The 57,671-nt window shown below is 35.9% G+C and carries 50 protein-coding genes (2 of these 50 only partly in view); 38 read left to right on the top strand and 12 right to left on the bottom strand.

Annotation, left to right across the window (positions count from 1 at the left end):
- The 3 genes from BUC21_RS02975 to BUC21_RS16755 all read right to left on the bottom strand — a co-directional run.
- On the bottom strand, window positions 1–582 hold the start of the coding sequence (locus BUC21_RS02975; protein ID WP_073399032.1) for a tetratricopeptide repeat protein. Its footprint begins 876 nt before the window's first position; 582 of the gene's 1,458 nt are visible here — the first part of the coding sequence; its start codon is at window positions 580–582; the stop codon falls past the left edge of the window.
- Window positions 583–651: 69 nt separating this feature from the next.
- The gene (locus tag BUC21_RS02980) at window positions 652–2,352 is read right to left on the bottom strand and encodes a glutamine--tRNA ligase/YqeY domain fusion protein (RefSeq protein ID WP_073399033.1); all 1,701 of its coding nucleotides are present in this window, start codon (window positions 2,350–2,352) and stop codon (window positions 652–654) included.
- Window positions 2,353–2,405: 53 nt separating this feature from the next.
- Window positions 2,406–2,648 carry a substrate-binding domain-containing protein gene (locus BUC21_RS16755; RefSeq protein WP_394332747.1) on the bottom strand — a complete coding sequence of 81 codons (243 nt, stop codon included), beginning with the start codon at window positions 2,646–2,648 and terminating at the stop codon, window positions 2,406–2,408.
- A 250-nt stretch (window positions 2,649–2,898) separates the two neighbouring features.
- On the opposite strand from BUC21_RS16755, the gene pstC reads away from it, so the two are divergent.
- The 4 genes from pstC to phoU are packed head-to-tail and all read left to right on the top strand — an operon-like array spanning window position 2,899 to window position 6,477.
- Window positions 2,899–4,083, top strand: a complete 1,185-nt coding sequence (gene pstC, locus BUC21_RS02985; protein ID WP_073399034.1) for a phosphate ABC transporter permease subunit PstC — start codon at window positions 2,899–2,901, stop codon at window positions 4,081–4,083.
- The gene (pstA, locus tag BUC21_RS02990) at window positions 4,083–4,970 is read left to right on the top strand and encodes a phosphate ABC transporter permease PstA (protein WP_073399035.1); all 888 of its coding nucleotides are present in this window, start codon (window positions 4,083–4,085) and stop codon (window positions 4,968–4,970) included. The genes pstC and pstA overlap by 1 nt, the downstream gene beginning before the upstream one ends.
- A gap of 11 nt (window positions 4,971–4,981) precedes the next feature.
- Entirely contained in the window at window positions 4,982–5,734 is a 753-nt protein-coding gene (pstB, locus tag BUC21_RS02995) for a phosphate ABC transporter ATP-binding protein PstB (RefSeq protein ID WP_073399036.1), read from the top strand.
- Between the two features lie 44 nt (window positions 5,735–5,778).
- Window positions 5,779–6,477, top strand: coding sequence for a phosphate signaling complex protein PhoU (phoU, locus tag BUC21_RS03000; RefSeq protein ID WP_073399037.1), 699 nt, complete (start codon window positions 5,779–5,781; stop codon window positions 6,475–6,477).
- Between the two features lie 421 nt (window positions 6,478–6,898).
- On the opposite strand, the gene BUC21_RS03005 is transcribed toward phoU, so the two are convergent.
- Window positions 6,899–7,798 carry an NHL repeat-containing protein gene (locus tag BUC21_RS03005; protein WP_073399038.1) on the bottom strand — a complete coding sequence of 300 codons (900 nt, stop codon included), beginning with the start codon at window positions 7,796–7,798 and terminating at the stop codon, window positions 6,899–6,901.
- 163 nt (window positions 7,799–7,961) lie between these two features.
- On the opposite strand from BUC21_RS03005, the gene BUC21_RS03010 reads away from it, so the two are divergent.
- Window positions 7,962–8,774 carry a hypothetical protein gene (locus BUC21_RS03010; protein WP_073399039.1) on the top strand — a complete coding sequence of 271 codons (813 nt, stop codon included), beginning with the start codon at window positions 7,962–7,964 and terminating at the stop codon, window positions 8,772–8,774.
- Here BUC21_RS03010 and BUC21_RS03015 read toward each other — a convergent pair.
- Window positions 8,767–9,654, bottom strand: a complete 888-nt coding sequence (locus BUC21_RS03015; protein ID WP_073399040.1) for a glycosyltransferase family 2 protein — start codon at window positions 9,652–9,654, stop codon at window positions 8,767–8,769. The two genes, BUC21_RS03010 and BUC21_RS03015, sit on opposite strands and share 8 nt — an antisense overlap.
- Window positions 9,655–9,766: 112 nt before the next feature.
- Here BUC21_RS03015 and BUC21_RS03020 point away from each other — a divergent pair, with 112 nt between their 5' ends.
- The 5 genes from BUC21_RS03020 to BUC21_RS03040 all read left to right on the top strand — a co-directional run bounded on the left by BUC21_RS03020 (window position 9,767) and on the right by BUC21_RS03040 (window position 17,881).
- Complete coding sequence (locus BUC21_RS03020; protein ID WP_073399041.1) at window positions 9,767–12,370, top strand: DUF5686 and carboxypeptidase-like regulatory domain-containing protein; 2,604 nt, start codon at window positions 9,767–9,769, stop codon at window positions 12,368–12,370.
- A gap of 215 nt (window positions 12,371–12,585) precedes the next feature.
- Complete coding sequence (locus BUC21_RS03025; RefSeq protein ID WP_073399042.1) at window positions 12,586–13,860, top strand: replication-associated recombination protein A; 1,275 nt, start codon at window positions 12,586–12,588, stop codon at window positions 13,858–13,860.
- Window positions 13,861–13,880: 20 nt separating this feature from the next.
- On the top strand, window positions 13,881–14,837 hold the full coding sequence (locus BUC21_RS03030) for a D-2-hydroxyacid dehydrogenase (RefSeq protein ID WP_073399043.1): 957 nt from the start codon (window positions 13,881–13,883) through the stop codon (window positions 14,835–14,837).
- Between the two features lie 197 nt (window positions 14,838–15,034).
- Window positions 15,035–17,500: an FAD-dependent oxidoreductase gene (locus BUC21_RS03035; RefSeq protein ID WP_073399044.1), complete on the top strand. Its 2,466-nt coding sequence runs from the start codon at window positions 15,035–15,037 to the stop codon at window positions 17,498–17,500.
- 15 nt (window positions 17,501–17,515) lie between these two features.
- On the top strand, window positions 17,516–17,881 hold the full coding sequence (locus BUC21_RS03040; RefSeq protein ID WP_083547567.1) for a MarR family transcriptional regulator: 366 nt from the start codon (window positions 17,516–17,518) through the stop codon (window positions 17,879–17,881).
- Between the two features lie 566 nt (window positions 17,882–18,447).
- Here BUC21_RS03040 and wecB read toward each other — a convergent pair.
- On the bottom strand, window positions 18,448–19,536 hold the full coding sequence (wecB, locus tag BUC21_RS03045; RefSeq protein ID WP_073399045.1) for a non-hydrolyzing UDP-N-acetylglucosamine 2-epimerase: 1,089 nt from the start codon (window positions 19,534–19,536) through the stop codon (window positions 18,448–18,450).
- 137 nt (window positions 19,537–19,673) lie between these two features.
- On the opposite strand from wecB, the gene BUC21_RS03050 reads away from it, so the two are divergent.
- From BUC21_RS03050 to BUC21_RS03060, 3 genes are all read left to right on the top strand, one after another.
- Entirely contained in the window at window positions 19,674–20,282 is a 609-nt protein-coding gene (locus tag BUC21_RS03050; RefSeq protein WP_073399046.1) for a trimeric intracellular cation channel family protein, read from the top strand.
- A gap of 143 nt (window positions 20,283–20,425) precedes the next feature.
- Window positions 20,426–20,929 carry an RNA polymerase sigma factor gene (locus BUC21_RS03055; protein ID WP_073399047.1) on the top strand — a complete coding sequence of 168 codons (504 nt, stop codon included), beginning with the start codon at window positions 20,426–20,428 and terminating at the stop codon, window positions 20,927–20,929.
- 218 nt (window positions 20,930–21,147) lie between these two features.
- Window positions 21,148–22,923, top strand: a complete 1,776-nt coding sequence (locus BUC21_RS03060; RefSeq protein WP_073399048.1) for a biotin/lipoyl-binding protein — start codon at window positions 21,148–21,150, stop codon at window positions 22,921–22,923.
- 348 nt (window positions 22,924–23,271) lie between these two features.
- Here the strand turns inward: BUC21_RS03060 and BUC21_RS03065 are convergent, their stop codons facing one another.
- From BUC21_RS03065 to BUC21_RS03080, 4 genes are all read right to left on the bottom strand, one after another.
- Entirely contained in the window at window positions 23,272–24,516 is a 1,245-nt protein-coding gene (locus tag BUC21_RS03065; RefSeq protein WP_073399049.1) for a type IX secretion system plug protein, read from the bottom strand.
- A gap of 21 nt (window positions 24,517–24,537) precedes the next feature.
- A complete protein-coding gene (gene mtgA, locus BUC21_RS03070; protein WP_073399050.1) occupies window positions 24,538–25,236 on the bottom strand; it encodes a monofunctional biosynthetic peptidoglycan transglycosylase in 699 nt (232 codons plus the stop codon).
- A 94-nt stretch (window positions 25,237–25,330) separates the two neighbouring features.
- Window positions 25,331–26,011: a YiaD family glycine zipper/OmpA-like lipoprotein gene (locus tag BUC21_RS03075; protein WP_073399051.1), complete on the bottom strand. Its 681-nt coding sequence runs from the start codon at window positions 26,009–26,011 to the stop codon at window positions 25,331–25,333.
- A 199-nt stretch (window positions 26,012–26,210) separates the two neighbouring features.
- On the bottom strand, window positions 26,211–27,560 hold the full coding sequence (locus BUC21_RS03080; RefSeq protein ID WP_073399052.1) for an MATE family efflux transporter: 1,350 nt from the start codon (window positions 27,558–27,560) through the stop codon (window positions 26,211–26,213).
- A gap of 116 nt (window positions 27,561–27,676) precedes the next feature.
- On the opposite strand from BUC21_RS03080, the gene BUC21_RS03085 reads away from it, so the two are divergent.
- The 3 genes from BUC21_RS03085 (at window position 27,677) to BUC21_RS03095 (ending at window position 31,344) form a co-directional block, all read left to right on the top strand.
- The gene (locus BUC21_RS03085; protein ID WP_073399053.1) at window positions 27,677–28,510 is read left to right on the top strand and encodes a sulfite exporter TauE/SafE family protein; all 834 of its coding nucleotides are present in this window, start codon (window positions 27,677–27,679) and stop codon (window positions 28,508–28,510) included.
- A 2-nt stretch (window positions 28,511–28,512) separates the two neighbouring features.
- Window positions 28,513–28,917, top strand: coding sequence for a DUF1634 domain-containing protein (locus BUC21_RS03090; RefSeq protein WP_245797049.1), 405 nt, complete (start codon window positions 28,513–28,515; stop codon window positions 28,915–28,917).
- A gap of 255 nt (window positions 28,918–29,172) precedes the next feature.
- Window positions 29,173–31,344 (top strand): bifunctional alpha,alpha-trehalose-phosphate synthase (UDP-forming)/trehalose-phosphatase, encoded by a 2,172-nt coding sequence (locus BUC21_RS03095; RefSeq protein WP_073399054.1) that lies wholly within the window; start codon window positions 29,173–29,175, stop codon window positions 31,342–31,344.
- Between the two features lies 1 nt (window position 31,345).
- Here the strand turns inward: BUC21_RS03095 and BUC21_RS03100 are convergent, their stop codons facing one another.
- Window positions 31,346–33,142 (bottom strand): glycoside hydrolase family 15 protein, encoded by a 1,797-nt coding sequence (locus tag BUC21_RS03100; RefSeq protein WP_073399055.1) that lies wholly within the window; start codon window positions 33,140–33,142, stop codon window positions 31,346–31,348.
- A 129-nt stretch (window positions 33,143–33,271) separates the two neighbouring features.
- Here BUC21_RS03100 and BUC21_RS03105 point away from each other — a divergent pair, with 129 nt between their 5' ends.
- The 19 genes from BUC21_RS03105 (at window position 33,272) to BUC21_RS03195 (ending at window position 52,759) form a co-directional block, all read left to right on the top strand.
- Window positions 33,272–34,504: an anaerobic sulfatase-maturation protein gene (locus BUC21_RS03105; RefSeq protein WP_073399056.1), complete on the top strand. Its 1,233-nt coding sequence runs from the start codon at window positions 33,272–33,274 to the stop codon at window positions 34,502–34,504.
- 27 nt (window positions 34,505–34,531) lie between these two features.
- Window positions 34,532–34,987, top strand: coding sequence for a GNAT family N-acetyltransferase (locus tag BUC21_RS03110; RefSeq protein WP_073399057.1), 456 nt, complete (start codon window positions 34,532–34,534; stop codon window positions 34,985–34,987).
- Between the two features lie 4 nt (window positions 34,988–34,991).
- On the top strand, window positions 34,992–35,522 hold the full coding sequence (locus tag BUC21_RS03115) for a CDP-alcohol phosphatidyltransferase family protein (protein ID WP_073399058.1): 531 nt from the start codon (window positions 34,992–34,994) through the stop codon (window positions 35,520–35,522).
- Window positions 35,523–35,537: 15 nt separating this feature from the next.
- A complete protein-coding gene (locus tag BUC21_RS03120) occupies window positions 35,538–36,092 on the top strand; it encodes a GNAT family N-acetyltransferase (RefSeq protein WP_073399059.1) in 555 nt (184 codons plus the stop codon).
- Window positions 36,092–36,532: a GNAT family N-acetyltransferase gene (locus tag BUC21_RS03125; RefSeq protein WP_073399060.1), complete on the top strand. Its 441-nt coding sequence runs from the start codon at window positions 36,092–36,094 to the stop codon at window positions 36,530–36,532. Before BUC21_RS03120 ends, BUC21_RS03125 begins: the two co-directional genes overlap by 1 nt.
- A gap of 269 nt (window positions 36,533–36,801) precedes the next feature.
- Window positions 36,802–37,422, top strand: a complete 621-nt coding sequence (locus BUC21_RS03130; protein ID WP_073399061.1) for a TetR/AcrR family transcriptional regulator — start codon at window positions 36,802–36,804, stop codon at window positions 37,420–37,422.
- A 24-nt stretch (window positions 37,423–37,446) separates the two neighbouring features.
- Complete coding sequence (locus BUC21_RS03135) at window positions 37,447–38,454, top strand: HlyD family secretion protein (protein WP_073399062.1); 1,008 nt, start codon at window positions 37,447–37,449, stop codon at window positions 38,452–38,454.
- 3 nt (window positions 38,455–38,457) lie between these two features.
- Window positions 38,458–40,056 carry a DHA2 family efflux MFS transporter permease subunit gene (locus BUC21_RS03140; protein ID WP_083547569.1) on the top strand — a complete coding sequence of 533 codons (1,599 nt, stop codon included), beginning with the start codon at window positions 38,458–38,460 and terminating at the stop codon, window positions 40,054–40,056.
- A 12-nt stretch (window positions 40,057–40,068) separates the two neighbouring features.
- A complete protein-coding gene (locus BUC21_RS03145; protein WP_073399063.1) occupies window positions 40,069–41,379 on the top strand; it encodes a TolC family protein in 1,311 nt (436 codons plus the stop codon).
- Window positions 41,380–41,455: 76 nt separating this feature from the next.
- A complete protein-coding gene (locus tag BUC21_RS03150) occupies window positions 41,456–42,367 on the top strand; it encodes an AraC family transcriptional regulator (RefSeq protein ID WP_175550464.1) in 912 nt (303 codons plus the stop codon).
- Window positions 42,368–42,663: 296 nt separating this feature from the next.
- Window positions 42,664–44,157 carry an MFS transporter gene (locus BUC21_RS03155; protein WP_073399067.1) on the top strand — a complete coding sequence of 498 codons (1,494 nt, stop codon included), beginning with the start codon at window positions 42,664–42,666 and terminating at the stop codon, window positions 44,155–44,157.
- 26 nt (window positions 44,158–44,183) lie between these two features.
- Window positions 44,184–45,311: an endo-1,4-beta-xylanase gene (locus BUC21_RS03160; protein WP_073399069.1), complete on the top strand. Its 1,128-nt coding sequence runs from the start codon at window positions 44,184–44,186 to the stop codon at window positions 45,309–45,311.
- A gap of 6 nt (window positions 45,312–45,317) precedes the next feature.
- The gene (locus tag BUC21_RS03165; RefSeq protein ID WP_073399072.1) at window positions 45,318–46,283 is read left to right on the top strand and encodes a glycoside hydrolase family 43 protein; all 966 of its coding nucleotides are present in this window, start codon (window positions 45,318–45,320) and stop codon (window positions 46,281–46,283) included.
- A 231-nt stretch (window positions 46,284–46,514) separates the two neighbouring features.
- The gene (locus BUC21_RS03170; RefSeq protein WP_073399209.1) at window positions 46,515–48,137 is read left to right on the top strand and encodes a GH39 family glycosyl hydrolase; all 1,623 of its coding nucleotides are present in this window, start codon (window positions 46,515–46,517) and stop codon (window positions 48,135–48,137) included.
- A 155-nt stretch (window positions 48,138–48,292) separates the two neighbouring features.
- On the top strand, window positions 48,293–48,745 hold the full coding sequence (locus tag BUC21_RS03175) for a C-GCAxxG-C-C family protein (RefSeq protein ID WP_073399074.1): 453 nt from the start codon (window positions 48,293–48,295) through the stop codon (window positions 48,743–48,745).
- A 45-nt stretch (window positions 48,746–48,790) separates the two neighbouring features.
- Window positions 48,791–49,327: a hypothetical protein gene (locus tag BUC21_RS03180; protein WP_073399075.1), complete on the top strand. Its 537-nt coding sequence runs from the start codon at window positions 48,791–48,793 to the stop codon at window positions 49,325–49,327.
- A 109-nt stretch (window positions 49,328–49,436) separates the two neighbouring features.
- Window positions 49,437–49,826, top strand: coding sequence for a DUF2721 domain-containing protein (locus tag BUC21_RS03185; RefSeq protein ID WP_073399077.1), 390 nt, complete (start codon window positions 49,437–49,439; stop codon window positions 49,824–49,826).
- Window positions 49,827–50,257: 431 nt separating this feature from the next.
- On the top strand, window positions 50,258–50,656 hold the full coding sequence (locus BUC21_RS03190; protein ID WP_073399079.1) for an HU family DNA-binding protein: 399 nt from the start codon (window positions 50,258–50,260) through the stop codon (window positions 50,654–50,656).
- A gap of 21 nt (window positions 50,657–50,677) precedes the next feature.
- The gene (locus BUC21_RS03195; protein WP_073399081.1) at window positions 50,678–52,759 is read left to right on the top strand and encodes a BT4734/BF3469 family protein; all 2,082 of its coding nucleotides are present in this window, start codon (window positions 50,678–50,680) and stop codon (window positions 52,757–52,759) included.
- A 423-nt stretch (window positions 52,760–53,182) separates the two neighbouring features.
- Here BUC21_RS03195 and BUC21_RS03200 read toward each other — a convergent pair whose 3' ends face one another.
- On the bottom strand, window positions 53,183–54,784 hold the full coding sequence (locus BUC21_RS03200; protein ID WP_073399083.1) for a restriction endonuclease: 1,602 nt from the start codon (window positions 54,782–54,784) through the stop codon (window positions 53,183–53,185).
- A gap of 461 nt (window positions 54,785–55,245) precedes the next feature.
- On the opposite strand from BUC21_RS03200, the gene BUC21_RS03205 reads away from it, so the two are divergent.
- From BUC21_RS03205 to BUC21_RS03215, 3 genes are all read left to right on the top strand, one after another.
- Window positions 55,246–55,542, top strand: coding sequence for a DUF3874 domain-containing protein (locus BUC21_RS03205; protein WP_073399086.1), 297 nt, complete (start codon window positions 55,246–55,248; stop codon window positions 55,540–55,542).
- 537 nt (window positions 55,543–56,079) lie between these two features.
- The gene (locus tag BUC21_RS03210; RefSeq protein ID WP_073399088.1) at window positions 56,080–57,285 is read left to right on the top strand and encodes a leucine-rich repeat domain-containing protein; all 1,206 of its coding nucleotides are present in this window, start codon (window positions 56,080–56,082) and stop codon (window positions 57,283–57,285) included.
- 144 nt (window positions 57,286–57,429) lie between these two features.
- Window positions 57,430–57,671, top strand: partial view of a Fic family protein gene (locus tag BUC21_RS03215; RefSeq protein WP_073399090.1) — the 5' portion only. It continues 871 nt past the right edge of the window; 242 of the gene's 1,113 nt are visible here — the first part of the coding sequence; its start codon is at window positions 57,430–57,432; its stop codon lies beyond the right edge, outside the window.

Below are 57,671 nucleotides of genomic sequence, written 5' to 3' on the forward strand. Positions count from 1 at the left end.
ATTATATAAAGCTGCTCCTTTTTCTACTTGGTCGCATTTAGCATAACACTCGGCTAAGGTGAATATGAAACTAAAGTTTTCCGGCTCTGAATTGTGTATTTTCTCATACCAGGGCAGTGCCTCTTCATCATAATCAGAATCGGTATACATATATGCTATGTCGAGCCAATTATCTAAGTCATTATTTTCTTCTTGACTAACCACTTCCTGTATAAGGATATTGGCCTCATCTATATTTTCTTCCAGTATAAAAAGTTTTGCCTTAAGTATTTTTACATCGCGGTCATAATTTTCGGGTATGGAATATGCTATTTCTTTAGCTTCTTCTAGTCTTTCAAGCTCGATAAGGACATGTGCTTTGATAACAAGTACTTCTGTGTTTGCAGGATGAATGGAAAGAGCATAGTCAATAGCTTCAAAGGCGATGTCATAGTTCGCTACTGTTGCAAAGTATTCGGCAATATCGGCTAATTGGTCTGCATCAAAATAGTAGGTCTTATTACCTGCTCTCATTTCTTTATATCGGTCAATTGTTTGCCTAAACTCGTCGTTTTCGTCAAAATTGGGGAAAAAGGTCCTCATAATTTATATGTGCTGGGGTAAAAATAGTAAGTCCCATCAAAAAGAAGAGGGAACTTACTGTTCTTTGTTTTATTTGTTAATTTTACTCCAAGTGTCTTTTAAACTTACAGTGCGGTTAAATATCAATTTGTTCGGAGTAGAATCTTTATCTATATTGAAATATCCGATGCGTTGGAATTGCAAATAGTCTAAAGGTTTCATTTCTGCCAGGAATTTTTCTACGCGGCAGTTTGTTAAAACTTTAAGTGAATCTGGATTAAGAAGGTCACGGAAGTTGCCATCTTTCTCTTCTAATGCAGGATTCTCTACTTTAAATAAGCGATCGTAAAGACGGACTTCTGCAGGAATACTATGAGCTGCACTTACCCAGTGAAGAGTACCTTTTACTTTACGGTTACTATCTGGCATTCCACTCTTAGTGTTCATGTCATATTCGCAATATACTTCTTCAATTTCGCCTTCTGCATTTTTCTTGCAGCCTGTACATTTTACGATATATGCGTTCTTCAGACGAACTTCCTGACCTGGAGTCATACGGAAATACTTTTTAGGTGCATCTTCCATGAAGTCTTCGCGCTCAATATAGAGTTCGCGGCTGAATTCTATAGTGTGAGAAGCTGAATTTGGATCTTCCGGATTATTGATTGCTTCCATTTCTTCCACTAATCCTTCTGGATAGTTAGTGATAATACACTTCACAGGATTGATTACAGCAGACACACGTGTGGAACGTGCGTTAAGGTCTTCTCTAACTGCCGATTCAAGAAGTGAAACATCTATTATTCCGTCATATTTTGTATATCCAATCTTGTCGATAAATTTATGAATAGATTCAGGTGAATAGCCACGACGGCGATAACCGCAGATAGTTGGCATTCGTGGATCGTCCCATCCTGTAACCAATCCTTCTTTAACCAATGCAAGAAGCTTACGTTTGCTCATTACGGTATATGTAAGGTTCAAACGGTTGAACTCCATCTGACGTGGACTGTAGTTATCGTCTTTCTTCAATAAATCGATGTAATAGTTATATAAAGGACGATGAACTTCAAACTCTAGCGTACAGATTGAATGAGTTACTCCTTCAAAGTAATCTGATTGTCCATGAGCAAAATCGTACATAGGATATGCCTTCCAGGTTGTTCCTGTACGATGATGAGGATGATTGATTATACGATACATTATCGGGTCACGAAAATGCATGTTTGAATTAGCCATGTCAATCTTAGCACGAAGAACCATTGCACCTTCGGGCACTTCTCCGGTATTCATCTTCTGGAAAAGTTCCAGGTTTTCCTCAATAGGACGGTCGCGGTACGGACTGTTTATTCCTGGCTGAGTAGGAGTGCCTTTTTGTTTTGCTATATCTTCAGCTGATTGTTCATCAATATAAGCTTTTCCTTCTTTGATAAGCTTTACGGCAAAATCCCATAACTGCTGGAAGTAATCAGAAGCATAATATATATTTCCCCACTTGTAGCCTAACCATTCAATATCTTCTTTGATGGCATCTACATATTCCACATCCTCTTTTACGGGATTGGTATCATCGAAACGAAGATTACAAACGCCATTATACTTTTGGGCAATACCAAAGTCCATGCAAATTGCTTTTGCATGACCAATGTGCAGGTAGCCATTAGGTTCTGGCGGGAAACGTGTTTGTATTCTTCCTCCGTTTTTACCTTCCTTTAAATCGTTTTCTACGGCGACTTCTATAAAGTTCAAACTTTTCTTTTCGCCTCCTTCTTCCGTTCTAATATCTGTCATAGTGATACGTTGTTACACAGTTAAGGCTGCAAAAATAGTCATTCTTTTTTATTTTACATTAATCTGACTGGAATATATCCACTCTTTTTTATGAGATTTTGGCCTTCCGGAGATAAAACGTACTGAATAAATTGAGAAACCTTGTTTTTTTCTTTGCTATTATAATAATAAAATAGCTGTCTTATAACAGGATAAGTCTTTTTTGCAGCATTAGCCATATTAGGAGCTACATAATTCTTTCCGATAACAATGTAATCTAATCTTAATATTAACGGATTTATTGAAGATAAGTTTATTTAAAGGTTTACACTATATTTATTTTAGGTGTAGACCTTATTATATTTAAACCTAGATTATATTTATTTAAGCTGTACTACTTAATTTTATTGATAAATGAATAACTATCTTAGTATTCTAAACATTCTTACTTAATTGTTGTTTTGAATTTTGTAACCTAAATGTAACACGATTGAAACAATTCCTTCAAATCATAGTCACAAGTTCTTAATATCTGTTTCGTTTCTTTGCATCAGAAAAATATACGATATGAAAAAATTTTTTGAACGAATTATTGAAGGCATACTTACTTGCAGCGGTTTTGTGACAAGTATTACAATTCTGCTCATTATTGTTTTTCTTTTCAGCGAAGCGTTCGGACTCTTTGGTAGTAAGGCGATAGAAGATGGTTATGTGCTTGCACTTAACAAACAAAACAAGGTAACAGACATAACTCCGGCTGAAATCAAAAAAGTGTTTGACGGAGAAATAACCAACTGGTCACAGTTAGGAGGAGATGATACTCCAATAACAGTTTTTCGGTTAGAGAATCTTACTGATTATTACTCGGAAGAAGAATTAGGACCGGAATATGCATATGCAGGTGCTAAGATTGCCGAGCTAATTAATAAGAATCCGGGTATGATTGGTTTTATTCCAAATACTTATATTGATAAAACCTTTCAAGGGCATTTAATTAAGGATAAAACAATTTCAATGAAAGATGTTCTGACTGGTACAGAATGGTTTCCAACTGCTACACCGGCACCTCTTTTTGGTATACTTCCTTTGATAACCGGTACACTTTGGGTAAGCTTCTTTGCTATATTGTTTGCTCTTCCTTTCGGGCTATCTGTTTCAATCTATATGAGCGAAGTTTCCAATCACAAAGTGAGAGATGTTCTTAAGCCCGTAATTGAGTTACTAAGTGGAATTCCATCGGTTGTCTACGGTTTCTTCGGACTTATTGTTATCGTTCCACTTATTCAGAAAGTATTTCATCTGCCAGTAGGTGAATCCGGACTTGCCGGTAGTATCGTTCTTGCAATAATGGCATTACCTACGATTATCACAGTAAGTGAAGATGCAATGAGAAACTGTCCTCGTTCAATGAGGGAAGCTAGTCTGGCGCTCGGAGCATCTAAATGGCAGACTATTTATAAGGTTGTTATTCCATATTCAATATCAGGAATAACATCGGGAGTTGTGCTTGGTATTGGTCGTGCAATAGGAGAGACGATGGCAGTTTTAATGGTAACAGGTAATGCAGCAGTTATTCCTCACACAATACTTGAACCACTTCGAACAATTCCTGCAACCATTGCAGCCGAACTTGGTGAAGCGCCAGCAGGTGGTGCTCATTATCAGGCCCTATTCTTATTAGGCGTTGTGTTGTTCTTTATCACACTTATAATAAACTTCAGTGTAGAATATATTAGTAGCAGACAGAAATAATGGAAAAGAATAAATTCCCACAATCATACGATAAGCGCAAACGTCGCTCTCAGAAAATAGCTTTCGGCATTTTCTCATTATTTAGTTTCAGTATTGTAATCATACTGTTTTCAATCCTTGGTTTTATCATCTATAAAGGTATAGGTGTTATCAACTGGAATTTCATTACAACCGAACCGACCGATGGTATGACTGCCGGAGGTATATGGCCAGCCATCGTTGGTACATTCTATCTGATGCTTGGTAGTGCTATATTTGCCTTTCCTGTTGGGATTATGAGTGGTATATATATGAATGAATATGCTCCGAATGGAAAAATCGTAAAGTTTATCAGAGTAATGACAAACAACCTTAGCGGTATCCCTTCTATTGTATTCGGACTTTTTGGTATGACGCTTTTTGTAAATTACCTGGGCTTTGGCGATAGTATTTTGGCAGGTTCACTAACTTTAGGTTTACTTTGTGTTCCTTTGGTAATAAGAACTACCGAAGAAGCATTAAAAGCAATACCAAATACCTTCCGCGAAGGAAGTCGTGCGCTGGGAGCAACAAAATTGCAGACCATCAGCCGGGTTATCCTTCCAATAGCCACACCTAATATCATCACAGGTTTAATCCTGGCATTAGGACGTGTTTCTGGTGAAACAGCTCCAATCCTTTTCACTTGTGCGGCATATTTCCTTCCAAAGATTCCAACTAGTATATTCGACCAGTGTATGGCTTTGCCTTATCACCTTTATGTAATATCTACAAGTGGAACAGATATGGAAGCTCAACTTCCAATAGCTTACGGTACAGCACTGGTGTTAATCATAATAATCCTGGTAGTAAACTTGCTTGCCAATGCTTTGAGAAAGTATTTTTCCAAAAAAGTAAAAATGAACTAAAACGAAATAGAATGAATAAAATTGATGTTAAGGACGTAAACTTCTACTATGGCAATTTTCAAGCCTTGAAGGGGATTAACATGCAGATACAGGAAAAATCTGTGGTAGCCTTCATCGGACCATCAGGTTGTGGTAAGTCTACATTTCTTCGCCTTTTTAATCGAATGAATGATTTGATTCCTGATACTCGCATGGAAGGTCAAATATTAATTGATAATGAAGATATTTATGCAAAAGGAGTACCCGTTGACGAATTGAGAAAACGAGTTGGAATGGTATTCCAACGCCCTAATCCTTTCCCGAAAAGTATTTTTGAAAATGTAGCTTACGGACTCCGTGTTAACGGTATAAAGGATAATGAATTCATTCGTCATCGTGTAGAAGAAACATTGAAAGGTGCTGCGCTTTGGGATGAAGTAAAAGATAAACTGAAAGAATCTGCATTTGCTCTCTCGGGAGGTCAGCAACAAAGACTTTGTATTGCTCGTGCAATGGCTGTATCTCCTTCCGTTCTTTTAATGGATGAACCAGCTTCTGCTCTCGATCCTATTTCCACAGCCAAAGTTGAGGAACTTATTCATGAATTAAAGAAAGACTATACAATTGTTATTGTTACTCACAACATGCAACAAGCTGCTCGTGTAAGCGATAAAACTGCTTATTTCTATTTGGGTGAAATGATAGAATTTGATAATACTAAAAAGATATTTACCAATCCTTCTCAGATATCCACTCAGAATTATATTACGGGACGTTTTGGATAGTGTTTTTTATTTTTATATTTGTAATCTTATAAAAGAATAGCGATATGGTAAAGTTTATAGAATCAGAGCTAGTTCAACTGAAAAAGGAAGTGGACGAAATGTGGACATTGGTTTATAATCAGTTGGATAGAGCATCGGAGGCTGTGCTTACTCTTAATAAGGAAATGGCGCAGCAGGTTATCGTTAGAGAAAAACGTGTAAACGCTTTTGAGCTTAAAATAGATAGTGATGTAGAGGATATTATAGCCCTTTACAATCCGGTTGCTGTAGATCTTCGTTTTGTTCTTGCTATGTTGAAGATTAACACAGACCTGGAACGTTTGGGCGATTTTGCGGAAGGTCTTGCTCGCTTCGTAGTGAAATGTGAAGAACCAGCTTTAGATCCGGATCTTCTAAAGAATATTCGTTTGGAAGAGATGTTTACTCAAGTGCTTTCTATGCTTGAAACAGCAAAAAAAGCATTAAATGAAGAAAGTCTTGAATTGGCAACATCGGTTTTTGCGAAGGATAATCTGATTGATGAGATCAATGGAGAGGTTACTAAAAAACTAGTTGATTATATTGGTAAGAATCCCGAGAGTCTTTCTTTATGCCTTAATTTGATAAGTGTGTTCCGTAAACTTGAACGTTCTGGAGACCACATAAATAATCTAGCTGAGGAAATCGTATTTTATATTGATGCGAAAGTTCTAAAACATCAGGGTAAGACTGATGAAAGTTATCCTCAGAATAATAATAAGTAGAAAGAAATTTGGTATTAGTTGGGTAATTGAAAAGTTAAAATGCAAAAACATGTTTTATGACATATAAATTTGTTTGTGTAGTATTAAAATATCTTGCATATTTGCAACCGTTATCCTGAAAACAATCTTTTTACCTTAAAAAAAACTAATACCTATTGAAAACTGAAAAGCGGAACTTTGTGAAAAGTTCCGCTTTTTGATTTATATAAAGATCTCTATTCAATAGGGTGATTATTTGTTTCTAATGATTTTATTTGTTGAATCTGTTTTGTGAAGTATTAACTGTTATAATCGAATTATTGTTTACAGTCGATATTTTTCACGATAAATTGTTCCCAATAAAGAATGTGACCAAAAATAAAACGGGAAACTAAAAAGAATTATTCTTTCTGGTTTCCCGTTTTATTAAAATATTTTATAATTAGTATACTAACACCTTACTGTTTGGCAAATCTGGAATATAAAGTTTTCCTTTATGTATTGAGAAATCTGCCGGTCCGGTTAATTGTATAGGAAGAATAAGGTTCTCCACTTTCTTATCTTTAATATTAATCTTTCCTACATTTCCATTTACCCACGTTGAGAAATATAAGTACTTGCCATCTTCTGATAGTGCTAAGCCATCATATTGACTCATACGGTTCAAAAATACTTCAGTAATGGGGTTTTCTAAATTTCTGATAGAATAAATAACATTTGGAGCAGATGTATTTCCATCAACAGGATATGAAGCTACATATATTATACTATCAGTCGCAATAATACCGTTTGCTCCGGGAATATTTGCAAATAGTTTAGGCGTTTGTTCTTTGACATTTTCAGGAGAAGAAACATCCAGTTTGTAAATGTTACCCGTATTTGTAACAGTTGCATAAAGGTTCTTTCCATTTACGGCAAGATCATTTACATAAGAATCTTTAGTTGGAAGCTTAATTTTCTGACTTTTGCTCACGTCACTCAAATTAAAAACTACTATAGAGTTAACGTCTGCAACGAACAGATAATTATCTACCACACACATTCCTTTGGGCGCATTTAATCTTCCATCTGCAGGGATTAACACTGATGGCTTACCTGAGTTGAATTCCATAATATATCCTTTGCCGGCAGTATTAAGCGGATTTATAGTATCGCCGCCAAAATTGCTGATATATAATGATTCTCCATTCCAACAAGTTGCTTCGCAAAAACGAAGACTATCGGAAATTACTGTTGCAGAGTCCTTCAAAGGTATTACCTGAACGTCTGCTTTCTTAGCCTCTTTGCATGATATGATAGTCATGGCTGCTAATAACACGCTTCCAATTATCCTTTTATTCATATTGTAGTTTTTATTTTGTTTGTTGACAAAGATAAATATTATAACGAATAGTAAATCATTTTATTTAAAATAAATTATCTTTGCTGCCTTTTTTGTCACAGGATATTACTTAATAATATTCTGCTGTATAAGTAATAATGAAATTAATCCTAACTAATTGAAAATGAAAAACGAAGATTACGTGTATTATAAAAAAGGTGTTATTTATAGTAAAGCTCCACATAAAGAAAAACAATTAACAGAGGAGATGCGTCTGGAATTAATAAACAAAAATAAAGTTTGGTTTATCAGAAATACCTATGATTTTGATTCTTCAGAGCCTACATCTTTCTGGTTTATTATTAAAGACAAATTCTACGGAATGGAAGAATTAAAAACAAGAACGCGAAATAAAGTTCGTCATGCTTTTAAGTTCTTTGAAATAAGACCAATTACTATAGATTTTATGCGTGAACAAGGATATGAGGTGTACAAAGATTCTTTTGACCGATATTCCAACACTACAGATGTTGTAGCTTCACGTTCTTCGTTTATTGCTGATTTAGATAAGTTTAAAGAAGGTCGTGAATTTTGGGGAGTAATAGATAAAATAAATGGTACATTAGTGGCTTATGCTGAAAATCATTGTAAAGAGGATATGTGCGAATATTTTATGCTTAAGTCGAGAACAAAATATTTATCCGGTGGATATTACCCATTTTATGGCTTATTTTACAAGATGAATGAGCATTATTTAGGCACTGGGAATAAACGTTATGTCTCGGTTGGAGCACGTTCTGCAACCGAACATAGTAGCATTCAACCTTTTCTTCTCTCAAAGTTTTGCTTTCGTAAAGCCTATGCAAAGCTTACTTTAACTTATTCTCCTTTGTTAAAGTATACAATAAAAACTCTTTTCCCAGTAAGATCCTATATTCCTTCATTGAGATTACAGGCAATGCTTCGTCTTGAAGCAATGGCAAGAGGCGCTATTTGAATTGTTTATTGCTGATGTAACACAAATATCCTAGCTTGTAAAAAGCGAAAATCTTCATGCTTGGATGGTTGCTTAGTAACTCTTTCTTCATGAGTTCTCTTGTTTTTTTGAAGATAAAGGATAAGAGGACTTGTAATCTGTATTTTTTTACTTTATTAAACGTGCTTAATAAGCGTACGTATCCGTTCAGCTTATCTGAATACCGATAAAGATTTTCAATCCCCATCTCTGTTTTATGAAGAAAAGCATCATTCTTTTCCAGTCCTAAGTGAAAAAGCGGATTGTCAATATGATTAATCTTTATTTTACGTTTTTCTAACTCAATACCAAAGGCCGTATCCTCATGTCCGTATCCCGAAAACGATTCGTCAAAAAGAATTTTCTGGAAGATTCTTTTTCTGATCAGAAAGTTGAATGATGAGAATTTAGTATAAGGGTGCACGTTACGTTCCTTTGCAGAATGTTCTTCTGCTGATATTCCATAATAATAGCGTAGGCTAAATTGCTTTGAAGGTATTGGCCGATCGTATAGTAGACCTCCGCAGATAACGTCGTTGCCATGTATTGCCGAAACATATTTTTGTAGAAAGTCATTGCTGATGAGGCCGGCGTCGCTATCTATGAATAATAAAAGATCATATTGAGCTTTCTCTGATAAGAAATTCCTAATCCTGGCTCGTCCGATATTCTCTTTAAGTTCAATAAACATGCAATTGTTTAACCTGTTTATTTTTCGGTTATTACGTTTCATCTCTTCCTTTGATGCATCATCTGCAATAAGGATTTCAACAGGGAAGGATAATGTTTGCGCCTGACGATGAAGCTCTTCAACAAGACCTAAACATTCATAATTATAAGTCGGAATAAGAATCGATAGCATTTTTATTGTTCTATTTGTCGCAAATGTAATATAAATATTACTGATTTAGCTTAATTTGATTTAGTAAATTAAATGAAAAGCTTACCTTTGTAGCTCATTTTATTGATATTGTATGAAACAACTATATATCAAGTTCGTTCTCGCATTGTTTGTTATTGCCATTTCGTATACAGCTTCAGCTCACTCAGCTGTAGTTGTAGGTTCGGTTTCTGAGGTAGCACCATCTCATTTGACAGGTGTTGTGCGTGATTCTGTTACAAATGAACCAATACCTTACGCTTCAGTGTCTTATGAAGGCAAAGGTGTTGGAAGTATCTCCGATATTAATGGAGCCTATCGTATTACCACACGTAAAGGTTGGAATGAAGTAACTTTTACAGCTGTAGGCTATAAAAAGAAAACGGTTAAAATTGTTCCTGGAGTAACAACCAAACTTAGTGTTAAGTTGCAATCTACCGATATACAGCTTACTGAGATTGTTGTAAAACCCAGGAAAGAGAAATATTCCCGTAAGAATAATCCCGCAGTAGAGTTGATGAAGAAGGTGATTGAACATAAGTCCAGTCAGCGTTTGGAAGAAAATGATTTTTATCAGTTCGATAAATATCAGAAGCTTACTACTTCAATCAATGATGTAAATCCAGATGATTTTGGTAAAGGTATCTATAAAAAGATGCCATTCCTGGTTAATCAGGTTGAGCCTTGTTTGGAAACAAATAAGCTGATTATTCCTTTCTCTGTTCAGGAAACTGCTTCTCAGACTATTTTCCGGAAAAATCCGAAGGATGAGAAAACGATTATAAAAGGTATCAATACATCGGGAGTTGACGAGCTTTTCTCAACTGGCGATATGATGGGAACTATCCTTAAAGACGTATTTACGGATGTGAATATTTACGATGACGATATCCGTCTGTTGTCGAGCCGTTTTATTAGCCCTATTTCTTCAAGTTCTGCGATATCTTTCTATAAGTTCTATATTATGGATACGCTGAAAGTAGAAAAAGACTCATGTATCCATCTTACATTTGTGCCTAATAATTCACAGGACTTTGGGTTTACTGGTCACCTTTATATTTTGAAAGATTCTACTTATGCCGTAAAGAAGTGCATAATGAATCTTCCAAAGAAAACGGGTGTGAACTTTGTAGATAACCTCAATATTATTCAGTCATACGAGCAACTTCCTAATGGTAGATGGGCGCTCAAAGATGATGATATGATCGTTGAACTCTCATTTGTGAAGAATCTGTCGAAATTACAAGTCCGGCGTCTCACCAGATATAGCAATTATGCATTTAATGAAATTCAGCCAAAACTGTTTAAGGTAAAGGGGAATACTGTAAAAGAGGTAGATGCTATGATGAAGGACGATGACTTCTGGAATAAAATGCGTCCGGTTCCGCTTACAGATAAAGAAAACGGTATGGATTTATTTCTTAAGCATCTCGAAGAAATGCCAGGATTTAAGTATATGATTATTGGTTTAAAGGCATTGATTGAGAATTTTGTTGAAACCGGCAGCAAGGGTCATCCAAGTAAATTCGATTTCGGGCCAATGAATACTATTATAGGCAGTAACACTATTGAAGGTCTTCGTCTTAGAATTAGCGGACAAACAACAGCCAAGTTGTTCCCTCAGCTTTTCTTAAGCGGATATTATGCATACGGATTCAAGGATAACCGTTCTAAATATAAAGGAATGGTGGAATATACATTTGATAAGAAAGAATTCCTTGCTAGAGAATTCCCTAAACATTCCATCTCTTTCTCTTATATGTATGATGTAATGTCTCCAATGGATAAGTTCCTGAAGACAGATAAAGATAATATGTTTGTGGGACTGAAAACCACAACCGTAGACCAAATGTCTTACGTGCGCGATGCTCAGTTTAAATACGAACGTGAAACAATGTCTGGCTTCTCAGTTGCTATGACCGTAAAGAACCGCAATGACGAGCCAACAGGTAATCTTTTCTATATAAAGAATGATGAGGCTAAAACAAATGTGCACGATATAACAACAACCGAAGCTTCTTTGCAACTTAGGTTTGCACCCGGAGAAACATTTATTAATACCAAAGAACGCAGATTGCCAATCAATTTCGATGCGCCAATCTTTACTCTTTCTCACACTATGGGTATTAAAGATGTGCTTGGTGGCGATTATAAATTTAATTTTACTGAAGCAGGTGTTTATAAGAGATTCTGGCTTAAATCGTGGGGTAGACTGGACGCTTATGTTAAAGCTGGTAAGCAATGGGATAAGGTTCCTTTCCCATTATTGATTATGCCGGCAGCCAACCTTTCTTACATTACACAAAGGGAGACGTTTAACTTGATAAACAACATGGAATTCCTGAATGATAAGTTTGCTTCATTAGATCTGACTTATGATTTGAACGGAAGATTATTTAATCGTATTCCTTTGATTAAGACTCTTAAGTGGAGAGAAGTCTTTAAGTTTAAAGCATTGTACGGAGGTTTGAGTGATAAGAATAATCCCGATTTAAGTAGCGGTTTGTTCCTGTTCCCAACTCGCGATGGAGTGCCAACCAGTTACGCAATGGGCAAACAACCATATATGGAATTCAGTGTGGGTATTTACAATATCTTTAAATTACTTCATATTGAATATACTCGTCGTTTGAATTATCTGAATCATCCAGGTATCAATAAAGATGGTATTCGTCTTGCAGTAATGCTTAACTTCTAAGGAAGTATTCTGAATTCGTCTATATAACATTTTAATATCTTGTACAAAAGATTGCATTCTTCTGTACAAAACAATTAATTCTCCTGTACAGAAGAAATCATTCTTTTGTACAAGAGCATTTTCTTTTCCCGCCATCGGTTTTAAAATCTTTGGCCGAGAATTATCCATTTTAAATATTAATATGTACATTTGCTTTTTCATATAACAATAACGAAATGGCACAACCATTAGCAGAAAGACTCCGGCCAAAGTCGCTTGATGACTATATTGGCCAGAAACATTTAGTGGGAGAAGGGGCAATCTTGCGTAAAATGATAGACGCAGGACGCATTTCGTCATTTATTCTTTGGGGACCTCCCGGAGTAGGTAAAACTACCCTTGCACAGATTATAGCAAACAAACTTGAAACTCCCTTTTATACATTGAGTGCAGTCAGTTCGGGCGTGAAAGATGTTCGTGATGTGATTGAAAAAGCTAAAAGCGGACGTTTCTTTTCACAAGCCAGTCCTATACTTTTTATAGACGAAATTCACCGTTTCAGTAAATCACAGCAAGATTCCTTATTAGGAGCAGTAGAGCAGGGCACTGTGACACTTATTGGTGCAACAACGGAAAATCCATCTTTCGAGGTTATTCGTCCGTTACTGTCCCGTTGTCAGCTTTATGTGCTTAAATCATTAGAAAAAGAAGATTTACTTCAGCTTATAGATCGTGCTATAAATGAGGATCATATCCTGAAGAGTAAAAATATAGTAGTCAAAGAGTCAGATGCTATGCTTCGCTATTCCGGTGGAGATGCGCGCAAGTTGCTTAATATACTTGAACTGGTTGTTGAGTCTGATACTGAAGATCCAATAGAGATTACCGATGAAAAGGTGGTTGACAGGCTTCAGCAAAATCCACTTGCATACGATAAAGACGGAGAAATGCATTATGATATTATTTCCGCTTTTATAAAAAGTATTCGTGGAAGTGATCCCGACGGAGCAATTTATTGGCTGGCCCGCATGGTGGAAGGGGGAGAAGATCCCGCCTTTATTGCCCGCCGACTGGTAATTTCTGCTTCAGAAGATATAGGTTTGGCAAATCCAAATGCATTGCTACTCGCCAATGCCTGCTTTGATACGCTGATGAAAATAGGATGGCCCGAAGGACGCATCCCTCTGGCACAGACAACTATTTATCTGGCAACAAGTCCCAAAAGTAATTCGGCCTACAACGCCATTAATGATGCACTGGAATTAGTTCGTAATACAGGTAATCTGCCTGTGCCGTTACACCTGCGCAATGCTCCTACAAAGCTGATGAAACAGTTGGGGTATGGCAATGACTATAAATATGCGCACAATTACGAAGGGCATTTTGTAAAACAACAATTTCTTCCCGAGGAATTGAAAAACCAATCAATCTGGCATCCGCAGCCAAATCCGGCGGAGGCTAAACTCAAAGAACATATGGTACAACTCTGGGGAGATCGTTATAAAGAATAAATTCTAAATTTAATTTGAATATGAAAATTGTAGTATTAGACGGTTATGGAATGAATCCGGGCGATTTATCGTGGGATGAACTTAAAGCTTTGGGTGATTGTACTATTTATGATCGCACTTCTGCAGCAGATGTTGTTGCTCGTTCCAAAGATGCAGACGTTATATTAACTAATAAAGTAGAGATTAATGCTGAGGTAATTGCTGCTCTTCCAGAGCTGAAATATATTGGCGTAACTGCTACCGGATATAATGTTGTAGATGTTACAGCAGCGAAAGAACGTGGAATAGTTGTTACCAATACTCCTGCTTACAGTACTATTTCGGTTGCTCAGATGGCATTTGCTCATATTTTGAATATAACTCAGAATGTGGCACATCATTCTAACGAAGTAAAAAATGGCCGATGGACCAACAGTGAGGATTTCTGCTTCTGGGATACTCCACTTACAGAACTGAGCGGACTAAAACTTGGTATCGTGGGACTTGGACGTACTGGTATGGCTACGGCTCGCGTTGCATTTGGTTTTGGAATGAGTGTTTGTGCTTATACTTCTAAATCACAGCTTCAATTGCCACCGGAAATTAAGATGATGACAAAAGATGAAATTTTCACTGAATGTGATATTATTAGTCTTCATTGTCCGCTAACCGAAGAAACCCGCGAACTTGTTGATGCAAAACGTCTGGCAAGTATGAAATCAACGGCTATCCTTATCAACACCGGTCGTGGTTCGCTTATCAATGAGCAAGACTTGGCTGATGCTTTGAATAAAGGAGTTATTTATGCTGCCGGATTAGATGTATTGTCATCTGAACCTCCACGTGCAGATAATCCGTTACTTACAGCTAAGAACTGTTTCATCACTCCTCATATAGCATGGGCTACTAAAGCTTCTCGTGTGAGACTGATGAGTATTGTTGTAGAAAATATTAAAGCATACTCAGCTGGTAAACCGGTTAATAATGTAGCAAAATAATAACTGATAATTCGTTATAATTGTATAAAGAAGAGGTTGTTGCTTTTAAATAAAGTAACAGCCTCTTTTTATTTAAAAAACATTTTCTATTGGAAACTTGTTTTATTAGAAAATAGTAATACCTTTGCGAAATAATTCCATTGGAAAATATTAATATTGGAATTTTATAAATGGTTATCTAAAAAACATAATAGGAAATGAGTAAAGAAAAGTACATTATTATTGGAGGAGTAGCTGGAGGTGCAACAACAGCTGCCAGAATCAGACGTATAAATGAGGATGTTGAGATTGTCTTGTTCGAAAAGGGAGATTATATCTCTTATGCTAATTGTGGTCTACCTTATTATATAGGTGGAGTTATAAGCGAACGTGAAAATTTATTTTTGCAAACTCCGGAATCGTTTGGCTTACGTTTCAATATAGATGTAAGAGTTCATTCGGAAGTAATCAGTATTGATCGCAATAACAAAGAAGTTATTGTTCGTTCTCAAAGCGGAGAAGAATACAAAGAGAAATACGATAAGCTTTTGTTATCTCCGGGAGCTGCACCTGTTCGTCCTGCTTTTCCTGGAATTGATTTAGATGGCATTTTTACTTTACGTAATGTAAATGATACAGATGCCATAAAAAACTATATGGATACCCATTCGGTGAAAAAGGCTGTTGTAGTTGGAGCCGGATTCATCGGTTTGGAGATGGCCGAGAATCTTCAGCATGCCGGAGCAGAAGTTTCCATCATTGAAATGCTCAATCAGGTAATGCCACCAATTGATTATTCTATGGCCTCACTTGTACATCAACACTTGCAGGATAAAGGAGTGAATCTGTATCTGGAACATGCAGTAAGTGCGTTTACAAAAAAAGGAAACTCCATCGAGGTGGTTTTTAAAAACGGCAAATGTATAATGGCCGATCTGGTAATTCTATCCATTGGTGTACGTCCCGAAACTACATTGGCTAAACAAGCCGGATTGAAAATAGGGGAGAGGGGAGGAATTGCGGTAAACGATTATCTTCAGACTTCCGACGAAAATATTTATGCCGTTGGTGATGCTATTGAGTATAAGCATCCTATAACCGGAAAACCATGGCTGAATTATCTGGCTGGTCCGGCCAACAGACAAGCACGTATATGTGCAGACAATATGTTACTTGGTAACAAAATAAAATATGAAGGAGCTATAGGAACTGCAATAGCAAAAGTCTTCGATCTGACTGTTGCTTCTACAGGAATGGCTGCAAAGCAATTAAAGAAAGAAGAAATCCCTTATATATCTTCAGTAACTCATTCGGGTTCTCATGCCGGTTATTATCCTAACGCTCTACAAATGAGTATTAAAATCACCTTTAGTCCGGAGAACGGAAAACTTTTTGGTGCTCAGATTGTGGGATACGATGGCGTTGATAAACGACTCGACCAGATAGCACTGCTGATTAAACAACAAGGTACGATTTATGATTTGATTCAACTGGAACATGCGTATGCTCCTCCTTTCTCATCAGCAAAAGATCCTATTGCTATTGCCGGATATGTGGCAGAGAACATTCTGCTGAAAAGAATGAATATTATTACCTGGAGACAACTGCAACAAGCTCAGGATGGTATAATTCTGGATGTGCGTACTCCTGATGAATTCTCACTGGGAGCAATTCCGGGTGCAGTAAATATTCCAATAGATGGAATAAGAGATCATTTGAACGAAATTCCTCAGGATAAGAACATTTATATCTATTGTGCAGTAGGACTGAGAGGTTATCTTGCTTCAAGAGTGCTGATGCAGCATGGTTTTAACAATGTGTTTAATCTGTCGGGAGGATATAAGCTATATCAGGCAGCAACAACTCCTGTAGTTCTTAATGATAAAGACATGATTGCCTGCTCTTTAGGCTTGAGAGATAGCAATGCTAATAAAATGGAGATAGAAACTATCAAGATAGATGCTTGTGGATTGCAATGCCCTGGCCCTATCATGAAATTGAAAAAGAGTATAGAAGGTATTAATATTGGCGAACGTCTCGAAGTTATCTCAACCGATCCGGCTTTTCGTCGTGATTCTCAGGCGTGGTGTAATATGACAGGACATAAAATGATCTCACAATCAGCCGATTCAGGCAAGTATATTTCAGTTATTGAAAAAGTGGAAAAGAAGAAAGTTTCTAATGAAATTAGCGAAGTATCAGTCGAAAATAACAATAAGGGGAAAACTTTTATTATGTTTAGTGATGATTTAGACAAAGCTTTGGCTACTTTTGTACTCGCAAATGGAGCTGTTGCTACAGGAGAGAAGGTAACTATCTTCTTTACGTTCTGGGGATTGAATGCAATTAAGAGAACAAAAAAACCAAAAGTTCAGAAAGACATCTTTGGAAAAATGTTTTCGATGATGCTTCCTTCGGATACTATGGCATTGAAGCTTTCTAAAATGCACATGATGGGAATTGGCAGTAAAATGATGCGGTTTATCATGAAAAAGAAAGGTATCGATTCTTTGGAATCATTACGTCAGCAAGCTATTGATAGTGGAGTGGAATTTATTGCTTGTCAGATGTCAATGGATGTAATGGGAGTGAAAGAAGAAGAACTGCTCGATAATGTTACAATTGGAGGAGTGGCTACATATATGGAACGAGCTGACAAATCCAATATCAACCTGTTTATTTGATAATAATTGAAATAAATGATAAAAGTAATCTGTCAGCTGAGAGACATTAATATTGCCATGAATGATCTTGAAATACAGCTGAATGATAAATATGGCGTTGGTTTAAATGAAGCAATGGCTCTCTGTTGTCTTTCAGAAGGTCGTTTGTCGGCATCCGAAATTGCAGAAATGACTGGGATGACATCATCTCACTGTTCTAAAGTAATAAGGTCTGTTGAACAGAAGATGCTTATTGAACGTAGTCTGGGAGAAAATGATAAGCGACAAATGTACTTTAATCTGAATAAAGAGGGAAAGAAGGTTTTGTCGCAGATAAAATGTAAAGGTCTTGTTTTACCGGAAATATTGCAACCTGTCCTTGGACATTGTGATGAAGAATAGCTAGAGACATTTCTTTCTTTAGATAACAAAAGCACGGTGGTCTTATTAATTCCACCGTGCTTTTTTGCTTTAATTCTAAATTGGAACGTTTTTAGACTTTATATTTTATTGAATATGAGGAATGAAACACATTTTAACTCGACGAACTACTCATAAATAGAAAAAAATAAGGTTGTTTTCTGTCTTACTATTTTATTTTTAAAGATAATAACTTGATTATTAGGCGCGGGCGTTTTAGTAACACCCCGTAAGAATGCTAAAAAATAGCATAGTTGCCCGCACAATTAAAAGCTTTTTCTAGATATCATAAATTCTTCATTTATAAGAATTCCTAAAAAGGAAGTTCATTAGCTTTGTAGGAACATTGCGCAGGTGTAACGTCGCAGACAGATTATTAATAGCTTGAATTTAAAGATTGAAAGTTCTGAATTATAGCTTGATTAAATTCTTTTTATAATAAAAGAGCCATTCTTTATCTGTTGGACAAATAGAAAATGGCTCTTTTAATATTATAGGTAACAAGAACTCTTTAATAACAGCGTATTTTTTATGTATTCTTGTTTGGTTTATACCAGTTGAAGCAAAGTCTGAACAATTCTGTCGGCTGTTCTTCCATCCCATCTTTCAGGAAGACTTCCTTGTTTCCATTCGCCTTTCATTATTTTTTCAATTGCAGAGCCAAGTTGTTCTGGGCTTTCACCAACTAATTCGTTAGTACCGATAGAGCAGGTTTCAGGATGCTCAACATAGTTATTTAATGTAATACATGGAATTCCAAGGAATGTTGCTTCTTCTGCAACATTACCGGAGTCTGTAACTATCGCTTTAGCTTTGCTTGTCAGATAACCAAATGAAAGATAGCTTTGCGGAGGAAGAATGTGTAAATTAGAAGCTTTTATATTAAGCTCGCTTATCACATCACGTACGTATGTATGCAGCGGAGCAACAATAGGAGTACCTTTGGCTTCAGATATTAAACGCTCCATAAGTTCTTTGAAATTCTCTTTATTTTCAATCAATGCATGACGATTGATTGTTAAAAGAATATAGCTTTGCTCTTTTAATCCTAAAACACCAAATGTAGTAGGCTTTATAAATCTGTGACGATTATATCTTAGAGAATCCATCAGAATATTTCCGACAAGGAAAACTTGCTCATTTTCTGCTCCCGTTTGATTCAAGTTACGGTTTGCACCCATTCCTGCTGTAAACAGGTAATCAGAAAGTCCATCGGTAATCATTCGGTTCACTTCTTTAGGCATACTCATGTCAAAAGAGCGTGTTCCTGCAACCAGGTGAGCAACTTTTATATTTTGCTTTTTAGCAACGATAGCACACGCCATAGTGGAAGTTAAATCGTCAACGACTAATACTATATTGGTTGGGTTTTCTTTTAGTTCTTTTTCAAAAGCCAGCATAATTCCTCCTGCCCGTTCAGTAAGGTTTTCAAAACCTATTCCCAAATATGCAGTCGGTTTTTTTATATTCAAATCAGCAAAAAGAGAAGGATCCAAACTTGTATCATTAGCTGATCCAGTATATATTACTCTATATGAGATTTCTTTCCCTTGCTCTCTGGCATTATCAATAGCATGCATGATTGGAGCAATCTTCATAAAGTTGGGGCGTGCCCCTGCAACAATGGTAATTTTCATGTCTATAATATATGTTGTTCTTTTAGGCAGCAAAAGTACACTTTCTTTCATAATTCAAGTTATAATTCAACTTACTTTTTTCTTATTTGATTCATAATTTAATTCTTTATTTGTTTCTTTGCAAAAAAAATGGGATTATGCCTACATTTGTTCAGATTATAGAATTCTTCGGAACTTTTGCTTTTGCCATTAGTGGCATACGTTTAGCTTCTGCTAAACAATTCGACTGGTTTGGCGCTTATGTTGTTGGATTGGTTACTGCTATTGGCGGTGGAACTATCCGTGATGTTCTTCTCGATGTAACACCTTTTTGGATGACAAATCCGGTTTATCTTATTTGTTCTGCCCTGGCTTTATTCTGGGTAGTAGTTTTTGGCAAACAATTAGTTCATTTACATAATACATTCTTTATTTTCGACTCCATTGGTCTTGCTCTTTTTACCGTTGTTGGAGTTGAAAAAACTATAGCTTTAGGTTTTCCTTTTTGGGTTGCTATTGTAATGGGAAGTATTACAGGTGCAGCAGGCGGAGTGATTCGTGATATCTTTATTAACGAGATTCCACTTATTTTTAGAAAAGAAATCTATGCAATGGCTTGTATAGTGGGAGGATTAGTGTTTTGGGGCTGTTCTTTTATGAATCTGGACAGTATGTTGATTCAATGTATCAGTGGTTTTAGTGTTTTTCTCACAAGAATTCTTGCAGTAAAATATAATATCTGTTTACCGAAGTTAAAAGGAGAATGACCTGAAAACTGTTATTTAACGGTGCGAAAATTGTTATTAATAATATACCCCCCAATTGCTGATAGAATTTGGGCTATCTAACACACTTATTTTATATAATATTGTAACAAGTAAAAACAGTATTAACACAAATAAGCAAAGTTATGAAAAGTTTAAATTTTAAAAGTGATCTGCTGGGAGTACAGGACGAACTACTTCGCTTTGCGTATAAATTAACAGCAAACAGGGAAGAAGCAAACGATTTATTGCAGGAAACATCCTTGAAAGCACTCGACAACGAAGACAAATTTACACCCGATACCAACTTTAAGGGGTGGATGTATACTATAATGCGTAATATATTCATTAATAATTATCGGAAGGTGATGAGAGATCAAACATTCGTTGATCAGACAGAGAATATGTACCATCTTAATCAATCACAAGATTCAGGCTTCGATAGCACTGAAGGAGCTTATGACATTAAAGAAATTCATAGAGTAGTTAATTCATTGCCAAAAGAATATATGGTACCTTTTTCTATGCATGTTTCTGGTTTTAAATATCGTGAAATTGCTGATAAACTAAATTTACCTCTCGGAACAGTGAAGAGCCGCATCTTTTTTACGCGACAACGGTTGCAACAACAATTAAAGGATTTTGTATGATGCTTATAAAATATGATATATTTTTGGTAATTTAAGGGGGTAATTCTAATAAAAATGGTATTACTCCCTTTCTTTTTCTAATTTGAAATATAAATATGATATTAAACATATTTTAAAAATGGCGATTTTATTTATTTCCTTGACATATTGTCAATTCATTTGTTATCTTTGCAATAGCATTTTAATAAACTTTTATAATCTTATATAGCGCTATTACAATGAAAAAAGAAATTAAATTTAGCCTTCTTTACCGGGATATGTGGCAATCTTCCGGAAAGTATCAACCAAGAGCTGATCAATTGGCAAGAATTGCACCACTAATTATTGAAATGGGATGTTTTGCTCGCGTGGAGACCAACGGAGGAGCTTTTGAACAAGTAAACTTATTGTACGGTGAGAACCCAAATAATGCAGTGAGAACTTTCACGAAACCATTAAATGAAGTTGGTATTCAAACCCATATGCTCGATCGTGGATTGAACGGGCTACGTATGTATCCAGTCCCTGCTGATGTTCGTAAACTAATGTATAAAGTAAAGAAAGCACAAGGCGTTGATATAACTCGTATTTTTTGCGGTTTAAATGATGTGAGAAATATAATTCCTTCTATTACTTATGCTTTGGAAGCAGGTATGATTCCTCAAGCTTCACTTTGTATTACTTTCTCTCCTGTACATACAGTAGAGTATTATTCGGATATTGCTGAACAGTTAATTGCTGCAGGAGCTCCTGAGATTTGTTTAAAGGATATGGCAGGTATTGGTCGTCCTGTAATGCTTGGAAAATTAGTAAAGGCAATAAAGGATAAACATCCAGAGGTTATCATAGAGTACCACGGACATTCAGGTCCTGGATTTTCTATGGCTTCCATTCTGGAGGTTTGTGAAAACGGTGCAGATATTATTGATGTTGCCATGGAGCCATTGTCTTGGGGAAAAGTTCATCCAGACGTATTATCTGTTCAGGCTATGTTGAAAGATGCCGGTTTCCAGGTTCCTGAAATTAATATGAAGGCTTATATGAAGGCCCGTAGTTTAACTCAAGAGTTTATTGATGACTTCTTAGGATATTTTATTGATCCTACTAATAAACATACTTCTTCATTGCTTATTGGTAGTGGTTTACCTGGAGGTATGATGGGGTCAATGATGGCCGATTTAAAGGGTGTTCAATCTGGAATTAATATGTATTTAAAAAGCAAGAACCAAAATGAACTTAGTATTGATGATCTATTGGTGATGCTTTTTGATGAAGTAGCTTACGTTTGGCCAAAATTAGGTTATCCTCCTTTAGTTACTCCATTTAGCCAGTATGTGAAGAATGTTGCATTGATGAATGTTATGCAAATGGTTAAAGGGGAAGAGCGCTGGAGTATGATTGATTCTCATACATGGGATATGATCTTAGGCAAGAGCGGTAAATTGCCTGGTGAACTTGCTCCGGAAATCATTGAACTGGCTAAATCAAAAGGGTATGAATTTACAGACGAGAATCCACAAGATAATTTCCCAGATGCTCTGGAAACATATAAAAAAGAAATGGATGATAATGGATGGGAATATGGTCCGGATAATGAAGAATTGTTCGAACTGGCTATGCATGATCGTCAATATCGCGATTATCGTTCGGGTATAGCAAAGAAACGCTTTGAAGATGAATTACAAAGAGCCAAAGATGCAGAAATGCAGAAAAATGGCTTTACTGAAGAGGATATAAAGAAATTAAAACGTGCTAAAGCTGAACCAATTACAGCTCTTGAAAAAGGACAGGTATTTTGGGATGCAAGTTTTGAATCTGGATCTACTCCTCCAGCTATTGGTCAGAAATTCTATCCAGAAGAAACATTTTGTTATATTGGTACTTTATGGGGAACTTATGATAAGATTCCGGCCAATTTCTCAGGTCGCATAGTTGAAGTTTGTGTGAAACAAGGAGCTCATGTAAACAAGGGTGATATTCTTGCTTATATAGAAAGAATAGAGTTGTTTGCATAAAATTAGAAATAAGTTTTTGTGATATTATAGTAAGGCAGCAGTCACTTAGAATATTTAAGTAACTGCTGCCTCTTTTTCTACTTAATTTTATTAGATTGAAAGAATCTAATATAATCCAATTAAATACAAAGCTTAACTATTTGAATATTTAAATAGTATATCCAATTCTTAGGAAACCTTCACAAGTTCTTAGGAAACTTTCAACAAGGAATACTTTACTTTTTTTAATAAGAACAAGGAATATAAGAACTCACTTATTCTATATATCTTTATTTATGATCTAGTATAAATAAAAAGAAGGAGCTTTTCTGTTTGCCTTTTCGTTAGATAGTATTTACGGATATCGATTTATTTGAAATAAACCTGTTGCACTCCAATCAGGCGGTCGTATCTTTCCCCGAAAGGACGATGATATACTAATATCAGATATTCATTTTCTGTTTCATAGTAATTTCCTTCGGTGAGAGCAGTTGTAGTTTTGTTGCTATTAGTAGGTACAAAAAGGTATTGATAGTTATATGCTCCCTGTTTTAGCAATTGAATAGTCTCAAGAGCTTTCGTTTCAGGGTTGTATTTTAAGCAATAATTATCAGTTAAGTTGTCGTGAGTAAATGCTCCCTGCAAATAGAAGTTCCCATCCGGTAATTCATCTTTCCATGGAAGTGAAAAGTGAACCAGTAAATAGTCCGCTTCGATATCATTATTAGTAGCCCAATCATATCGTACCAGATAACGCCCGTTCTGGTCTTGATCGTAACTGTAGTTCTTTGTTCTTAGCTCATCTGGAATTAGAGTTACATGATAATACGGATCAAAAAACTTAATTCTTTGAATACCTTGTGCTGCATATTTTACGCTAACCATTTCGAATCGTCTGTATTCGTTCCCAGCATCGAATATCAGATTCTTATTATGCTCATATTTTAGTTCATTTGAACTGATATATGATGGTGTTAGATTAGTCACACAATTATCTTCACGTAGATTTTGCATAACTTTAATTTTTACCTCACTTTGAGGATTACGGATATTATATCCGTTATAATTGACGTTGAAAGAAACCTGTTGATGTGATTTGTTATTATCTATATCTGTATTGCTGCTTACTGTAGCCGAAACTGTTACTTTCTTTTCTATTACAGAAAAACAAGCTTTGCATACAGGTTTTGAATTATCATTATCGTCAAATATAGTAATAATATAGTTTCCTGAAGCTTTAAGTTTAACTTGCTCGTTAGGGAAAGATACTCGATAATGAGTATACTGCATAGTCGTATTCAATGAATTCTTGTAATCTTCAATAGGACTATTATTAAAACCTTCCAGAAATTCTATTTCGCTCAGTCCAGAAGGAGTCCAGTCTGCATTGTGATGTGAAATAATATATTGAAAACGGTGATATTCGTGTGATAGCTCATCAAAAGAGACTTCTAATACATCATCAGAATTCAGGTTAACGATTGGAGGTGCAAGCCAGTTATCGTTAACCTTTATCTGTAAGCTTTGAATGTTAGGCGAGAAAACTTCATTTCTCTGTGCTTTTACAAACAAAGCAGTAATCAGAAATACACATAATATCAGCAGTTTTTTCATAGGTTATAATAAATAGAGACTCTACTTTCCTTTTTTAGCAGGAGGAAATTTAGGTATTAATTGCATAACCCTCAATATTTTGGCCTGACGTCTGAGGATATATCTGGATGGATTTGCAGAATCGAATTTAATAGGGTTTGGTAAGGTTGCTGCAATTAAAGCACATTGCCCTCTGCTAAGTTTCTTTGCTGTAGTATGGAATTTGTATCTGGCAGTTGCTTCTGCTCCATAAATACCTTTTCCCATCTCTATGGAGTTTAAGTATACTTCCATGATACGCTGTTTAGACCATAGAGTTTCAATAAGAACGGTGAAATAAACCTCAAAACCTTTTCTTAACCATGATGATTCTGGCCATAGAAAAACATTTTTTGCAGTTTGTTGGCTGATAGTACTTGCTCCTCTGTTTCTTTTTCCTTCCTGACTCTCTTCTATGGCGAGTTGAATTGCTTGAAAATCAAATCCGTTGTGAGTGGCAAATTTGTTATCTTCGGATGCGATAACAGCCATTGGCAGATGTTTTGAAATCTTTTCAAAGGGGACCCATGTATGTTTTAGTTTAATTTCTTCACCATCTTTCATCTGTTCCATGCACCTGATTATCATTAATGGGGTAACATATACAGGTACAAAACGGTAGATTAACGTAACTAAAATTGTTGATCCAAAGAATGCAATAATAAGATTCCTAAGGATATGGAGGACTTTCTTTTTTACCATATTTAATGGATGTTGATTTTTACTATCATTATAAAAAGAAATCGTGTAAGCTATAAAACAGGCTTACACGATTTACTAATAATTTTGAAATAAATTATTTACTTGCGTCTTTAATCATTTGTTCACTTGCATACATGTAAACTTCTACACGGCGGTTTTGTGCTCTACCTTCAACAGTTTCATTGCTTGCAATTGGTTCTTGAAAGTCTTTTCCAAGTACATATTTAAACTGAGTTGTAGCAACTCCATTATTTCTTAGATATGTAGCAACTGAACCTGCACGTTCAGCAGATAATTTTTGGTTTACTGCTAATGAACCAGTATTATCTGTATGTCCATATACTGCGATGTCCATTGTTCTGTCTTCTGAAAGAACTTTAGCTAATTTAGTTAAAGCTGTTTTAGATGTAGCATTTAATACACTAGAATTAGTTGCGAATAAGATACCTCCGTCAAAAGTAACCTTTACGGCAGTAAGACCATTTGCATCTGTTATTTTTTCTACTTTTGCCTGTTCAATAGCAGCAGCTTCTGCAGCGGCTTTATCCATCTTCTTACCGATGATAACACCTGCACCTGCACCAACAGCCGTTCCTATAGCTGCACCAATAGCTGTACTTTTACCACTGTGTCCTGCAATTTGGCCAATAATAGCACCTAGAGCTGCACCTGAGCCAGCACCAATTAAACCACCTTTTGCTGTATTAGACATTCCGCATCCTCCAAATACCAAAGAGAAGCTTAATAAAACTGATAATAACTTAATCTTTTTCATAAAATTCACAAATTAATAGTTTTTTATTTATTTCTAGTCTTAATAAAGTTGTTACAAAGATATAAATTCTTTTGAAAGAATTGTTCAATTTATTGTAAGAAATAGCGTTTGATTGGCTTTTTCTTACAATAAATATTTATTTAAATTTAATAGAGAATTACATAAATGCAAGATTTTTAGAGCTTTGTAAAACCATTTGTTAAATTGCGATTGAAGGAATATTTAAGACCCGTTTCTTAATTATTGCAAACCATAGATAGGCAAAAAGGCCTTTTGCGATACTTGTGCAACTAATTGCCCACCAAATACCTTCAACTCCCATCCCTAGATTTGTAAGTATAATAGCTAGTGGGATACGTAAACAATTAAAAGTAATACTTATTATAGCGGGAGGCAATGTCCTGCCTGTTCCATAGAATAGTCCCTGAGTTGTAATTTCAAGTATCATAAATAATTGTGAGTATCCGTCTATGAATAAGAAAACTCCTCCTGCCAGTATTGCCTTTTCCTCGGGGACGAATAATGAAAATACTTCCTGTCCATAAAATATAAATAGAAATGTGCAGAAAGAGCCAAGAAGAGATGTAATCCATAAAGTTGCATTATATGCCTGTAATACCCGGCCTTGTTTTCCTGCTGCATAATTTTGAGAGATAAACGCACTGAGTGCACTCGAAAATCCTTGTGAAGTATTCCATGTAATAGCTTCGATTTGTCCCCCAAGGGTCATTGTCATTAAACCAATGTGTCCGCCTTGTTCAGAAGCTAACCTACAGATGTACATATTTACAAAGGCAAACAACGTGTTAAGTGTTGCAGCAGGAAGTCCTAGTCTAAGAATACGCAAAGTATAACTTTTCTGTAGTTTTGTAATAATACTAAAGCCACCTAATATATCTTTTTTCCCTTTTAACTTATAAAGAAACAAACCCAAAACTGAAGCCTGTGAAATCCATGTGGCAATTGCTGCCCCGGTGGTTCCCCATTCACATACAAAAATAAATATGGGGTCGAGTATTATATTTATTATTAATCCGGTACCACTTATATAAAAGGGAACTTTACTTCTTCCTGCCGCATTGTAAATGCCGGTAAAAGCTGTTGATAAAAACATAAATGGCATGGCAGAAGCAATAATTCTTAGATAAATAACTGCCTTTGCCGATATACTGCTATTTAATTCATAAACGCCTATGATTGGGTTGGCAAATATAAAAAGAAGTGTTCCCAATAATATGGATATAATAAGTGCTATAGTAAGATTATGAGATGCAAAAGTTTTGGCTTTATTTTCATCTTTAGCACCAATTGCTTGCCCCACACTAACTTCGGAACCAACTTTATTCAATAATGAAATAGATGTAGCCATCCATGCAAGTATACCTACAGTTCCAATTGCCGCAACAGCTTCGCTTCCTATTCTTCCTACCCATGCCGCATTGATAAGACTATAAGCCATTTGTATGAAAGAGGTTGCCATTATTGGCATGGCCAAATTGAAAAGCTGTTTAAAAATAGGTCCTTCCGTGAGGTGTTTTATTCCTTGCATTGAATATATATATTTTAATTTTATTGCAAAATTAGGAAATTATAATGGATATTAGCCGAACTGCAATCTGAAAAGAACTACCTTTGTATCTTAATAATACAAATATTTTAAGTTTTATGTCAATTCTTGCATTTACATTAATTCTTCTTCTGGGAGCATATCTGGCCGGATTGGCTGGCTCGCTAACCGGATTGGGTGGGGGAGTTGTTATTATTCCGCTACTAACATTAGGCTTTAATATAGATATTCGTTATGCCATAGGTTCTGCTTTGGTTGCTTCCATTGCCACTTCTTCAGGATCGGCTAGTGCTTACGTAAAAGAAGGAATAACCAATATGCGCCTGGGTATGTTTCTCGAAATAGCAACAACTATTGGTGCTGTTGTTGGTGCAACAATTGCAATTTATATGCCTACAAACGTAATTGCTATAATCTTTGGTATGGTGCTAATCTTCTCGGCAGTAATGACTATAAGAAAAAAGCATGATCATAATAATGTTATAGGAAGTGTTGCTGCCAGAAAATTAAAACTGAATGGTTCTTATCCTACAGCCGATGGACAAGTTCATTATCAATTGACCAATGTGTTTGGAGGTTTTTCCATGATGTCTCTTGCCGGAGTGCTTTCGGGACTGCTGGGCATCGGATCCGGAGCTTTAAAAGTTCTGGCTATGGATGCGGCAATGCGTGTTCCTTTCAAAGTTAGTACCACAACCAGTAACTTTATGATTGGAGTAACTGCAGCTGCCAGTGCGGTGGTTTATTTGCAAAGAGGTTACATTGATCCGGGTATTGCCTTTCCTGTTATTATTGGAGTATTGGGCGGAGCAACTACCGGTGCGAAGCTTCTTCCAAGAATGAATGTTAAGGTTTTGAGAATTATATTTAGTGTTGCAATATCAATTGTTGCTCTTAACATGATGTATAACGGCTTTAATAATAGATTCTAAGTATGTTTAAGAAAGATATGTCAGGTAAAATATTGGGAGATCGTGATCTTCAAAAGATTATTGGAACATTGCTTCGGTTTGGAGTGATTACAGCAAGTGTAATAGCCTTGTTAGGAGGAATTATTTATCTTTTTGTTCATGGAATGGAAGTAAGACCTGCTTACAATACTTTTCATGGCGAACCATCGGCATATACCAGTCTTGGGGGGATTATAGATAAGGTGCTTTCGATCGATGCACGCGGAATAATGCAGCTGGGAACTGTTGTGCTGATTATGACTCCTATATTGCGTGTTGTTTGCTCTCTTTTTTCCTTTGCAGTAGAAAGAGATAGATTGTATGTTGTGATTACTCTGGTTGTATTGTCGGTTATATTATTCAGTATGTTCTCGGGAATTAAAATATAATTCCATAAACAATTTAATTATGATGTATATCTAAGTGTTTTTTAGATGTATATCAAAGTGCTATTTAGATGTACGTCATAATACCCGTTTGATGTACATCTAAATATATTTTATTCACCATTCGTAGGAAAATGTATCCTTAAGTTCTTGTAACTCACATAAGAACTTTACTTTTCTTAAATTTATAAACAAAGAAATATGTTAATGTGTTCTTTGAGATAAAGAGCATATCCAATACCTATACATTTTTTGTTTATGAAGCTTTATATTATATCCAACAGACTTCCACTGAGAGCAACCAGAACAGAATCGGGCGATTTTGAATTCTGTCATAGTGAAGGCGGACTGGCCACAGGGCTGGGATCGCTAACTATGGATGTGGAAAAACATTGGATAGGGTGGCCGGGAATTTATACAGAATCAGATGAGGAAAAAGAAAAGATAATAAGTTATCTTCAACCATATAATTTCCATCCGGTATTTCTGTCTCAGGAACAGATACAAAACTTTTATGAAGGATACAGTAACAGTACCCTTTGGCCCTTGTGCCATTACTTTTTTTCTTATATTGAGTATGAAAACAAGTACTGGGAATCTTATAAACAGGTTAATGAACTTTTTTGCCAGAGTGCAGTACCACTACTTGAACCGGGAGATATTGTCTGGGTGCAGGATTATCACTTGATGCTTCTTCCTCAGCTGCTTAGAAATTCTACAAAAGAGGTCAGCATTGGTTACTTTCACCATATACCGTTCCCGTCTTATGAACTGTTTCGCGTACTTCCCGAAAGAGCTGATATTCTGAATGGACTGTTGGGAGCCGATTTGATAGGTTTTCATACTCACGATTATATGAGGCATTTTGTGAGTGCTGCCGAGCGTGTTCTGGATTTGCGATTTAGGCTCGATCATGTATTGCTTGATACACGGATCGCTTATGCAGATGCCTTTCCTATGGGTATTAATTATTCCCTCTATCATGATGCCATACTCAATCCTTCTGTGCAACAAAAAGCTTTTGAACTGAAGAAAAACTATGGAACTCACAAGCTAATTCTTTCTGTAGACAGGCTTGATTACAGCAAAGGAATACTTCATCGTTTGAGAGGCTTTGCTCTTTTTCTGGAAAGACACCCGGAATATAAAGAGAAGGTATCAATGGCTATGATTATTGTTCCTTCAAGAGATAAAGTTGACAGGTATGCCGGCCTGAAAACAAAGATAGATGAATCGATAGGTGCCATCAATGGAAAGTATTCCACAATTAACTGGACTCCGGTTTATTATTTCTATCATAGCTTTGCTTTCGAAGAACTGGTTGCTATGTATAATATTGCGGATATAGCTTTGGTTACCCCACTCAGAGATGGTATGAATCTGGTAACAAAAGAATATCTTGCAGCCAAGAGAGATACTCCGGGAGTGTTGATTCTGAGTGAAATGGCTGGCGCGTCTATCGAACTGAGAGAAGCAATTATTGTAAATCCTAATGATGTGGGTGAAATAGAACAGGCAATTCTAAAGGCTTTGGAAATGCCTGTCGACGAACAACTGCGGAAACTACGGATGATGCAGGAAGATATATCAAAACAAACTGTAGACAAATGGGCAAACGATTTTGTTCACGAAATAAAAAGAATCAAATTGCAGAATGAAGCTTTGAATAGAAAAAGAATAGAGGATCGCATTTTTAAGCAGATTCAGGGAAAGTATAAAGAAGCTGCAAGCAGACTCCTGATTCTGGATTATGACGGAACACTTTGTAAATTCTGTAATAATCCCGAAGATGCTGTACCTACACCTGAATTAATGGAAGTCCTTTCAAACCTATGCGAAGATAATATGAATAAAGTAGTTATCAGTAGCGGAAGAGATCATCACACTTTAGATCGTTGGTTTAGTCATTTACCAGTCGATCTGGCTGCAGAGCATGGTGCATTCTACAAAGAAAAGGGTATATGGAATGAAAATGTTCAGACCAATCATTGGGATGAGGAAATTATTTCTATTCTACAATCATTCATTGATAAAACCCCACACTCCAGATTAGAACAAAAAGAAACAGCCTTAGTGTGGCATTATCGGAATGTCGATACATGGCTGGCTTCCTTGCGCGAACAACAATTGATAAATGCATTGATAACTCCTTGTGCAAGGCAAAATCTTCAGATTATGCAGGGAGATAAGATTGTTGAAATTAAATCTCCTCTCTACACAAAAGGCTCGGAGGCTCGCAGAATATTGCAGAACGACCACTTTGGCTTTATTCTTGCCATGGGAGACGATGTAACAGATGAAGATACCTTTCGTGAACTTCCTGCTGATGCGTACACTATAAAAATAGGAAATATTTCCGAAATTGCTCGTTACAGCTTGTTGTCACAATCGGAAGTACTTCCCTTTTTAAAACGGCTGACTGAAAAATAAACTACGGTTTTACGAATTTTGGTCCTTCAATCTCTTTGGAAAAAAGAAGCGCTGTATCAATCAATGCAAGATGCGAATAAGCTTGCGGGAAATTACCCAGCTGGTCTTTGGTTTCGAAATCCAGGTCTTCGCTAAATAGTCCTAAATGATTGGCATAACTTATTAGCTCATTAAACATATTCAAAGCCTCTTCTTCTTTTCCTGTCACAAACAAAGCTCGAATCATCCAAAAAGTACAAATGGTAAAAGCTGAAGTAGGTTTACCAAAGTCATCTTTATTATTATAGCGATACATCAATCCTTTGTAATTTAAACTTTGAAAAATAGCTTCAACAGTCTTTATATATTTAGGATCATCTTCACTGATAAATCCGTATGCTTCCATTAATAGCAGAGAAGCATCCAGATCAGTGCTACCGTATGATTGAGAGAAACTCTGAATTTCCTCATTCCATCCATTCTCAAGAACATCTTCCTTTATGATTTCTGCAGTCTCCCTCCATCTTTTCGAATAACTATCGTTATGCAAAAAGCAGGCAATCTTTGCTGCTCTGTCTATAGCCACCCAACACATTATTTTAGAAAAAACAAAATGTTTTTCTTCTCCACGTATTTCCCAGATACCTTTATCCGGCTTTCTCCAGTCTTCGGTGACTGTTTTTACTACATTCTTTACTACAGCAAACATGCTCTCTACTTCATCCAGAGTACCTAAAGAGTAGCGATAGTATTTGTAAAGAACATCCATCAGATATCCAAACGAGTCATTCTGCTTTTGTGTATAAGCAGCATTCCCAATTCTTACAGGACGCGAATTTTTAAATCCACTCAAGTGTGACAATTCTTCTTCTTTTAATTCGCGGTCTCCACGAATGCTGTACATTATCTGCAATGTTTCTTGTTTAGATCTTACAATGTTTAAAATAAACGATATAAAACGTTGAGCTGTGCCCTGATGTCCCGTTTTTATAAGTGTTTCAATAGACATGGAAGCATCACGAAGCCAGCAGAAACGATAATCCCAGTTTCGTACATCTCCTATAGATTCGGGTATACTGGTTGTCAGAGCAGCAAGAACAGCTCCCGACCGATTGTAAGTCATAAGTTTCAGAACAAGAATGCTACGTTCTATCTCTTTATTATATTTCATATATTTTTTAGAGCGGTTAGTCCAGTTTAGCCAATATACTTTTGTCCGTTCGTACTCTATTTCCACTCTATCAAGATTAATCTTAATCAGTTTCTGGTTATATGAAATTACAATATACTCGTCATGCGTAATTTCGAATTCTGCCTTATTGATTATTTTATTGAAATCTAAACTGGAATAAAAATAGATCGTATCACGGTTGCTTAGCTTAGAATATGTTTTAAGATATTTTGGTCCTGTTATGTGATACACTTCTGCCTGAGCATAATCCATTCGTAGGTCATAATTCACTTTAAAACGTGGCTTCCCATATTTATGCCTTATTAGTCGATGAATCTCCGGAGGCATATAATATCCTTTTAATTCACTGATATTGTAACGTGGCATAAAATCAATAACCTCAAATCCTCCTTCATCCGATTCGAATGTTGTAGACAGAATATTTGTATGTTCAATATATTTCTGACTTGTTCTGTATTTATCATCAACAATAAAACTCAGACAACCTCCTTTATCTTTGTCTAGTATCCTGGCAAATATAGAAGGTGAATCAAATTCGGGAATACAAAACCAGTCAATACTTCCTTTGTCAGAAATTAACGCAGCAGTTCTACAGTTGCCAATAGCTCCATAATTGAGATGTTCCATATATCATTTTATATAGGTTATTTTATAAATAACAAACATTTATCTTAAATAAAAGTTTTGTTTCTAAACCCTATATTCTACTTATATTTTGTAATATTGTAGCCTTATTATCCAGCTGAAACTATTTTTATGAGCAATTTAAATATAACTCCTTTTGCGAGGCCACTCTATGTGATGGTGAAATCCGTAGGATCTGTTTGCAACCTCTCCTGTGATTACTGTTATTATCTTGAAAAATCGAAACTTTATAATGAGGCAAAGAATCATGTAATGAGCGAAGAACTTTTAGAGAAGTTTATTGATGAATATATTAATTCTCAGACAATGCCGCAGGCCTTGTTTACTTGGCATGGAGGAGAGCCATTGATGAGGCCGATAAGCTTTTATAAGAAAGCGGTTGAATTGCAGAAAAAATATGCCAGAGGAAGAACTATTGATAACAGTATTCAGACGAATGGAACACTGCTTACTGATGAATGGTGCAGGTTTTTCAAAGAAAACAATTTTCTTGTCGGAGTATCAATTGACGGACCTCAGGAATTTCATGATGAGTATCGCAAAAACAGGCAAGGCCAACCGTCATTTGCAAAGGTGATGAAAGGCATTGAATTATTGAAGAAGCATGGTGTAGAATATAATGCCATGGCTGTTGTAAATGATTTCAATGCTGATTATCCATTGGATTTTTATCATTTCTTTAAAGAGATTGATTGTCATTATATTCAGTTCACTCCTATAGTTGAACGAATTTCACAACGTGCCGACGGACTATCTTTATCTTCACCTATCCAAAATGAAAAAGCTGAACTGACTGATTTTAGTGTTTCGCCAGAACAATGGGGTAATTTCCTTTGTGCTATTTTCGATGAGTGGGTACGTAAAGACGTAGGCAATTATTACATTCAGCTTTTCGATTCAACTCTAGCCAACTGGATTGGTGAACAACCCGGTGTTTGTTCAATGGCAAAGAATTGTGGTCATGCCGGTGTAATGGAATATAACGGAGATGTTTATTCCTGCGATCATTTTGTGTTTCCGGAATACAAATTAGGTAACTTGTATTCAAATACTCTGGTTGAAATGATGTATAGCGATAAGCAGGCAAAGTTTGGTGAAGCAAAATCAAAAACATTACCTACGCAGTGTAAAGAGTGTGAGTTCTTGTTTGCCTGCAATGGGGAGTGTCCCAAAAATCGTTTTACTTTTACCGAAACTGGTGAGCCGGGTTTAAATTATTTATGTAAAGGCTATCACAAGTTCTTTAAGCATATAGCACCTTATATGGATTTTATGAAAAAAGAACTAATGAATGAACGACCACCTGCAAATGTAATGGAATGGATTAAAGAGTCGGGAATCTGAGAAACTTAAATTATAAATACAGATATTATGCGAAATCTTGAAATTCAAAGGTGTGACAGTACAAATGCTGATTTTCGGAATCTTATAAAGTCTCTGGATGCAGAACTTGATGAAAGATATGGTAATTTGCAAAAGCAATATGATGTGTACAATCAAATAGAATTTCTGGAGACTGTTGTTGTTGCTTATGAAGAGAATACACCTGTTGGTTGTGGTTGCTTTAAAAGAGCTGATGACCAGAATGTAGAAATGAAAAGAGTTTTTGTTTGGAATAATTGCAGAGGAAAAGGTATAGCTTCTTTAATATTAAAAGAACTGGAATGCTGGGCAAAGGAGAAAGGCTTCCTTTATTCTATACTTGAAACAGGCAGTAAACAACATGAAGCAATTAATCTGTATAAAAAGAAAGGGTATGAAATAACTGATAATTTTGGCCAGTATATAGGCAATACAAACAGTATTTGTATGAAGAAAGCGTTGTAATAATATGAATATTCCCAATATCATATCATTCTCCCGAATCATTCTTTCAGTAATATTGCTGTTTTTAATGAATTCGGTAACACTGTTCCTAATTCTATTTTTCATAGCAGGAATAACAGATGTTGCCGATGGTTATATTGCCAGAAAGTTTAAGATGGTTACTGCTTTAGGTGCGCGGATTGATTCAGTAGCCGACATTTTCTTTCACATAGTATTACTACTTCTTCTGTTTCTTAACTATAGGTGGGTATTTACTGAAAATGCAGCACTGTTCGTTGCTATATTGGTTATTAAGTTTCTTTCTATAATAGTTTCGAAAATGAAGTTTTGTAAAATTATATTTCTGCATACTTTAGCTAATAAACTAACTGGATTTCTGGTTTTTGTTGCAGTTCCTACTGTTATGTTGGTGGAAAATAATTCTTTCCTTCCCGCTTTATTATACATTGCTTTGTTGACGGCTTTGGAAGAGTTACTTATTTTGATAAAAGAAAAAGAAGTAAATGAAAATAGAAAAAGTTTATTTATAAAATAAAGGTTTTGGAAATCTATGGAAAAGATAAAGAAAATAGCTATAGGAGAGAATCTTATTCTTAAGCAAATAGAATTGAAAGATGCAGCTGATATCTTTAATACAATAAACAGTCAAAGAGACTATTTAAGAAAGTGGCTTCCGTTTGTTGATTTTACTAAAGAACTTAAAGATAGTCAGTCATTTATTTTATCTGCAATGAATGTTCCTGATGACGAACGAGAATTCTTGTTTGTAATACATTACAATAATTCTTTTGCCGGATTAATAGGCTTTAAGGATACAGATAAGCTGAATAGGAAAACAGAAATTGGTTATTGGCTCTCCGAAAACTACCAGAAAAAAGGTATAATTACTGAATCTGTAAAAGCTTTGCTTCACTTTGCTTTTGATGAGCTTAATATAAATCGTGTTCAGATTAAATGCGCTGTAGGGAACACTCCAAGCAAAAATATTCCGAAAAGGTTAGGATTTAAATTTGAAGGTATAGAACGTGATGGCGAGTTATTGGTTGATAACCAATTTACAGATATTGAAGTATATAGTTTAATTAAAAAAGATATTTGCAGCTAATGGAATTTATAATTAGAAAAGCCCAAGAGTACGACTATCCAGTAATTTTCTCTATGATTAGAGACTTTGCAGCATTCGAGAATTGCTCAGATAAATTAGAAAATACGCTTGAGCTTATGCAGAAAGAAAAGGAATTTATAAATTGTTTAGTAGCTGAAACTGAGTCAAAAGAAATAGTTGGATACGTGATCTATTTCTTCGCATATTATACCTGGTTTGGAAAATCACTTTATATGGATGATCTATATGTAAAAGATACATTTCGTGGAAAGGGCATAGGTAGCTCTTTGATTAATTCTGTGATTGATTTTGCCAGAAAAGAAGATTGCCACAAATTACGTTGGCAGGTTTCTGGTTGGAATAACCCTGCTATTGAATTTTATAAGAAACTTGGTGCAACCATTGATGATGTTGAACGAAATTGCGATTTAATTTTTTAATTGACCGTTAGCTGTCATAGTTCGTATTTGATATTTACTCCGATTTGCATTGTTAAACAAATTAACAATGCAAATCGGAGCTTTTTTATTCAAAATACTTAATACTTCTCCATAAAACAAGGCATTTAACTGTTTCTGATAAATTGTTAATTAATATTTCAATAAGTTTTTTTTAGAAAAAATATCTCATCTAAATTAAAAACTATCTAAATTTGACCAATCAAACAAAAAAGTCAAATAGAATAAAGATAAAAAACATATAAAGAATAATGGTAATTAATAAACGTTGTGGAGATAGTCAGAGTAAGACGGAACAGATTATAAAGGTTGCTCAAAAACGCTTTGGACAATATGGTTTTGAAAAAACAACTATGAACGAAATAGCTTCAGACCTGAATATGTGCAAAGGATCTTTGTACTATTATTTTCCAGACAAAGAACATATATATCTTGCTGTTGCTAAGAAAGAACATGATTTCTTTGTTGATTTAGTCCGCGAAAAAATGTCTACGCTTACTGAAGCTTCTGATATGATTAGGGAATATGTTGATATCAGAGTTTCATATTGGGGAAAGCTACTTAATCTAACCAGACTACGTCATGACTATGCTCACGAATTACATTCAATGATGCATGGCTTATGGACCGAATTCAGAATTCAGGAAGAGGAAATGGTCATCAATATTTTGAATGTAGGCATAACAAAAGGACAATTTGAAGCCTGCAATATAAACGAATATGCAGAGTTACTCCTTGATGGTATGAAAGGATTATCCATGTCGGCACTCAGAAATAAAGATATTTTCTATCTGGAAGCACATGAATATGACAGATTGCTTCGGATGATCAATTTATTTGTAGAAATGTATATAAAGTCATTAAAAAAATAAAGGTAATAAGTAGTATTTTAAGGTATGAAGAAAGGTAAAAAGGAGAAAGGAATTAAAGTGTATATTCCTTTGATTGTAGTGATTGCAATTGTTTTGTGTGGTGGATGGTATTGGTATAGTGAGTATACAAAATATGTATCTACAGATGATGCACATATTGATTCGGATAACTATGCTATCAGCTCTAAAATTCTGGGACGTATCAATCACATTTATTTCGAAGAAGGCGATTCTGTGAAGAAAGGTGAATTACTAGCAGAACTTGACAGTACAGAACTTCATGCTCAGAAGATGCAGGCTATCGCTAATCTGGCTCAATCGGAAGCTGCACAATTACAGTCTGAAGCAAAGTTGAATTACGACCAGGAAAACATCAAGGTATTTCAGGTTGGTTTGTCAAAGGCGCAGGAAGATTATGCTCGTGCAAAAGAACAGTATAAGGGCGATGTAATTACAAAAGAACAGTTTGATCATTCAAAGAAAGCGTGGGAAACAGCTAAGGCACAACTTGAAGCTGCAAAAAGCCAGTTATCTGTTTCGAGAGCACAAATCGGATCTTCTAAGGCTGCTATCGAAACAACAAGAGCACAGATTGGGGTTATTTCAACACAACTGAATAACACTCATTTATATGCTCCTATAGATGGCGTTGTAGCTAAAAAATGGTTGCTTGATGGTGATGTATCTCAACCAGGACAGAATATTCTTACTGTTACAAATACTAAGAAACTTTGGGTAACAGTTTATCTTGAAGAGACAAAGATGGCCGGATTACATTTGGATCAGAAAGCTAAATTAGAAATTGATGCTTATCCTGATGTGAAATTTACCGGAAGAATTATTCAGTTAAGTTCAAATACTGCATCTCAGTTCTCACTTATTCCACCCAATAATGCATCTGGTAACTTTACTAAGGTAACTCAGAGAGTTCCTTTAAAAATTTCCATTGATGGTACAGAAGACAATACCTCATTAAGTAAATACAAACTGTTGGCAGGTATGTCAGTTGTTGTAAAGATTGTCAAAGGTTAATAAATGAGAGATATTACACTTGCACACCGATTTCGCAGGAAAGTAAGAAATCGGAACTCTGCTTTTCATCCACAACATGATGAATATAAATGGTGGTTGCTTGGCAATATTATGATTGGTACATTCATGGCTGTGCTCGACTCTACCATCGTAAACGTTGCTTTGCCCAAAATCATGACATCTTTTGGTGTGGGAATTGATAAGATAGAGTGGGTATCTACCGCCTACATGCTTGCAATGGCAGTAATGCTGCCAACTTCAGGATGGATGGCTGATAAGTTTGGATACAAACGCATGTATTTTTTAGGCCTGGTACTATTTACGTTGGGGTCTTTGTTATGCGGAATGTCCGGAAATGAAGATATGCTTATCATTTCCCGTGTAATTCAGGGATTTGGCGCCGGAGCGATACAACCTTTGGGTATGGCAATTATATCCAGGGAATTTCCGCCCAAACAAAGAGGACTTGCGCTGGGATTCTGGGCTATCGCCGCTGCTGCATCAGTATCATTTGGTCCGCTAATCGGAGGATATCTTGTAGATAACTTCAGTTGGCAGCTGATTTTTGATGTAAATGTGCCTATTGGTATTATAGGAATGGCTGCAACACTAATTATACAAAGCGAATATAAAAGTAAGAAGGTACGTAAGTTCGATCTTGTTGGATTCATTTCAGCAGTGATATTTCTGCCTTTGCTTCTTTATGCTCTTTCTCAGGGTAATGCTGCAACTAATTCCGATGGATGGGGTGCTCCGTATATATTGGTATGTCTGGCAATCTCGTTTATAATGATGGTTGTATTCATCACTGCCGAATTTACAGTTGATGAACCATTGCTTGATTTGCGATTATTGTCCGACCGTAATTTCGGAATCTGTTCGCTTATTATGCTAATGTTTAGTATCGGTATGTTTGGAAGTACATTCCTGTTACCACTTTATCTTCAGAATTCACTGGGATATACAGCTTTGCAGGCTGGGGCCGTTTTCCTTCCGGTTGGTATAATACAGGGAACAATGTCTCCAATATCCGGTTTTCTGGGAAATAAGATAAATTCGAAATGGATGATTATAACAGGAGTTGGTTTGCTTGCGTTCAGTTTTTATCTGAACTCTTCATTCTCGTTCCTTACTGAACGTCCATATATTATGATGGGATTGTACATACGCGGATTTGCGTTGGGTATTATATTCACTCCGCTAAGTACGCTTTCCTTGTCGCAGATTCCACGTGAGAAAATGGCTCAGGCATCCGGGGTAACGAATACAATCCGCCAGATCGGGGGTAGTCTTGGAGTGGCAATACTTACCACTGTACTAACTACCAGAGTTACTTATCACAACGAACTCTATAGTGAAGCTATCCAGCCTTATTCTCCTACCTATGTTCAGGTTAAGAACGGACTTCAGAACTATGCGCAACGAACAGTTGGAAGTTCTCCTGCTGTGGCGGCTCAGCAAGGGCAGACATTGCTGGTGTCAAACATAGCTAAGCAGGCATATATTCAGGGAGTTGACGACGACTTTTTACTGGTAGCCGTTATTACCATTCTGGGTAGTGCTCCTGTATTTTTATTACGCAGAAAGAATCACAACGTATAATAAAGTCAGATTATGATTAATCAAATATATAAAATAACATTTCTACTGGGCCTTTTCGCAGGATGTACTTTTTCTGCTTCAGCTCAGCAACAAGCGGATTCATTGTCATTCCAGGATGTTATGGCAAGAGTAATCCAGAGCCATCCTTCAGTGAAAGAAGCCGAAGAAGTGCTCAATGGTGCTAAAGCCAAAATAGAATTGGCTAAATCAGCTTATTTGCCAACTGTCGATTTAAATGCTACATATTCCCGTGTTGGTCCGGTAACTAAAGTTACTTTTCCTGAATTCGGTACGTTTCAGTTGAATCCGTATGATAATTATAATGCAGGAATTAATGTAAATCAAACCATTTACGATTTTGGAAAAACATCCAAATCGGTCGACGTTGAGAATAAGAAAAGAGAGATCAATAAAATATCTATTGATCAGATTAAGCAGAACCTTTCAATGCTTGTAACCAATAACTATTACACATTGGTTTATATTCAGAATGCCATTGATATAAAGAATGAAGAACTGCTTAATTTGCAGAATCATTTAAAAACAGTCCAGAAGAAAAGTGAAACAGGTTCTGCTACAAAATACGAAATACTTACCACGCAGGTAAAAATTTCAACTATTGAAAGTCAGAAGTATGATCTTGAAGCTTCATTCCGCACTCAGCAAGCTGTTCTGAATACTCTATTGGGACTTCCGGAAGAAACTCCTCACAGAGTAACCACTTCACTTTCCACAGAAACTCTTTCTGCAGAAGAATCATCTGTGAATTATGCCATTGAGCACAGAGAAGAGGTGAAACTGGCAAAAGAAAAAACGGAACTTGAACACTTGAATTATAGCGTAATAAAGTCAGCCAATAACCCTGTTATAAATGCTTTTGGCTCAGCCGGATTTAAGAATGGATATACTCCTGATCTAAATAAGTTGAAGGGAAATTATGTAGTGGGAGTAGGAGTGAAAGTTCCTCTTTTCGATGCCAAAAGAACAAAGAACAACCTTCAGATTTCAAAGTCAAACCTAATTAGTTCTGAGTTTGAAACAGAGATTGCTAAAAGGAAAATAACGAATGAAGTGGTTGAGGCTCAGTCACAGATTATTGCGGTAAAGAAAAAAGTAGAGCAGTTTGATATTCAGTTGACTCATGCCATGCAGGCTTTTGATCTGGCAAAAGTAAGCTATAAAACCGGAGTTATAACCAATCTTGATTTGCTCGATTCAGAAACAGCAGTATCAGAAAGCCGTTTGCAATTGCTTAAAGCAAAGTTAGACCAGCTTGTTTGTATTCTGAAACTTAAGGTTGCAGCAGGAAAGCATATTTATTAAATAATATATTCAGGCCGCTGCACTCTGCATGAATAATCGTAGAGAAGCAGTGGCTTTTAATTTTTTAAATGTAAGCATGAAACGTAATATGATAAGTAAATCAACAAATGAGTCATTGGTAATAGATGACTTTTCATCTCAGTTACCTGTTATCGGGAAGCATCTAAATGAGTTTGCTCTTTATCATTTACAGGAAAATGTATCTCTGGACAAAAGTTATAAGATGTCTGATACATTTGCCATAATAGTTGTTTATAAAGGCGATCTTACTATAAAGATTGATGGTCGACCTCATTCTTTATCAAGAGGAGCAATAGCATGTATCCCTCCCGGAAAAACGTTGAATCTAAATTTGAAAGATCAGGAAATAGATGGTTATATGATGACCTTTTCTTCACTCTTCTTTGAATTACTTCAGATACCGGTCTCAGTAAGCAAAGATAAACTGATGATAAACAGCGAATCAGATCCAATAGAAAATACATTAAATAGAATCGACCAGATATTTTCGCTTATAAAAGATGGATTGTCTAATAGTGATGATCTTTTCAGAAAAGAGAAACTTCTGAATCTGGTTGCAGTATTCTTTATTGAAATTATTAATGCTTATGCTCAGAACAATCCAATTGCAAAAAAACTTTGTAAAGCCGATGGTCTTAGTAGGAAGAATAAAATATGCAAAGACTTTTTTGTTTTGGTAAAACAACATTCCCGTGAAGAAAGACAATTGAAGTTTTATGCAGATAAACTTTGTGTATCTCCAAAGCATCTCTCATTTCTGATTAAGAATGCAACCGGATTGCCTGCAAATAAATGGATAACAGATGCAGTTATTCACGATGCAAAACATCTTCTTCAGAACTCAGGGAATAGTGTAAAGGAGATAGCCTATATACTGAACTTTTCAAATCAAAGTTTCTTTGGAAAATATTTTAAGAGAGAAGTTGGTATTTCTCCGAGTGATTATCAAAGCGAAGTCCTTTGTTAGTTTTTATCAGAGATACCTCATAATTATAGTAACATGGAAAGGAATTGGTTTTATAAACTGATTCCTTTTTTTATTATGAAAAATTCCTTTTAAATGGCTCTTTTTTTATGTTTTATGAGAGAAAAACGTGAAATGTAACGTAGGGAAAAGTATTTGTAATATTATAGCAAAGAATGTAATGTGTAGCAAAGTGTGTGTTTTATAATCTTGTTATTCAAAGTTGGATTGTGAGGTATATTTGTACAAAGGAAAAAAATGATTTAGCCTTAATTAGAAATTTAAATAGAATAGCTTTTATGAATACACAAAGTCAAAAAGTGTCGATGCTCGAAAAAGTCGGCTACAGTTTGGGAGATTGTTCTGCCAATCTGGTGTTCCAAATGATGATGATTTATCAGACCAAATTTTATACGGATGTTTTTGGTCTTGAAGGTGCTGTTGCAGGAACAGTAATGCTGGTTGCTCGTATTGCCGATGCATTTGTCGATCCAACAGTAGGAATCTTGTCCGACAGAACAAAATCTCGTTATGGTAAATTCCGTCCATGGGTATTATGGACAGCATTGCCTTTTATGGTATTTTATATACTTGCTTTTACCAATCCGGGTATTCACGACAAAGGTTTAGTGGCGTTATACGCAACAATTTCTTATACCCTGCTGATGTCCATCTATTCATTTAATAATACACCTTATTCTTCTTTGGGAGGAGTAATGAGCAGTGATATTAAAGAACGTACCAGCATTACATCAATTCGTTTTGTAGCAGCAACCATTGCACAGTTTGTGGTTCAGGGATTAACACTTCCACTAGTACGTAAATTCTCTGCAGGAGGAGATATAGGTCATGGTTGGTTCTGTACCGTCAGTATTTTTGCTGTTATTGGTTTTATCTTTTTAATAATAGCCTTTCTTTCAGCCCGTGAACGTATTACCCCTCCACCTAGTCAAAAAACAAATATAAGGCAAGATCTTAAAGATGTTGTGGCCAGTCTTCCATGGCGTGCAATGTTTATTCTCACTCTGTTTATTTTCATAACTTTGGCCATGTGGGGAAGTGCGATGAATTACTATTTTGAAAATTATGTTGATGCAAATGCTCTTTATGCTTTTCTTGGTAAACTAGGATTGGTGGCAACAACTTCTTCTGATGGTGTTCTCCACACAGTTCTTAATGCATTCGGACTTATAGTCAGTGGTCCAGATAAAGCTTATGAAGTAGGTTTTGGTGTATTTAACATGCTTGGAGCATTAGTGCAGTTCTTTGGCGTTATTTTCTTATCTGGCTTTTTGGCTAACCGCTATGGAAAGAAACAAGTTTTTATTGTTTGTCTGGCTTTAACTACATTGTTTACAGCTATGTTCTATTTCCCAGGAAAGAAAGATGTAGAATTTATGTTCTTACTCAACTTCTTAAAGAGTTTGGCGTATGCACCAACCGTACCTTTATTGTGGGCAATGATAGCCGATGTAGCCGATTATTCTGAATATGTAAATCACCGCCGCGCTACCGGATTGGTTTTTGCCGGTGTTGTTTTCGCTTTAAAAGCCGGACTTGGTATTGGTGGAGCTATTTTAGGTTTCTTACTTTCAGGATTTGGTTATGTATCAGGAGCTGGAGTTAATCAAAGTGATACAGCGATAAACGGTATACTTCTTTCATCAAGTCTTATCCCGGCAGCAACATTCTTTATAGGTGTATTAGCACTTTATTTCTATCCAATCACTAAGAAGTATAATCAAAAAATGCAAGCCGAATTGCTAGTGTATAGAAGTAAATCAGAAAATTAATCTTTATAATCTGTAATTTTGTTATTATGAAATTAAAATATTTGACCCCCTTATTATTAACTGCAGTTCTTTCTATGAGCTGTAAGGCAATTAATCAGCCGGCTGATTCAAATTCAGGTCCTGGTTTAAAAGATGTAGTTGGCAAACATTTCCTAGTAGGAGCAGCTGTCAGCGTAAGGCAAGTTGCCGGCATGGACCCCAATGCAACAAAGCTAATTAAGAAACATTTCAATTCTATTGTTGCCGAGAATTGCATGAAATCAGAAGTCATTCATCCAACAGAAGATATCTATAACTTTACTGCTGCCGATGCATTTGTTAAGTTTGGAGAAGAAAATAAAATGGCAATCATTGGTCACTGTCTTATTTGGCATTCTCAGTTATCTCCTTGGTTTTGTGTAGATAAAGATGGAAACAATGTTTCTCCGGAGGTGTTGAAGGAACGCATGAAAAATCATATTTCCACAATCGTAAGTCGCTATAAAGGCAGAATTAAAGGGTGGGATGTTGTGAATGAAGCCATTGAATCAGATGGGTCATGGCGCAAAACCAAATTCTATGAGATTTTAGGTGAAGAGTATATTCCTCTGGCTTTTCAGTATGCACACGAAGCCGATCCCAATGCAGAATTGTATTACAATGATTACGGTATGAATGCAAAAGGAAAGCGTGACAAGGTTGTGGAGCTGGTAAACAGTATGAAGAAAAAAGGACTCCGAATTGATGCAATTGGTATGCAAGGGCACGTAGGTATGGACTATCCTGCTTTAGATGAGTTCGAAGAAAGCATTAAAAGCTTTAGCAGTACAGGTGCAAAGGTCATGATTACGGAGTGGGATATGAGTGCTTTACCTACTGTAAATATGAGTGCCAATGTTGCGGATATGGTTACATATAAGAAAGAAATGAATCCTTATCCAAACGGACTTCCCGATTCAGTTTCAATTGAATGGAACAATCGTATGGAGAAATTCTTTAATTTGTTTATTAAGTATTCCGATGTTATAACCCGTGTTACTGCATGGGGAATTACTGATGGCGATTCATGGAAAAACGGTTTCCCTGTAAGAGGAAGAACCGATTACCCATTGTTGTTCGACCGTAATTATAACCCGAAACCATTTATTAATAAGATTTTAAATAGCTCAAAATAAACAACTATGAAAAATGTAAGATATTTAGTTGAGAATGATTACATGGCAGACCCTGCCGTACATGTATTTAACGACAGATTGTATATATACCCATCTCATGACTGGGAATCAGGGATTCCGGAAAATGATAATGGCGATCATTTTGATATGCGCGATTACCATGTATTTTCTACAGATGATGTGATGAACGGAGAAATTAAAGATCATGGAGTAGTACTGAAAGTAGAAGATATTCCATGGGCCGGACGTCAGCTTTGGGATTGCGATGTAGCTTACAAAGATGGAAAATATTATATGTACTTTCCACTAAAAGATAAGAATGATGTTTTTCACATTGGTGTTGCCGTGAGCGATCGTCCTGAAGGTCCATTTATTCCTCAATCAGATCCAATAAAAGGAAGTTACAGCATTGATCCTGCCATATTAGATGATGGTGACGGAAATTATTATATGTATTTTGGTGGTTTATGGGGCGGTCAGCTTCAACGTTACCGTGATAACAAAGCATTGGAATGTGCAACATTTCCTGCTGATAACGAATCTGCCATTCCTTCACGTGTTGTGAAATTGAGCAAAGATATGCTTGAGTTTGCAGAAGAGCCAAAACCTGTTGTTATTCTGGATGAAACCGGTAAGCCATTGACTGCAGGCGATAATAGCAGAAGATTTTTTGAAGCTTCATGGGTGCATAAATACAACGGAAAATATTATTTCTCTTATTCTACAGGTGATACACATTTATTGTGTTATGCAATAGGCGATAATCCTTATGGGCCATTTGTTTATCAAGGCGTTATATTGCAACCCGTTGTAGGATGGACAACTCACCATGCAATAGCCGAATACAAAGGTAAATGGTATTTATTCCACCATGATTGTGTTCCTTCAAATGGTAAAACATGGCTTCGCAGCCTTAAAGTTTGCGAATTAGAATATACACAGGATGGAAAAATAAAAACTGTGAATGAATAAACTGTGAATTTAGAGTCTTCTTAAGTTTATGCGCGGGCAAGGATATCGTTTTTTTTGTTTTATAGAGGTTAAATTAGTGTTATTGGTTAGATAAAATTGCCCGCGCTTGATTTTCTGACTAATACATTAGTACAAATACATTATAACTACATATCTGAAACATTTTGTTACCTTTGTTTATGATATTTGATGTATGTTTGTGCTATGAAAAATGTTAAACCCAAAAATCTTATGCCTAAATTCTATTCTGCAAAACAAAATCTATTAAAGTATTTATTACTGATTCCCTTTTTATCTGTTTTACAAAACTCATATTCAGCATCTCCTGCAAAAAAGAAACAGATAGCCAAATTAAATACGAGAGAAATTATAGTCGATTTTTCAAAAGAAAAAGGCGCACTATGCAAAACTCCATTAGAATGTATTGGAGCAGGCCGTGCCAATGAGGGTCTGCGTGCCGACTGGCAGCAACAGCTGGCTTATGTAAAGAACGCGTGCGATTTTAAATATATCCGTATGCATGGTTTGCTGTCCGACGATATGGGTGTTTACCGTGAAGATAAAAAAGGAAACCCTGAATATAACTTTCAGTACATCGATGCTTTATACGATTATCTACTGAGCATAAAAATAAAACCTTTCGTGGAACTGGGCTTTATGCCTTCTGCTTTGGCCAGTGGCTCTAAAACTATTTTCTGGTGGAGAGGAAATGTTACTCCTCCTAAGGATTATAATAAGTGGGAAGATTTAATTCGTAATCTTACGCTTCATTTTACAGAGCGTTATGGTGCCGACGAAGTTAAAACATGGTATTTCGAAGTGTGGAATGAACCAAACCTCGATGGATTTTGGTCAGGAACACAAGAGGAATATTTTAAATTATACAGATATGCTGTAAAAGCTATTAAATCTGTAAATAAAGAATATAGAGTAGGAGGCCCGGCTACAGCAGGTGCTGCATGGGTGCCTGAAATGATTGATTTCTGCAATAAGAATTCGCTTCCGCTGGATTTTATCAGCACTCATACTTACGGAGTAAAGCAAGGGTATCTTGACGAATTTGGCAATTCGGGCACTGTACTTAGTCAGGATCCAATGGCAGTTAGCGGTGATATGTTGAATTCACGCAAACAAATATCAGCTTCTGCTATGCCTGGTTTGGAATTACATTATACAGAATGGAGTGCATCTTACACACCTTCCGACCCTATACACGACAGTTATCATGAGGCTTCTTATGTACTCGATAAAATTAAGAAGGTAGGAGCTGCAGCCAACTCAATGTCTTACTGGGTATTTACAGATATTTTTGAAGAAGCCGGTCCACGTTTCACACCTTTCCATGGCGGATTTGGACTTTTAAATACTCAGGGTATCAATAAACCGGCTTTCTATTCCTTCAAATTCATTAATCAATTAGGAGAAACAGAGTTAATCAATAACGATTCATCTTCATGGGCATGCAAAGATTCAAAAGGTAATGTTCAGGTTCTTTTATGGGATTTCACCAATACGCATCCGGGCGATTCTGTAAATAATCAGGTATATTATGTTAGGGATTTACCTGCTAAAGCCAAAGGAAAAGTGAAGATTAATGTTTCCAATGTTCCCGATGGTGATTATACACTTGAAATATACAAAGTAGGTTACCGGTCAAGTGATGCTTATACAACTTATCTGGATATGGGTAAACCAAATCAGCTTACAAAACAGCAGGTTGAACAGATAAAGAAGCTTAATGACGGCTCACCTGTTTCTTCCGAGAAAGTAACGGTAAGTAAGGGGGCTGCATTTTCCAAGGAACTCGATATTCGAGAAAATGATGTCTATTTAATGAAGTTGGTTAGATTGTAAAATTACTAAATAGCTTAAAATTTATAAGTAATAGATATATCAGTTAATGAAGTCAGGAAGAATATAATTTACTTCCTGACTTTTATTTTTTATTATTTACACGTTTGTTTTAATTATGAATACAAAAGTTTACTACTTTTACGCAAAATATTAATATGGAAAAAGAAAGATCTGTAGAAGCTGTAGAAACTTTTAATAAAAAGTTTAACTGTGCGCAGTCAGTTTTATCAGTATTCTCTACAGAACTGAATATTAGCAAAAGTGATTGTTTTAGAATTGCAACCCCTTTTGGATCGGGAGTTGCTTTTCGCCAGGAGATGTGTGGAGCTGTAACCGGAGCATTGATGGCTATTGGTTTGAAGTATGGTATGGATGAAAATGATAGCACTGAGCAAAAATCATATACTTATGACTTGACCACCCATTTTATTTCAGAGTTTAGGAAAAAGCATGGTTCTATTTGTTGCAAGGATTTGCTTGATGGAATTGATATGAGTACTCCTGAAGGATATGCCAAAGTTCGTGAACTGAATATTTTCAGAACACATTGTGCTGAATACGTTCGTAGTGCAGTATTAATTGGTGAGAAAATATTGCTTCGTAAATAAAACCTCTAAATGGAGTGATGCTATAAAAAGCTAGTTAATGGTATTATGGAAAGAATAACCGATTTTGAGATGAAACTATCTTCTACACTATCACGGAATTTTGTAGATGCTATTGTTGAATCCGTTCTATTTTATCCGGAAGATTTTGAGCCTCTTTACAGCCTGGTTACAAACAAAGAAACAAAGCTATCCTGGCGGGCGGCATGGGCTTGCGAAAAGCTTAGCGAATTAACTCCGGAATGGTTTATTCCTAAATACGATGAGATAGTTTGCCTTACTCTCTCCATGAAACATAGCGGAACCAAACGACTGCTGCTTTCAATTCTGTATAATCTTCCTGTACCTGCTGAGTTCCCCGTAGAACTTTATAATTTCTGTCTGGAGAAAATGCTTTCGCCGGATGAAGCAATAGCAATTCAGGCCCTTTGTATAAAGCTGGCATACAAAATAGCCCTTAAAGAGCCGGAACTGCTCAGTGAAATTAGACTCTATCTGGAAAATGCCGAAACGGAATATTTTTCTACCGGAGTAAAAAACTGTATTCGGAATGTGCTTAAGAAAATAAACTCTTCCCAACGGTAAAGGTCGTATTAAAAAAACAGTAACTTTGAAGTATCAAACTATCATCATAAAAGATGAATTAAGATAGTGTTGTTATATCGAACTCGCGTAACTTAATAACAGAATAATTATGGAAATAGATTTAACCACTCCGGCTTTATTGTTCTCGGCTATATCATTGATAATGCTGGCGTATACTAACCGATTTTTATCGTATGCCCAACTGGTGCGTACTTTAAAAGAGCAATATGTAGCAAATCCCTCCTCGGTAAAGGCAGCACAGATTGCTAACCTGAAGAAGAGACTTTACCTGACGCGTGCCATGCAGTTTACGGGCATCAGTAGCTTGCTGCTTTGCGTTATTAGTATGTTCTTTGTATATATCGAATTACAACTTGTATCAGTCTACATCTTCGGTCTGGCACTGTTGCTGCTGATTATTTCGCTCACTATATCTATATATGAGATTTACATCTCTGTCAAAGCATTAGAATTACATTTGAACGATATGGGAGAATAAATTTCCCAATATCTATCTAATAAATAACCAATGCATTTATAAAAACTCTCTCTCATAAAAATTAAAAATGCAAAATTGATCTAGCAATCTAGCACTTACCACTTAACTTGTTATAAATAAGCAGAATAGAGGTGCTAGATCAATTAAATTTGATCTAGCAGTGATCTAGCGATCTAGCACCTGCTCTTATGGTTGCTCTTATAATCTTCTTTTATTACAAAATAACTCATTGAAAGCTTGTATATACCCTTCTGAATATTTGGATTTAACATAATTATTTGTTATATTTGTAGAAATAAAAATAACTCTCCATCCGGGTGTATATCGCCTGTACACCCGGGTGGAGTTTGTTTTTACACCCGGGTGTAAGAGGCGGATACACCCGGGTGTGCGAAAAATAACCTGATTATAAATTAATTAAACAAATAAGTATGTCTTTATATGTTGTTCGTCAAAAAGTAGATAAGAGTAAAGAAGAAGAGAAAGTACGCTATCATGGCGTTCCGGTTAGTTCCGGGCAAATAAGTATAGATGAGCTGGCAAAGGATATCAGCGGGCGTTGTTCGCTCCATGAATCGGATGTGCATGCAGCAGTTATAGCATTGGGAGATGTGATGCAAACATACCTGATGAAAGGAAATACGGTTCATCTGAAAAATATCGGCATGTTTTCCATATCAGCAGGTAGCGAAGGTTTTGAAACGCCCGATGAGTGTACACCGTCAAAAGTAACGGCGCAGCGTGTTTGCTTCAAAGCAGACAAAGAAATGCGCAGTATATTGCCCGAGATAAAGTATCAGCGCACTTACAGAGAAACGACAAAGAAGTAATTAATAACCCTAACTAACTTTATGAAAATAACGCAATACCGTAACGACGGTAAAACACAAACACAACGTATCCTTGAATTTGAAACTGCTGTAGACGCGATGAGAACCGAAGTGAGCAGCAGACCGGTATCTAATCTAAGAAATGTACTTCAGTACGCAATGGCTGGCCAAAATTTTCCGGAGGTGAAGAAACTTCCCCGACTGGTCTTTGGAGGAGTCTTCCGTAAGGATGGCAGTCAGCAGATTTTGTCATCCTACAATGGTTGCGTAACCATAGAGGTAAATAACTTGGCTAACGCGAATGAGGCAGCACAAATACGCGAAAGAGCATCTCAATTGCCGCAAACCTTACTTGCTTTTATCGGCTCTAGCGATAAGAGTGTAAAGATCGTAGTTCCTTTTACATTGCCGGACAGTACATTGCCTCAGAACCGCAAACAGGCCGAGATGTTTCATGCACAGGCTTATCGCGAGGCGGTAAAATGGTATCAACCTCAGCTGAAACGCGAAATAGAACTAAAAGAACCGGTGCTGGAACATGGATGTCGCATGAGCTTTGATCCTTCATTGTATAATAATCCGGATGCCGTGCCTATCCGTATAGAGCAACCGGTAAGTATGCCTGCTGAACCAACGTTTGACGAGGAACGGCAGCAAATGAGTGATCCTTTGCAACGCCTGTTGCCAGGATACGAACGGAGTCACATTATCTCTACGCTGTTTAGTACCTCTATGTGGGATGCATTGAACACCGTGGGCAAGGTGGAATGGGAGAGTGGTGAGGTACTTCCGTTTCTTATTAAATTGGCGGAAAACTGTTACCGTTCGGGTATTCCGGAAGAAGATGCGATAAAGTGGACATTGATGTATTATAACCTGAATAAGTACGAACTGGAGGTGCGGACAAACTTCCGTAACATTTATACCATCTCAAATAAGTTTGGCGGTAAGCCTTGCATCTCTTCCTCCATGACCTTGGTGGCACAGATGGAGGAGTTTATGAAACGCCGATATCAGCTAAGGCGAAATACGATAAAAGGCATGGTGGAATACAGGGAACTGAAATCTTTCTACTTTGATTTCCGTCCTGTCAATAAACAGGCGCTCAACACGATCTGTCTCGATGCATTGGCAGAAGGACTTCCGTCATGGGATGTTGACATCAAGCGTTATGTGGAATCAAACCGTGTGCCCTCTTATGATCCTATTGAAGATTATCTTCTCAATGTGGGAAAATGGGACGGAAAAGATCGCATTCGTGAACTGGCCGACCGTGTGCCGTGTGATAACCCTCGATGGAGAGACCTGTTCTACATTTGGTTTCTCTCAATGGTGGCTCATTGGCAACAACTTGACCGCAACCATGCTAACAGCACATTGCCGTTGCTGGTGGGCGATCAAGGTTCCGGAAAATCCACTTATTGCATGAACCTTTTGCCACCCGAACTGCGAGAATATTACACAGATGGCTTAGACTTCAGTAAGCGTGGAGATGTTCAGCTAGCATTAACCCGCTTCGCACTGATAAACATGGACGAGTACGATTCCATCAGTCCTTCTTATCAGGGATTTGTGAAGCATATTCTGCAAAAAGCAGTCGTTCAGGCCCGTTTGCCCCACGCCAGTGTAACCCAACAGATGCGCAGGTATGCTACATTTATAGCCACAAGCAATAGCTTCGACTTGCTGAACGACCCAACCGGAAGCCGTCGTTACATCTGTATAGCTATATTGGGAGTGGTTGATTATAAATCGCCCATTGACTACAAACAACTCTACGCCCAAGCCGTTGAGGCTCTTCGCAATGATGAACGCTACTGGTTTACTCACGAAGAAGAGGCGTATATCACCAAAAGCAATCGCCGCTTTCAGCAAGTGATGCCCGAAGAAGAAGTTGCCGATATCTATTTCCGTTCTCCGGTAGGCGATGAACCAGCCGAGGAGCTGACTTGCGGAGAGATGCTGAAACGCATGCAGCAACGAGATCCCGGATTTAAATATACTAACACCGCTGCTAAGGTTTTTGGACGAACACTGAAGAATAAATTCGACAATCGCCTTGCACACCGTGGAGTGGTGTACCAGGTAGTAGAGATTAAATAAGCAAACCAAAGCGCTAGATTGCTAGATCACCGCTAGATCAAATTTAATTGATCTAGCGGTGTTATTTTGTTTATTTATAGTGAGTTATGTGGGTGGTGCTAGATTGCTAGATCAATTTTGGGATTTTAAATTTTTGTGAGAGAATTAGCTTATGTTTTGGAACGAAGTTAGGCTGCTATGCTTATGCTTTGGAACAAAAAAATATGATTTAACCTTATGTTTTAGTACAAATTAAGTATAATAGTTACTTAATACTCTCTAAAATAATGTGTCATAAATTTAATAATAACACAAGCTTATATTTTGTGGTGAAAAAACAAAGTAAATCAAAAGGGCTGAATGTGCAAAAACTCAGCTCTATTCTTGCGCCATAACAATTAAATTTACTGGGCGTTAATAATATAAAAATCTAGGATAGATTTTTTATTCGGGCAAAACTATTTTCGCTTTTACACCGACTTGATTAAGAAGATACAACAAACCACCACCATCAATTAATTCTATTGGTTTATCTTTAGAAAATTCAAAAGTATCTGGTCCATAAGAACTTGTTGTGACAAGAATTCCTTTACTTGCACCTTCATTAATCATTGTACCATACAAATCTCTAGCCGCAGAAACGCCAACAGTATTTTTATATCTTTTAGCTTGAATTACTATTTTACCACCAAGTATTGGCCTGGAATCAAATGCTATAGCATCAACGCCTCCATCTTTTGAAGACCTTGTTTGTTTTGTATCAAGTCCCATTCTTGAGAATAGATTACTAACTAAATTTTCAAATTCAAACGGGTTTAAATCCATAAGATTTGGACGACTATCTAATGTTGAAACAACATCCTCTTCTATCACAAATCTTTTATCAACCATAGCAAATTCTCGTATAGGTTTAACCGCGATTAATTCTCTGGGATTTGATGAAACAATTGCTGATAATCCCCGAATGCAGCTAATAGGGTCTATTTTGTCTAAACATATTGTCTCAAATTTTGACTTTGAGGTTGAGACGCTAATTATTGTGGGTTTAACATTATTCCCATTGCTTAAATCTCTTGCTATTATATAACCATTAAAACAAATAGAAGTGACTGCATTTGCTTGATCTGATTTTATTACTTCGTAAATTGTTCTCAAAGAAATACTTGATATCAATGCTTTGTAACAAATATCAATCTCTGTACTTTTTCTTTGTTTTTCAATTATAAAATCATTACTTTTTACATATTTATATTCACCAATCATTGGGATTATATCAAAATTGGGTAATTGAAATTCAACTAATATTTCTTTAGAATCAGGAGAATATGCTATCCTGAAATTTCTCTCCCATTCGATAAAGTACTCAGAATGTTCTAAAACCATACTTACATATGAAACGACTTCATTTGGATTTAAAGCAAAATATAAAGCTTTAGCTTCGTCGACATCAATACATTGTTTGCTATATTCTATCTCATATTGAACTTTTCTTTCTTCATAGTCCTTTGTGTATTTTATAATATTGGCTTCATTATTTTCAGTTTCATATTGCCAATCTTTTAAGTCTTGTTGAAATGTTTTTTTTGCATTTTCGACTTTAATGAGCCATTTTTCTTTAATTGAAGGAAATAATTTCCCCCAGAAAGGTTGTTTCCCAACATCTAATATGTATTTATCTTCTTTCGGTTTTTGAGGAACGCTTTCTAGGTTCTTTGGAAGTTTGAAATGAGGGAACTCATATTTGGGCTTTAATGTCTCAAAATTGATACTATGATTTTGTTTAAGAGTTTCAGGTAAAATCCCACACAATAAATATGTAAATAAATCATTAGAATCTTTTGTTAATTCAATTGCTTTATAAGCTCTCTTATCAATATATTTTTGCTTAGCTTCTTTCTCTTGCAATCTTTGAAGTTTTTCAAGACTTTTGAAATAACGTTGATTAGCAGCGAATCTTCTTTCTTCTTCACGTTTTGAATCTCTAGCAGCTTTGGCACTCGCCCTTACAGCAGCAACTATAAATCTTTCAAGCCCACTTCTACCCATATATTTTTTTATTGGTGTCTGGTTAAAACAATTTTCTAAGAATAGAGCTGCTTTCTAGTATAGAATTCACCCTTTAGTTTTACTTTACTGATATCACACAATAAAAGTAAAATGTATTGGTAAATATACATATGTTTACTGGATAGCACTTTATTTAAAGTTATTAAATATAGTTAAATTGATCGATTTTAACGTGCCTGCATTCAAGTATATCATATTAATAAAATTATCAACATTAGTAAATTCTCTAGTCCTTCCTTGAGGTAAAGACAAGATTATTTTTTGTATGTTAGATATTTACGGAAACTTGACTTTAAAGGACTGATTGGTATATCTGCCTAGCTTTCTATCTTCCAATGAAGCAGATAGATAGCATTCTGCGGCGAACCGGCTTTAACTACAGTTCCCGAATTTGCAAAATAAATCTCATCAGCGTTTGCGATTGAATTAATCGATGAGCTATGATCACTTTTGTTGTGCTACTTGGTAACCGTTGTAGGATATCTTCAAGCAATCGCCGCTTTCAGCAAGTGATGCCGGAAGAGGAAGTTTTCGATATCTATTTCCGTTCCCCTGTTGGCAATGAACCTGCCGAGGAACTGACTTGTGGAGAGTTACTGAAACGAATACAGCAGCGAGATCCCGGATTTAAATATACCAGCAACGTCGCAAAATTTTTTGGACGAACTCTAAAGAATAAATTCGTCAATCGCTTTGCACACCGTGGATTAGTGTACCGCGTAGTAGAGATTAAATAAGCGAACCAAGTGCTAGACTGCTAGATTACCGCTAGACTTCTTTTTGGAAGTCTAGCGGTAATATTTTGTTTATTTATAGGTAGTTATGTAGGTGGTGCTAGACTGCTAGATTGATTTTGTGTTTTTTGATACTAGCGCTATTGTTTTTAAAGTAGTTGAATATTTTGTAATATTGGATTTGTTTAAGATTAATAAGATATGGTGTATTAAAAGTTTGTTTTTTGTTACATAATAGTTTTTTTTATGTAAGTTTGTATACCAAAATAAAAGCCACCCTTTTTGAGTGGCTTTATTTTGATGTAAGGCATCTTTTTACTATATTGTATATACAATAAGAAAGAACAGATGCCTAAATTTTAGAGAGGTTGCCGTAGCTTAAGATTAGAACTTTCGGTTTTATTATTCGGTTTGTTTTTCAACCCGTAATACCCCCGAAATTTCTTAATAAAGTTGGAATTTTTCCCCCTTTAAATCTTTTTATTTATACTCGCTACCCTCCATAGTCCGAGTTTATGCAAAAGTAATAATAAATTAGATATGAAAATTGAAGTAAAAGGAAAAACTTATAAACAAATAACAAAATTAGATCTATCGAATAGAAATCTAACAGAAGTTCCGCAAGAAATATTTCAATGTATTAATCTGAGAAAGTTGATTCTAAGTAATAATTTGATTAATAATATACCTCCTCAAATAGTATCTTTGCGGAAGTTGAAGGTTTTGGATTTATCGCACAATAAAATTAGTCAACTCTATGCAAATGTATTTAAATTGCCAGCGTTAGAAACGCTAAATATATCATATAATAGTTTGAATAAAATACCACATCAAATAAAAGAATCAAATATAAAGAACCTTTTAGTACAAAATAATCTTATATCAAATATTGATGTGAAAGCTATATCAGAGTTGGAAAAATTAAATATCAGTTATAACAAACTGACTAGCTTTGTGCTTAAGCAGGGTGATTTTAATTTGAGACATCTATGGATTAGTGATAATCCAATTAAAAAATTTCAAATAAGCAAACCTTGTGTACCAAATTTGAGACATATACATGTCTACACTAGTGAGATAGCTTCAGACTGTTCATTAGAATATATGAAATTGGCAATAAAAAAAGGTAATTCTTATGATGTGTTTGAAACATTAGAAGATGCTGAATTTAGAAAAACAATAGACAGCATAAATGAAAAGAAACTTGATATTCCGATTGCAAGTAATAGACCTGAGCTAAACTCTAAAACAGATATAACAACGACTAATACTCCAAATGTTGGTATCTCATATTCTTGGGATGATGAGAAACATAAGGAATGGGTATTGAATTTGGCTAATGAATTGACTGAAAAAGGTATATTTGTTTATTTGGACCAATTTGATCTTAAGCCTGGAATGGACAAAAATCATTATATGGAGAATATCATTTTTAAATCTCAAAGAGTTATTGTTATATTAACACCAAATTATAAATTGAAAGCAGATAAACGAGATGGAGGAGTAGGATATGAATATTCAATAATAACTAGCGAAATATTTGATAGTCAAGATGAAAATAAATTTATTCCAGTCTTGAGATCAGGGGAAATAGATGAATCTTCCCCTATAGCATTAAAATCAAGGATTGCTATTTTTATGGATGATGATACAAAGTTTGAGGATAAATTTGATGAACTATGTAGAGAAATTCATCATGAGCCTAAAACAAAACGACCTAAATTAGGATCAAAACCGAATTATTAGTATTCAATTTCATAATCACGCAACAGTTTTTTTTATAAGTTATTTAGCATTTAAAATCTTGATTTTAGCTAAAAGATTCTTTTAGTTAGTTGTTTTTTTGATTAATTTGCACCATATATTGAGTAATGTTTATTTAATAACGAAATGGATATCGACTTTGAATCATATATTCGTGGTGTTGAGCCCGATAAGCAAGAAAAGGCTTCTGCCTGGAAAACAGCAATTGGTCTGCAAGCTGTAGATGGTTTGAAGACGTCAGACTATCTAAAGGATACTGCACGCAAACATATTGAGGGCGATATTAGCATTGATGAAGTGAAAAAACTGATTAATGGATATTACCAATCGAAGGCTGTACGTACACCGGAAGATGAAGAAATGGAAGA

It is taken from the genome of Bacteroides luti, assembly GCF_900128905.1.
In the GTDB taxonomy this organism is placed as follows: domain Bacteria; phylum Bacteroidota; class Bacteroidia; order Bacteroidales; family Bacteroidaceae; genus Bacteroides; species Bacteroides luti.

What these genes read in the sequence shown, in the direction of transcription:
- BUC21_RS02980 (WP_073399033.1), bottom strand. Translation starts at nt 2,352, where the DNA reads ATGACAGATATTAGAACGGAAGAAGGAGGCGAAAAGAAAAGTTTGAAC.
- pstC (WP_073399034.1), top strand. Translation starts at nt 2,899, where the DNA reads ATGAAAAAATTTTTTGAACGAATTATTGAAGGCATACTTACTTGCAGC.
- pstA (WP_073399035.1), top strand. Translation starts at nt 4,083, where the DNA reads ATGGAAAAGAATAAATTCCCACAATCATACGATAAGCGCAAACGTCGC.
- pstB (WP_073399036.1), top strand. Translation starts at nt 4,982, where the DNA reads ATGAATAAAATTGATGTTAAGGACGTAAACTTCTACTATGGCAATTTT.
- phoU (WP_073399037.1), top strand. Translation starts at nt 5,779, where the DNA reads ATGGTAAAGTTTATAGAATCAGAGCTAGTTCAACTGAAAAAGGAAGTG.
- BUC21_RS03005 (WP_073399038.1), bottom strand. Translation starts at nt 7,798, where the DNA reads ATGAATAAAAGGATAATTGGAAGCGTGTTATTAGCAGCCATGACTATC.
- BUC21_RS03010 (WP_073399039.1), top strand. Translation starts at nt 7,962, where the DNA reads ATGAAAAACGAAGATTACGTGTATTATAAAAAAGGTGTTATTTATAGT.
- BUC21_RS03015 (WP_073399040.1), bottom strand. Translation starts at nt 9,654, where the DNA reads ATGCTATCGATTCTTATTCCGACTTATAATTATGAATGTTTAGGTCTT.
- BUC21_RS03020 (WP_073399041.1), top strand. Translation starts at nt 9,767, where the DNA reads ATGAAACAACTATATATCAAGTTCGTTCTCGCATTGTTTGTTATTGCC.
- BUC21_RS03025 (WP_073399042.1), top strand. Translation starts at nt 12,586, where the DNA reads ATGGCACAACCATTAGCAGAAAGACTCCGGCCAAAGTCGCTTGATGAC.
- BUC21_RS03030 (WP_073399043.1), top strand. Translation starts at nt 13,881, where the DNA reads ATGAAAATTGTAGTATTAGACGGTTATGGAATGAATCCGGGCGATTTA.
- BUC21_RS03035 (WP_073399044.1), top strand. Translation starts at nt 15,035, where the DNA reads ATGAGTAAAGAAAAGTACATTATTATTGGAGGAGTAGCTGGAGGTGCA.
- BUC21_RS03040 (WP_083547567.1), top strand. Translation starts at nt 17,516, where the DNA reads ATGATAAAAGTAATCTGTCAGCTGAGAGACATTAATATTGCCATGAAT.
- wecB (WP_073399045.1), bottom strand. Translation starts at nt 19,536, where the DNA reads ATGAAAATTACCATTGTTGCAGGGGCACGCCCCAACTTTATGAAGATT.
- BUC21_RS03050 (WP_073399046.1), top strand. Translation starts at nt 19,674, where the DNA reads ATGCCTACATTTGTTCAGATTATAGAATTCTTCGGAACTTTTGCTTTT.
- BUC21_RS03055 (WP_073399047.1), top strand. Translation starts at nt 20,426, where the DNA reads ATGAAAAGTTTAAATTTTAAAAGTGATCTGCTGGGAGTACAGGACGAA.
- BUC21_RS03060 (WP_073399048.1), top strand. Translation starts at nt 21,148, where the DNA reads ATGAAAAAAGAAATTAAATTTAGCCTTCTTTACCGGGATATGTGGCAA.
- BUC21_RS03065 (WP_073399049.1), bottom strand. Translation starts at nt 24,516, where the DNA reads ATGAAAAAACTGCTGATATTATGTGTATTTCTGATTACTGCTTTGTTT.
- mtgA (WP_073399050.1), bottom strand. Translation starts at nt 25,236, where the DNA reads ATGGTAAAAAAGAAAGTCCTCCATATCCTTAGGAATCTTATTATTGCA.
- BUC21_RS03075 (WP_073399051.1), bottom strand. Translation starts at nt 26,011, where the DNA reads ATGAAAAAGATTAAGTTATTATCAGTTTTATTAAGCTTCTCTTTGGTA.
- BUC21_RS03080 (WP_073399052.1), bottom strand. Translation starts at nt 27,560, where the DNA reads ATGCAAGGAATAAAACACCTCACGGAAGGACCTATTTTTAAACAGCTT.
- BUC21_RS03085 (WP_073399053.1), top strand. Translation starts at nt 27,677, where the DNA reads ATGTCAATTCTTGCATTTACATTAATTCTTCTTCTGGGAGCATATCTG.
- BUC21_RS03090 (WP_245797049.1), top strand. Translation starts at nt 28,513, where the DNA reads ATGTTTAAGAAAGATATGTCAGGTAAAATATTGGGAGATCGTGATCTT.
- BUC21_RS03095 (WP_073399054.1), top strand. Translation starts at nt 29,173, where the DNA reads ATGAAGCTTTATATTATATCCAACAGACTTCCACTGAGAGCAACCAGA.
- BUC21_RS03100 (WP_073399055.1), bottom strand. Translation starts at nt 33,142, where the DNA reads ATGGAACATCTCAATTATGGAGCTATTGGCAACTGTAGAACTGCTGCG.
- BUC21_RS03105 (WP_073399056.1), top strand. Translation starts at nt 33,272, where the DNA reads ATGAGCAATTTAAATATAACTCCTTTTGCGAGGCCACTCTATGTGATG.
- BUC21_RS03110 (WP_073399057.1), top strand. Translation starts at nt 34,532, where the DNA reads ATGCGAAATCTTGAAATTCAAAGGTGTGACAGTACAAATGCTGATTTT.
- BUC21_RS03115 (WP_073399058.1), top strand. Translation starts at nt 34,992, where the DNA reads ATGAATATTCCCAATATCATATCATTCTCCCGAATCATTCTTTCAGTA.
- BUC21_RS03120 (WP_073399059.1), top strand. Translation starts at nt 35,538, where the DNA reads ATGGAAAAGATAAAGAAAATAGCTATAGGAGAGAATCTTATTCTTAAG.
- BUC21_RS03125 (WP_073399060.1), top strand. Translation starts at nt 36,092, where the DNA reads ATGGAATTTATAATTAGAAAAGCCCAAGAGTACGACTATCCAGTAATT.
- BUC21_RS03130 (WP_073399061.1), top strand. Translation starts at nt 36,802, where the DNA reads ATGGTAATTAATAAACGTTGTGGAGATAGTCAGAGTAAGACGGAACAG.
- BUC21_RS03135 (WP_073399062.1), top strand. Translation starts at nt 37,447, where the DNA reads ATGAAGAAAGGTAAAAAGGAGAAAGGAATTAAAGTGTATATTCCTTTG.
- BUC21_RS03140 (WP_083547569.1), top strand. Translation starts at nt 38,458, where the DNA reads ATGAGAGATATTACACTTGCACACCGATTTCGCAGGAAAGTAAGAAAT.
- BUC21_RS03145 (WP_073399063.1), top strand. Translation starts at nt 40,069, where the DNA reads ATGATTAATCAAATATATAAAATAACATTTCTACTGGGCCTTTTCGCA.
- BUC21_RS03150 (WP_175550464.1), top strand. Translation starts at nt 41,456, where the DNA reads ATGAAACGTAATATGATAAGTAAATCAACAAATGAGTCATTGGTAATA.
- BUC21_RS03155 (WP_073399067.1), top strand. Translation starts at nt 42,664, where the DNA reads ATGAATACACAAAGTCAAAAAGTGTCGATGCTCGAAAAAGTCGGCTAC.
- BUC21_RS03160 (WP_073399069.1), top strand. Translation starts at nt 44,184, where the DNA reads ATGAAATTAAAATATTTGACCCCCTTATTATTAACTGCAGTTCTTTCT.
- BUC21_RS03165 (WP_073399072.1), top strand. Translation starts at nt 45,318, where the DNA reads ATGAAAAATGTAAGATATTTAGTTGAGAATGATTACATGGCAGACCCT.
- BUC21_RS03170 (WP_073399209.1), top strand. Translation starts at nt 46,515, where the DNA reads ATGCCTAAATTCTATTCTGCAAAACAAAATCTATTAAAGTATTTATTA.
- BUC21_RS03175 (WP_073399074.1), top strand. Translation starts at nt 48,293, where the DNA reads ATGGAAAAAGAAAGATCTGTAGAAGCTGTAGAAACTTTTAATAAAAAG.
- BUC21_RS03180 (WP_073399075.1), top strand. Translation starts at nt 48,791, where the DNA reads ATGGAAAGAATAACCGATTTTGAGATGAAACTATCTTCTACACTATCA.
- BUC21_RS03185 (WP_073399077.1), top strand. Translation starts at nt 49,437, where the DNA reads ATGGAAATAGATTTAACCACTCCGGCTTTATTGTTCTCGGCTATATCA.
- BUC21_RS03190 (WP_073399079.1), top strand. Translation starts at nt 50,258, where the DNA reads ATGTCTTTATATGTTGTTCGTCAAAAAGTAGATAAGAGTAAAGAAGAA.
- BUC21_RS03195 (WP_073399081.1), top strand. Translation starts at nt 50,678, where the DNA reads ATGAAAATAACGCAATACCGTAACGACGGTAAAACACAAACACAACGT.
- BUC21_RS03200 (WP_073399083.1), bottom strand. Translation starts at nt 54,784, where the DNA reads ATGGGTAGAAGTGGGCTTGAAAGATTTATAGTTGCTGCTGTAAGGGCG.
- BUC21_RS03205 (WP_073399086.1), top strand. Translation starts at nt 55,246, where the DNA reads ATGATCACTTTTGTTGTGCTACTTGGTAACCGTTGTAGGATATCTTCA.
- BUC21_RS03210 (WP_073399088.1), top strand. Translation starts at nt 56,080, where the DNA reads ATGAAAATTGAAGTAAAAGGAAAAACTTATAAACAAATAACAAAATTA.